This window comes from Myxacorys chilensis, assembly GCF_059505265.1.
The window spans coordinates 1-57,671 of the sequence record NZ_JCACKG010000194.1; the positions used below are offsets into that span (position 1 = coordinate 1).

Below are 57,671 nucleotides of genomic sequence, written 5' to 3' on the forward strand. Positions count from 1 at the left end.
GTAGATACGCTTAAATCTTTTGTGCTTCTGTCCGAACTAAAGGGGTCACTTCAAGCGTCAATATGAAATACTACTACCTTTAGCTCGTCTTTGGGCTACAGAAGGTAATCCTGAAGATGCGGCAGAAATTTATTTAATTCTCCTGGATATTGCTCCTGAACATTTGTCATTTGAAGACAGAGCTAACATTGCCACACTCTCATCTTTGGGAGGTTTTGGCGATATATCTAATGAGCAGGAGGTTAGTTACTATGAGGAGTGCATTGAGGTAGCAGGTTCAAGAGTTGCTACTCTATCCAATGCTGAGGACATCCTGAAAGAGCGAGCAAAGCTCTGGAGACAAATAAATCAGTTGGACAAATTTATCATTGCTTATGCCGATTGGCTGGATTGGCTAGCTAATCAGCAGCGGATGGATGACCTGGAGCTTGAGTTAGCCCACTTACGTACTATTGCTGCCAATCAACAAATCAACCGTGGACAGCACTTTGAACTTTTGGAAGGGCTTGAACCCTATGGTGCTCTTCTGCCAAAACTACGTTCGAGTCTGGCTAATGAGTACCAAGGAATTGCTATTGACGAAGTCGATAATGCTATACGGCAAGGTCGCTCAGAGGAATCTTTTTTCCAGGACTTAAAACGTGCCCTTTACTGCCTCAGCCCGGATATTGTCCCGCAACTCATTGAATACCAGCAACAAAGCAGAGATGAGGCAACAAAGCTTGGCATCCAAGCTTCCCCCTCTGGCGACAGTCAAGAGACGGTGCTTGATCTTTCATCCCTACGCTTGGCCTTAGTTGGCGGACATGAAGCAACTCGGCGCGAAGTAAGTCGAGAATTAACTTCCACTTATCGAGTGCAAGAAGTAGTTGAAGTAGCCCCCTCTAGCGAGGCATACAATAGCCGCAGTAATGTTCAAAGCAGAATTAATAACTGTAACCTAATTGTTGTTATTACCGGGTACATGGGACACGACCTTAGCAATATTGTCTCTGAGCTCAAGAGGGATAGTGCCCTTGCAGGGCAAGTGCTACCAGTAGCCTGCCGTGGTAAAAGTGGAGTCATTAGAGAGATTCTTCGAACTGTCACATATTACTCCGGCAATAATTGAGAGTGCATTTTTGAAGCTGGAACCCCTGAAAATTCTAGATCTCCTTTTGTAACTTTCACTGCCGATTTAATAGGGATATGTCGGCAAAAGTGATCGTCCTTCTCCCGCCCTTACTCTGATGAGTAACAAAAATTTATAGGCACGATCTCGATTACAACCTCTGAAGTAGAAGCTCTTTCTGGATAAAGGTCATTAACCTATCTTCTTAGTACCCAATACCCACTTTGTGAAAATTTGCGCTCGCAACCTTACTTCACTAAAACAGAGAAAAACCACTTTGTTTCTTGTGTAACTGGATCTCATAGGAGCGCTCGCCCTAGTGTGGCTCCTCGGCCCTCGCAAACTTCATGTCGCATCATCTAGATCTTCTGAGAAGGGAGTGGTATATTTTTACTACTCACACTACAAATATGGCAATCTCCAATGGACGAAAGCCACGTTTCCGGCTTAAATGCCGATTTGCAAGACTTCGATGCGGTTTTGTTAAGTGATCGCGCCTTCGACACAGATCCATCCCAAATCCTGATCGAATCATCAGACCCCCACAAACTGCGCTTTCGCCTCATGCAGTGGTTAGCTGAGTCTCCCAATCGAAAGGTGAAGGCGGAGCGGAAACGGAAGATCGCTCAAACTCTAGAGATATCGCCTCGTCAGGTGGAGCGATTACTGGATCAATACAACGGGGCTCGGTTGGACGAAACCGCAGGGATTGAGCGTGCCGACAAGGGACAACATCGAATTGACATCTATTGGCAGGACTACATCCGGCAAGTTTACGAGCAAAGCCTGAAGGATAAACATCCGCTCAAGGCCGCCGATGTGGTGCGCGAAGTCCAGCGCCACGCCATGATTGATCTGCGGCACTCAGAAGGCGACTGGCCCCACCCAGCCACCGTGTACCGAATTTTGCAGCCCCTGCTCGAACGGCAGAAGCGGCGCAAGACAATCCGCAATCCAGGGTCAGGTTCCTGGCTCACGGTTGAAACACGGGATGGGAAATTGCTGAAAGCGGACTTCAGCAATCAGATTCTCCAGTCTGATCACACGAAGCTAGATATGCGGATCGTCGATCAAGATGGCCAGCTCCTGAACTGGAGACCCTGGCTCACCACGGTGGTTGACACCTTCTCAAGCTGCCTCGTGGGCTACCATCTATGGCACAAGCAGCCCGGAGCGCATGAAGTCGCCCTCACCCTCAGACATGCTGCCTTACCCAAGCAGTATCCAGCAGACTATGAGCTGCAGAAAGCTTGGGATATTTGTGGAGTCCCGCTCCAGTACTTCTTCACTGATGGCGGTAAGGATTTGAGTTCATCGAAGCTGATCAAAGCGATGGGGAAGAAGTTGGGGTTTCAGTGTGAACTGCGAGATCGCCCGATTCAAGGCGGCATCGTCGAGCGACTATTCAAAACAATCAACACCGAAGTTCTCGCTCCTCTTCCGGGCTACATCTCAAAGAAGGAGAATGGAGCCAAACGGGCCGAGAAGGAAGCCTGTCTCACCCTAGAGGACCTCGACAAGATGCTTGCCCGTTACTTCTGCGACGACTACAACCATGCGCCCTATCCCAAAGATCCGCGTGACACGCGCTTTGAGCGCTGGTTTCGAGGCATGGGAAATAAGCTGCCTGACCCGTTGGATGAACGTGAGTTAGATGTTTGCTTGATGAAAGAGGAGCAACGGGTGGTGCAGGCGCATGGGTCGGTTTACTTCGAGACCCTGACGTACCGCTGTGAAGCCCTGCGATCGCGGAGGGGTGAATATGTCACGTTGAGCTACGACCCCGACCATATTTTGACCCTATACATCTACAGCCAAGCGACGGGTGATGAGGCCGGTGAATTTATTGGCTATGCGCATGCGATCAACCTGGACACGCAAGATTTGAGCTTAGATGAGCTGAAGCAACGGAACAAAGGCCGGAGCAAGGCTAAGCGGGAACATTCAAACTATGATGCGCTCCTCGCTCTCGATGCGCGACAAAAGGATGCAGAAAAAGGCAAGCAGGAGCAGAAGGAACGGCAGCGCTCCGAGCAGAAAAAACTGCGAGGCAAAAGCAAACAGAACTCGAAGGTGGTGGAATTACGGCAAGAGCGATCGGGCAAATCTGCTAGGCGTACCGAACCGATGGAACTCTTGCCAGAAAGGGTGGCACCCGACCCGCTGCCGCTGCCCCCTGTACCGCCTCAAACTCTTGAGTTTGCTACTGCCGCGCCTCAACCCGAAGGCCGGCATGAACTGGTGATTCGCAAAAATCAAACGTTGAAGAGGATTTGGTAGGGCATGGCACGATCCCAACTCGCAATGCAGGTTCCGGTAGAAGTTCTGGCTCCTCAGCTCGACTTAACCGAGGTGCTGACCAAAACGGCCGCGATCGAGGAGCTCTTCAAGACGGCCTTTATCCCAACGGATCGCACCTCACAATACTTCAGGTGGCTCGATGAATTGCGCTTGCTGAAGCAGTGTGGTCGAGTGATTGGCCCGAGGCAGATCGGCAAGAGCCGCTCGTCGGTGCATTACCGAGAAGAGGACCGAAAACGGGTTTCCTGTGTCACAGCCTGGTCCAATTCCAGCTCTAAGCGGTTGTTTTCACAAATTCTTAAAGATATCAACCATGCCGCTCCGAGGGGAAGACGACAAGACCTACGCCCTCGATTAGCGGGCTGTCTCGACCCCTTTGGGATTGAGCTGCTGCTCGTGGACAATGCTGATAATCTGCAACGGGAAGCCTTGCTTGACCTGAAACAGCTGCACGAGGAGTCAGGAGTGCCTGTCATCTTAATCGGCGGGCAGGATCTTGACAGCAGCCTGCAAAATTTCGATTTGCTGACCTGTTTTCCGACCCTGTTTGAGTTTGACAGGCTGGACCAAAACGACTTTCAGAAAACGCTGCGGACGATTGAACTGGATATTTTGGCGCTTCCCCAGGCCTCTAATCTATCGGAAGGAACTCCCTTTGAGATTTTGGCAACCAGTACGGAAGCTCATATAGGGGTTTTGATTAAGATTTTGACGAAGGCGGTGTTGCACTCGCTGAAGAAGGGGCATGGGAAGGTTGATGAGGCGATTTTGCGTAACATTGCCACTCGGTATGGCAAGCGATACGTTCCTCCAGAAGCGAGACGCAACCATCACCTAACTGATGGTTGAGACCAGATAGGGTTGAAGGAAGAAACTCATATGAGTCAGCTTGATGAGAATGTGTCCCGACTCGGCTATGTGGAACCCTTGGAGCAGGAGAGTATTAGTCATTACCTGGGGCGTTTGAGACGATTGAAGGCCAACAGTCTGCCCTCGGCTTATGCTCTAGGACAAGCGGCGGACCTTGGTGGAGTAACTGCGCGGTGGGAGAAACTCTACTTCAATCCGTTCCCGACAGAGGAAGAGTTGGGAGCGGTCGCCCGCCTCATTAGGCTAGATCCCTCGTGCTTCCAGGAGATGTTACCCCACCCGGGAATGACGTTGCAGCCTCGCCCAATCCGGCTCTGCGGGACTTGTTATGCTGAGGTCCCTTGTCATCGGATAGTGTGGCAGGACAAGGATGTTATTGCGGTTTGTCCGCATCACGAGGTGCGTCTGTTGGAGCGATGCCCCAGTTGCAAAACCCCATTTCAAATTCCAGCGTTGTGGACGGATGGGAGATGTCATCATTGCGGGATGCGCTTCACCTCAATGGCGAAATATCAAGAGAGAATCAAGAAACCTAGCTGAGAGATGCGATGCACAGCGAGAACTGCAAAACATCGCCAGTCCTGACCTGATCAATAACAACGAGATCTTTCATCGCTACCTCACTGAAGGCATCACCGTTAAATTTCATCGCAACGGCGAAACCAAAGGCGAACAGCTTTGGCTGAGTTGACTGGGAAACCCCCGAAAACAACGAATTTCTCGCGCTGAATCAGTTTACCGTCATTGAAGACAACCACAACCGCTGCCCCGACATTCTCCTCTTCATCAACGGGCTACCCCTAGTGGTGATTGAACTCACAAAAATGCCGCTGATGCCAAAGCCCACCTGCAAGCTGCCTTTAACCAATTACAGACCTACAAGCGCGAAATTCCTAGCCTCTTCACCTATAACAACCCTGTTGCTGTGGCACCTCTGCTCGTGCAGGTTCCCTCTCTGCTTCCTATAGCCGTTCCAGCCAATGGAAACGCAAACTCCCCAACGGCGGCATTGATAACAACCCCAACGAACTGGAAATTTTGACTCAGGGGATGCTCAATAAAGGCACCCTGCTCGACCTGATCCGTCACTTCACCCCTAGCCAGGGTCGGTGCCCGTAAAAGCATATTTTCGGCTACCTCAATCTTCACTCAACCTGCGATCGCCTACGCATCCCAATTGCGAGACAGCAAAATCATTCTCACTGGCGGACAGAAGTTAGCCCAACTAACGATCGAACATGATGTTGGCATCAGCATCGAAGAAACGTTTCACATTAATATGGATTGCTGAAGGCTTCTTCACCGAGGTCAATTTCTAGTCTTCAAAAAAGATCGTGGTTCTCTAAACTCTGGTCTGGCGGATTCTCCACTCGCTCTGGGCAGCACTGCAAGGGGATATCGCAGAAACGGCATTCCTGGAAGCTAGGAACCCTGCGAGCTGAGGTAGTGTTGCTGAGGATGGAAATCGCCTCCCGCAACTGTGCCTTAAACTCAACATTCACCTGACTCGCCGGGACATCGATGATACCATCGGCATAAACTAACCGCCCCTCTAACCGCAACCCCTGACAGCGCTCCACACTTAGCGGTACCAGTAGCATGTAAAGCAACACCTGATACAAGTCGGCATTTTTCGGCTTCCCCGTCTTGCAGTCCTCCACCCAAGCATCATTTCCCCGAATCGCCACAATATCTGGCTTACCTGCTACCCTAATTGCGTGCTGCCGCCCCGGCATCTCAAACCAATTCTCACCCTCTACATGCACCTCACACCCTTCCTCCTCTAACCAGGTGACTCGCTGGTTGAGCAACCTGCGGTGTCGGGCACTCCACTGTGCTGAGTCAAAATTGCTCGGCACCTTCCCATAGGTGTAGTGACTGCGAAACAAGGCAGACCAGTGGCACTGTAACTCGTCCGCCATTAGCTTTGCCAGCCAAGTGATCCATACAGACGGAACAATCTTCGATTCATAGGGAGCCATTGCACTACGGAGGCGAAACTGACAACTTGAGGCAGCGACGGCTAACATACCATCGTCCACTCCAACCCTTACCGTAAGCTTCAATCCCCAGCATGACCAGAAAAACTTGTCATCTGGCAAATAACAAGCTATCGTCGGCGCGGCTTCTTTTGATACATCTCCCGCAGCACCTGCAAATACTCCGGTTCCGTCTCAATCGTCCTCCAAATATGGTGGGTCAGAGCCAGCTTCTGCTTGTGCTTCTGGTTGGGAAACCTGCGGTGCTCTCCCTGCGAAAACCAGTGATTCACCGTTGTGACCGAGCAGTCGCAGATGAACGCCAGTTCCTCCCGTGACACCTCCCAAATCCGCAGAAACTCCTCAAGTTCCATCAATTCCTTGTGTGCCCATTGCAGATACAGTCGTAACGCACACCAGTGTGTAGGAGAGGGAGGTCGAGGAGCAAGAGCCATGTCAGCTAGCTTGTCAGGATGACAAGCTCTAGAGTATGATGCCTCTAGAGTAACAGTACACTTGTACTATTACCAGGCAACCAAGAACTTTTCAACCGTTCCCTCCGCTGGATCTTGCTAACTATGAGCATCATCACGATTCACTGTCGCCTAATCGCCCCTGAGCCGGTTCGTTGCCACCTCTGGCACCTCATGAGCGAGAGCAATACTCCCCTGATTAACGACCTGCTGAAGTGCGTGAGTCAGCATCCCGACTTTGAAACCTGGCAACGCAGAGGCACCATTCCAGGCAGCGCCGTTAGAGAGCTTTGTGAGCCGCTCAAAGCCGTGTATCCGGGTCAGCCTGGACGCTTCTACGCCTCTGCTATCCTCATGGTGACGTACACCTATGAGTCATGGCTGGCGCTCCAGCAGACCCGTCGCCACCGCCTGGATGGCAAGCAGCGCTGGATCAACGTGGTGAAGAGTGATGCTGAACTGCTTGACCTCAGCGGCTCTACCCTCGACGCCCTCCAAGAGCAAGCGCGAGCTATTCTGAACCAACTGGAGGCAGAGCATGAACCTGAGGCAGATCCCAATCCAAAACAGCGCCATTCGTCACGACAACAGGCTCATTCTGCTAACAATGTGAGCTTGATGACGGGTCTATTTGCAGCCTATGAGGCAACAGACGACATCCTGAGCCGTTGCGCGATCGCTCACCTGATCAAAAACGGCTGCAAGCTGGCTGCAACCGAAGAAGACCCGGAGAAATTTGCCCACCGCCTTCATCGCCAACAGAAAGAAATCGAACAACTTGAGGCTCAACTTCAGGCTCGCCTACCCAAGGGGCGAGATCTCACGGGAGAAGAGTTTCTGGAAACCCTCGCGATCGCGACACAGCAACTCTCTGAGACGGTTGCCCAGGCGCGAGAGTGGCAAGCTAAACTGCTAACCCGGCCTGCCTCCTTGCCCTATCCCATCATTTATGGCAGTTCCACAGATGTCTATTGGGGCAAGACGGCAAACGGTAGAATTGCTGTGGGCTTTAATGGCGTCGATAAATATCTCAAGGCGGCTGATCCGGATATCAAAGAGTGGCTCAAAGTCCATCGGGAATATCCCTTCCGGTTGTCCTGCGACCAGCGGCAACTGCCCTTCTTCCAGCGCTTTTTGGAGGATTGGCAAGCCTATCAAACCCACAAAGATAGCTATCCCGCAGGTCTACTCACCCTTAGTTCGGCCATGCTGGCCTGGAGAGAAGGCGAAGGGAAAGGGGATCCCTGGAACGTGAACCATCTCGCTCTCTACTGCACCTTTGATACTCGCCTCATGACCGTCGAGGGCACCCTAGAAGTCCAACAGGAGAAAGCCGCTAAAGCCCTCAAAAACCTGAGCCATGCCAACCCTGATCCTCGAAACCAGGCGACGCTCGCTCGCCTCAAGAATGTGCCTGGCCGCCCCAGTCAGAAACCCTACCAGGGCAATCCCGAAATCTTGGTTGGACTCAGTATTGGGCTAGCGAACCCCGTCACCGCTGCCGTGCTCAATAGCAGAACTGGAGAGGTGCTGACCTATCGGACACCTCGCACCTTACTGGGCGATCGCTACTCTCTGCTGAACCGGCATCGCCACCAGCAGCAACAAAACGCCTTGCAACGTCACAAAAATCAGCAGCGGGGTGTGAGGTACCAATCATCCGAATCAGAACTAGGACAAACGGTTGACCGTCTCCTGGCTAAGGCCATCATTCAACTCGCGCAAACCTATAGAGCAGGTAGCATCGTGCTTCCCAACCTGACGCATCTGCGAGAAGTGCTGAACAGTGAGATGACGGCTAGGGCAGAACAGAAGTGTCCCGGTCCCGTGGAGGCCCAAAACCGATACGCCAAGGAGTACCGGAGGACGCTTCATCGCTGGAGTTACAACCGGCTGATCGAGACGATCCGGTGCCAAGCTCAACAACATGGCATCCCAGTTGAACCCGGATTTCAACCCATCAAGGGCAACTCTCAAGAGCAGGCCAAAGATATGGCGATCTCCGCTTATCATGCTCGTGCTACAAAATAATCCAGCTTTGCAGTACATCTGAACCTAGACAAGTTAATATATTCATCAGCGCCGCAGTTCAAGCTTTCTGAGCCGCTGAACTGTGAAAAATGGGGGTCAGTTTAGTCGTCTCACGACGACTGTGCTTTCCGACCCTGGTAGCTGTCCGCTCGCTGACTGCCATCCTGGTGTAAATTTCAGTTTGAGATTTATGTGGGGATGGGAAGCTGCATTTGTTGAGTTCGTTCTTCAACTGTAGCGCAGGTGCGCACCCAGCAGAAGTGAGTTCAGCCTTCACCATAGGTGTGGGGGTACAGGAGCATTCTCTCTTCAGGTGACTGATGCAGAGGATGTGACTGGAGTGGCGGCTACCGAATCGCCTCCGAGCAAGGAGGAGTCCTCCATCATTTTTGGCAAACCGAAGCAAGGGCAAAATCCCTGGAGGGTTCGCCAAACCTCTAAACGATCCTGCTGGCAACACTTTCATCCATTTGAAAGTGGTCAGAGTAAGCTTTGGAGAAAGTCAAACGAGTACTTTTTAACCAGGTTGACCAAAAGGCAGCCTGGAGAGCTTACAGGAAAAGGATTCTAGCGCTGGGAGTCGCAATCGCCCTCCCAGACATGGGTGGGCGGAAAGGGACAAAACAGCAATTTCCCTGTGGATCTTCCGGGTCGCAATCGCCTTCCCAAACCTGGGTGGGCGGAAAGGGGCAACAATGTTCTGCCTTAGCTATCTAGGCCTCTAAAATTCCAATCAGCTTCCCAAGGAAAGAGGAGGTTAGTTGCATCTACTAAGCTTTATAAAAATACGGAGGACTGAAAGGAGCAGCTGATTTGTAAACTTGATTTCGGCTACTGCTCAATCCTCAGCGCTTATCTGAGACATTATGTTCTCAGATAAAGCGACACTAATTTGCGAATCGATAGGAAAGTGACACTGGCAACGTTAATCTGCGGACTTCGGCAAACAAATAGCTGATTAGCCGAGAAACGACATTAATTTGCGAATTGGGACGTTTAATGTCGTAGGTTAGAGCTGCTCCATAGGCGCACCACACTTACCGTTTTGCTAAGCACCTAATAGCGATAGGTATTGCATTAGGCGGATTAGCTGGTGAACGGCTAGGTCGTCAGTTAAGTTGTGGAATTTGGGACAGCACCCTCCTGTCCTTATCCCGAATAAAGCGACATCAATTTGCGAATTGCGCAATTAACACCGAACGCGACATCAATCTGCGAATTAGAGCAAAAAGAAGCTAGAACGACATTAATCTGCGAATTGCGACATTTAATGTAATGTGCGAACGTACAGTTGATTTTCCTGAAAGCTGGTGACAAGACTCGAACTTGCGACCGGCTGATTACAAATCAGCTGCTCTACCAACTGAGCTACACCAGCGTATGCGTTAGACATTGTAGCAGACAAAATCAGTTTTTTGTCCCCTAACTGAGAATTTTCTAGGGAGAAAAAGAGAAGCTGTTAAAACCTCTCTTTGAGCAGAGCCACGATCGCAGGTAGATTCTCCTCCTGATAGAGTTAGGGGTCGCTTTAATTTTCTTAATGTAGAAGCAACATAAATTCTAAAAAGTTGAGGCACAATTATGGTAGCCAATGCTGTAAGGCTCGATGATCGGCTCAGCGGTTTCAGTACAGAAGCACTCAAAGCTGAAATTCTATCTTTAATCAAAGACCGCGATGCTGAGCCGCTGAAAGAGAAGGTCGCGTTTCACAAAAACGAATTGGCTCCTTATTTTGAAGAGCTGCAGCGGCGTAATCCATATCCAGCTGTAGAAGATCAGATTCCTGTTGTCTTAGGTGTATGGACTCCTGTGTGGTCTACCATTCCTTTTCATGATGCGCTACCTGGTCGATTACACGATTGCTCTTATCAAATCTTTCGTGATAACGGTTATTACGCTAATATTGCGCGCTACGCTCCAGGAAACCGCTATAGCCTGCTGAAAAAGCTTTCTGCCTTTCTGGTTGCTTACGATTTCATGGTGATGCAGAAGTTTGAGGTGCGCGATGGAGAATGGTTTATTCAGAATGTTGCGATCGAGCAGAAATTCGGTAGACGGATTATTCCGCTCACGATTGAGCGGGCAGCAAACTGGTTTGATACCGTCTTGCGATCGCGATGGGAAGAGTTGACCGAAAAAACGGCGCTACCGAAAGAATTGAAGCTAGAAAATTTAGATAAAAACACAGTCAAGAAATTTGAGAAAACCTACTTAGCCATTCCCAAATTTGAGCATTTGTATGTAGACCACGACTTCCGTGTTGTAAAGACGCAGCGAGAAGCAAAGCAAAGGCCATCCTACACGATCGCTGTTCGTCGGAAGTAATTTTGGCTGATTTAGATTTTGCAGACGCAGTTATAGCATCAGGTTGAGTTAACGACTCTGAGCTACAAACTGCGTCTTTTTGCTATTGAGCCATTTTGGAGGCGATCGCGGCTTTTAACAGTCGCAGATTCGCCCCTAATGCTTGAAACTCTGCGTTGTTCGATAAGCTAATTAAAACCGGGTCGTTACTCTTTTTAACGAGCTGGTTGTACGCTCGAATAGCAGCACTTAATTGATTGACGTTGAGATTGGTACAGGTTTCTACTCGACCACCGCAACCCGCTGCTAAGCCATCACTGGCGATGAGAGTTTCCGTTAGAGATTGCGCTAACCCAATCACTTCAGCGTTACTGAGCTTGACATCGCCGAGCGAGGTTAGCATTGCGATCGCAGCTTTCACACTGGTAAGTGAGGATCCAGATACGTCTAATGCGGTCAGCACTCCCACTAGAGCAGCTGCCACCTTGGCATTAGGAGCAATAATCGTTTGAGAATTGGGTTGACCCGCTGATCCGGCTCCTGGTGTAGACATGAAACGAATTTCGATCTGCCGATTCAATCTTGGGATTAACGCGAATTTAACATCTCTACTAATACCTCTACGATCGCTACCGAACACATTAAATTGCCCAGGCTGAGCATTCAAATAGAGAACATAATTAGTAAACCTAGTGACAATATTGCTTGGTACACTACCTGCACGCTTTAGATCTAACCGAACAAATCCGGGTCGCTCCGGTTCAACATTCAGTTCGTTGGGTGGAACAGCGCGTTCAGAGAAAACAGCCCGCAGCTCACCAATCACTTCGTTATACAGAGAAGTCGGAATGTCAGGACGGGGAGTTAGGTTGCGCGGAGCTACCTCAGAGCCAGTATTAATTCCCGATGTACCACGGGGCGTATTGGCATTCACCAAACTACTACTCAGCAGGACGAATGAGATTCCGAGTGCGAAAACACGCTTAAAATAGGCAACAGGCTGATTCATACACCTTTAAAGAATAGACTGACAACAGACCGTAGACTTGCAAAAAATATAAACTTAGTACTGATACCCTGCGTAGTTAAAGCCGTAGCCAACCCCAAAAGAGAATAACGTCGCATTATCATTTCGGCTCAACACATTGCCTACGACTGCCGTCAGAAAAAGAGGCTGAGTCTTGATCGGAACATAGGAAACGCCGAGGTTGAGATCTTGCCCTGTCCAGCTTGCAATCACTGATGCTTGAGGAACAACGCGCAGACCCACGCTGCCAAACACACCAGAGCCGCCTCTGCCGTTTCTAATGTTGTTAAACGATCGGAAACGCCCGCCGCCTACCCCTAATGATGTCGTTAATGCCAAGGTATTGGTTGGATCGTTGGGGCGGAGATCAAACACTTTGCTGGCGACGCCGTACAGAGTAGAAACTGTGGTGCTGTTCTCTTCTCCCCAAGTGATGCCAGAGTCCCAGCCCAGCGCGATCGCAGATTTTCCAGGAAGCGCTCTGTGCAGCTTAAACCCAATGTCACCATTGCGGGCAAATCGTCTGAGACTACCAATGTTGGCACTCACTTCCAACCCAACCGTTCGCTGAGAATCTCCTAGCCCAAAGCCTGCTGATATGGCTCCATCGGCCCGATTCACCCGTGGTCTGCGGTTGGCAACCGAGAGACCCACAAAGGCGTCTCCATAATTTGCTCCAAATGCGGTAGGAGTGCCGACGGTAGAGCCGGGAAAAAACACAGGCGGGCGCAACTCGACTAACGGATCAATAATCAGCCTTTGTCGTAATGTTTCTGTTGACTCAGATGGTGCGGCTTGAGCCACCACACCTATTGAACTTGAAACAGGAGCGAGCAACCGTTGGGCACTGTCTCGACGGTGTTGCTGTAGAAACTCTTGTTTTGAAGTGGCTTCCGTTGGCTGAACTAGCGGCAGAACAGGGGTTTGAACAAGACCATTAGGCTGAGTTGCCTTTGTGTTAGGTTTTGCAACATTTTGCAGAAGAGCACTGTTTTCAGCACGGGCTGCAAGCTTGGCTTTACGCAGCTTCACCGGATCGAGGCGAGTATCTAGAGGTCGCTTAGGTATTTCTGCTAGTGGGAGAGCAAGTTGAGGCTTCTCAATAGGCACACTTGCAGCAGACGTTGAATTTGGTTGAGCTACGCTAACAGAGCCAGACAACCCCATCACACCTAAGACCGAGCTAATAGTAACCCATCGCATCCACAATCCAAAGCGAGGCTGATGATATGTATTTTTTCTGAATGCCATGATTTCGAGTCCACTGCTTGTATCAAAGGATTAAGTGAGGGGCGGCTCACGCAATCAGTATATTCAGCAAGTCAGTGTGATTATCCTGTAATTGCGCGCATTTTTAACCGCATCTAGCGCAGCAGTCTACGTATTTTTGTTTAGATAAAAAACAGCCAATGCTCATTCAGATTCTGTACCTATTAGAAGCATAAGTGAATAGTTGAGCTTTTTATATTTTGAGATTTTTATTTGTATACTATGAGCGGCTCTAACATTTAAGCGTTGGTTTTAAAGTTAATTTGAATTTTCTTTGCTATCCTAATTCTGATTTAATTGAGACTCAAATTTTGATAACAGCGTTTTCCAAATTATTCATTTCTCATTACATAAACCTTAGAATTGTCTAATATCAATTTCATTTGCTAATGCGACGAATCCTCGTGGGGCACGGCGCGGCCATGCCCTTATCGATCGCACATCTGTAGCGAGTATTTTTTGAATTGGGATGAGATAGCTACTCTTCTCCGCGATCGATGAGTTGACGAACTTTACTCACAGATTTTTCAACGAAACTAGTTTCTGGAACTTCCTTGCCCTGAGCATCCTTAATTCGCTTGTAGGGTTTAGGCATTTTCTCTGGATCTTGCCCTTCCTGGAGTCGTTGCTGATAGGTATCTTCCTGAATTCCAGTAGACGTACCAAAGCCGTCGTAAGCCCGTTCCTCCTGGTCTTCAGGCGAAATCGCATTGGATGCAGATGGGGCAGCAAAGCTGGCTTGACTGAGACCAACCCAACTCGTCACAGTCATCAAAGTGAGCAGGACAGCTACAGCAAGCGTCCGGGATAGGGTCGATTTCAAAAGGTTGAATAGCTTTCGCATGGTATTTCTCGAATAGTAAATGCCATGTACGATACTGATTTCTAAAATTTTGCTCTTCTTTCAAAAGTCAGAAATATCGCTTAAAAACTCCAACTGATAACGGATACAAACCGTAGATCAGTTCAACAACTCAGGTGGTTTAGCAATGATAACTAGTTCGTGTCCCTGGGTTGGATGAGTCAATCTCAGTTTGTAAGCGTGAAGATAATAGCCGCACTCTCCGGGAACCGATTCTTGACCAATAGCGTTTCCTCCCACACCATACAGCGGATCGCCCCAAAGCGGGTGTCCAGCAGCAGCAAGGTGAATCCGAATCTGATGCGGTCTGCCTGTCGGAATGATCACGTCTAACACGGTTGTATTAGGAATCAGCCCGTGCTTCAACACCCGACAATGACTAATTGCTTCTTTGCCAGTGTCAGTTGCGGCGTAGAGATACCCCAAGGTTGGATGAGCAACCTTTCCGATAGGTTGGGTCACAGTAAACGTTGCAGGCAAATCGATTCCAGTGACTAAAGCGCGATAGGTCTTCTGGATGCTGCGATTCGCTTCACCACACGTTGTAGAATCGCGGAACCCCTTTGATAAAACTGACCGTGCGATCGCGGTTTTTGCCAACAGCATTACCCCTGATGTTCCGCGCCCTAACCGATGCATTGGAATCGGTGGCTGCTCATAGTGGCGCTTTAGCCAACCTAAAAGCGTATGGTCGAGAAAGCCACCACCCGGTAGTACAGGCAATCCTGACGGCTTATGCAAGACCAATAGGTCATTATCTTCATGCAGGACAACAACATCCAATGGAACGGCTGGTTCAACCCAAGGCGGACGGTAATAGGACAGCAACTGTCCTGCTTTTAGCGGCTTTTGAGGATCGAGACTGACAGTATGATCGATGGCGATGAGACCCGCTTGGATGCGATCGCGCCAGTCTTGTCGGGAAGAGTGAGTGTAGCGAGTCGCATAGTAGTCGAGCAGCGTAGCACAACTGGTTGTGACGCGATCTTCATAGGTCCAACCTTGATTAAGAGTACCGCTCTGCATATCATCAGGCGAGCTAGACGCTCTGTGAGTAGAATTCATCAAACTGACGCATTCTGATCGTTTAATTGAAACACTCGTCTGAGACGTTCATTAAAAATTTCCGTCTGATGAATTCCTAATTTTCCTAAATACCTGAGCATCTGTCTGCGTTGTAACGTCACCATCCGAGTGACTCTGATTTTAGAAGCGACTTTTAACCCCGTTGTTAGAAATTCTGGATCTGATGCATAAATCGCAAATTCTCCATCTACTATGTCTTCAAGCTGCTGAGAAGAAATGAAGCAGAGTGTAATTTCATCTTTCCTGAAATCTACCGTCAGGAGTAGGGCAGGACGTAGTTTTGTTTGGCTCAAATCGGTAAACGGAAACTCGACTAGAACGATGTCACCTTTGCTGAGCGTCATCTAATCGCTTCTCCATCTGTGAGGCTGTAAAGGTCAGGTTCATCGTGTAGAAAGTCGAACGCTCCACCCTGCTCAGCAAGATGCATCAGTTCAAGGTCAGAGGGTTCAGAAATCTCATCGTATAGTTTTGCGTATAGCAAAGTTTGTTCGTCGGCTGAGAGAGTGTGAATGATTTGAACGAGAGAATCCACCAGCTTGACGTTAACAGTGCTACTAACGTGAGTGCTACTGATTTGGGTGTTGCTCATACTTCAATGACTTTAGCTAGACTGCTATTTTAAGTTTAAATCCATTACTAGGGTTTGAAGAGAACGCTCAAGGCATGTCTACAAATACTGTGACAGAAGCAACGGCAATGTACATATCATCGTTTTTATCGTTGAATTCTGCGATCGCGCGTCCCTGCACAATCATGCCGCCCGGTTCAACCTTGAGCGTTTTCTGGCCAAAAGGTAGCACTTTAAAAACTTCTTCTTCGCGTACCTGTTCAGGATGAGGAACGGCAACTTGAACTTCAATGATCATTTGATTGGGATGATCTAAGCCTGCGACTTCCCAAATACCCGGAAGGGCATTGTGCGCGATCGCATTTCTCACAGCACGTGCCGCCGCTACGGTCGGATCTTGTCCGTGCTGATCGATGCCCATTCCCATTTCAATGACAAATCGTTTTAACGCCATAGTGATCCCTCCAAACTGCTTCACTAGTGTAGTCTGGACGGAACGCAACTCTAACCACCGCCTCTAAGAATTACAGAGTCGAGGATTACAAAAAGGTTTGATCGACATAGCACCAGCGCCAGTTTTCGCCTGGCTCAATCGATCGCACAATGGGATGCTCTGTGGCATGAAAATGCTTCGTCGCGTGTTTGTTTTTTGAGGAATCACAACAACCAACGTGACCGCAGACAAGACACTCTCGCAAATGCACCCATGAGTCTCCGATCGCTAAACACTCTTCACACCCATTTCCACTAGGTGAAACATTTTGAATTTGATTAAGGTGAGTACAAGCTGTGTTCATTGTATAATCCTCAGTATTGCTAATACTTGACAAAAACCATTCTTTCGCGCTTCAGTATTACATTGCTTTTATTGATCTTGCATCATCACTCTTATTGCTCACTGCTCATCGTCTTCCCTACAGAACTTTACTGAGATATTGGTGAACAAATTGTACACAGATCGATCCTTCACCAACCCCAGATGCGACTCGTTTGATTGAATTGTGCCGTACATCTCCAACCGCAAACACGCCAGGAATATTTGTCTCTAGCAAATAGGGATCGCGATCGACAGACCAGCCTTTGATCGGATGACTATCGCTCTTTAAGTCAGGCCCCGTCAAAACAAAGCCTTTAGAATCGCGATTAATTGTGCCATCTAGCCAATTAGTACGGGGTTCGGCTCCAATAAAAATAAATAGAGATATGGCCGGAACCGTTTTTGTTTCGCCCGTGACGGCATTGGCGATCGCAATCGCTTCTAAACTGTTTTCGCCTTTGGCTTCGACCACACTGGAATACACCTCAACGGCAATATTTGGGGTTGCCTCAATTTGATCAATCAGATATTGAGACATGCTTTTGGTAAGCGATTCGCCGCGCACCAGCATCGTGACCTGTCTCGCGTATTTTGAGAAATACATCGCCGCCTGTCCCGCCGAATTCGCGCCGCCAATAATGTAAACATCTTCGTCTTGACATGCGATCGCTTCGGTCTGCGCCGCTCCATAATAGACCCCTGCGCCTGTCAACCGCTCCATCCCTGGAATATTGAGGCGTCGCCACGAAACGCCCAATGCCAAAATTAATGCATGACAGCTAATTTCGCTGCCATCTGCCAAGGTAATGATGCGATAGGGATCTTGGACGCGAATGCCTGTCGCTTCTTGCGGCGACAGGATCTCTACACCAAACCGTTTTGCCTGAGTCACGGCACGACGGGCCAAGTCGCTGCCGCTTAACCCCACGGGAAAGCCCAAATAATTCTCAATGCGAGAACTCGTGCCCGCTTGTCCGCCCGGAGCTTCGCGCTCTAGCATCACCGTCCGCAAGCCCTCAGATGCGCCATACACTGCCGCCGCCAGCCCCGCCGGGCCACCACCGACAATCACCAAATCATAAAACGGATTGCCGGCTTGAGTTTGCAGTCCAATTTGCGCGGCGATTTGAACTGGAGTCGGTTGCAGCAGACTTGTGCCGTCAGCAAACAGTACAAGCGGCAAATCTAGACGATTACATTTGGCGAACTCTGCTAACTGTTGGGCTTCTTCGGAAAGCTCAATGTCAAGCCACTCATAAGGCACTTGATTGCGAGCCAGAAAATCCTTCACCTGATGCGACTGAGGCGACCAACGATTCCCAATCACCCGAATGCCTTCAAACGGAGGGCGAAACGACGCAAACCAATCATCGGTTAAATCGTCTAAAACAGGATATAGCCGTTCTTCAGGTGGATCCCACGGTTTCAGCAGATAGTAATCGAGTCTGGCCGTGTTGATCGCTTGAATTGCTGCATCGGTGTCCGCGTAAGCAGTCAGCAAGACTCGTTTTGCCGTTGGAAATAGCTCGATCGCTTGCTCTAGAAACTCCACCCCGCTCATTTGGGGCATTCGCTGATCCACCAGAAATGTAGCAACGGCTTCATTCTTGAGCTTTAGTTGCTGCAACACTTCTAGCGCGGCTCCCCCCGAATCTGTCCGAATAATCCGAAAGCGATCGCCGTACTGCTTGCGAAGATCCCGTGAGATCGCGCTCAGAACGTCAAGATCGTCGTCTACCGTGAGGATGACTGGTTTCGCCATAAACTCTATCTTTGTAGGTGAAGTTGGTTCTAGCGTAAAGCCGAACGGGTGAGGTCGGGTCTGCCTAAAGGAGGAGCATGATCACCTCGAAGTTAAGGACACTCAATTTAAGCGATCGCGGTTTTCTAACCTAAGCCTCTTACCGATCATGTTCTGCCCGAGCGATTCATCTGCCCGATTGATTCAGGAGAAGTCTGTGTCATGCTGTGTATTGAAGAGTTACAGAAACTTGAATTGTTTCAAGCCTTGCCCGAGGATCGACTGCATTGGATGTGCGATCGCGCTCAGCCAATCGATCTAAACCCTGATCAAGTGTTGTCTCATGAAGGTGATCCGCCGGGTGGCTTTTTTATTCTCATGTGTGGTCACCTTGGGCTGACTCGCAAAAGTGGTGGGATCGAGATGCCGATCGGGCAGCATGAAGCGCCGTCGTTTTTTGGCGAAATTCCTGTTATCACGGGTGAACCTGTTCCTGTGACTGTGCGGGCAATGTCCCAGTGTCACCTCTATGAGCTATCGGCAGATGACTTTCTGACGTTGCTACACCAGTGTCGCGCCTTTGAGCGAGTAGTGTTTCAAACCGTAGCACGGCGATCGCGGGGGTTAGAATCGTTCATTCGCGGTCGAGAAAAAATGGCGGCACTGGGAACGCTAGCGGCAGGACTGGCGCACGAGTTAAACAACCCAGCAGCAGCGCTCGTGCGTGCCCTAAAAGAAGTGACGCCTGCGCTGCTCGAATTGCAGCGCATGAACTTAGTCTATGGCGGACAAAAGATCGAAGAAGCTCATACTGAGCAATGGCTGAAGCTACGAGATCAGGGCTATGACACAATCGCCAACAGGCGCATCGATCCATTAAAGATGAGGGATCAAGAAGATCAGCTCTTGGAGTGGCTAGAAGATTATGGCGTGAAGGAAGCGTGGAAGTTAGCTGAGCCGATGGCGGAAGCGGGCATGAAGGTAGAGGCTCTAGCGCCCATGATGGAGCGGTGGAAAGATGATTCGACCGAACTGCGAGACATGGGACTGCGCTGGCTCGGACTGTCGTTTGAAGTCATGTCGATGATTACAAGCGGCTTGCGGGGGGCCGAGCGCATCTCGCAACTGGTACACTCGATGAAATCTTACTCGCATCTTGATCAAGGGGCGCGGCAAATTGTCGATGTGCATGAAGGACTCGAAGACACAATTCGATTGTTTTCATACAAGCTCAAACAGGGCGTCGAAATTCGGCGATCGTACGACTCGACGATGCCGAAGATTTGGGCATATGGCAGTGAGTTAAACCAAGTGTGGACGAATCTAATTGATAACGCGATCGATGCGATGAATGAACAAGGTGTGCTTAAGATCACCACTCAGCATCATGGCGATCGCATCGAAGTTTCCATCACCGATTCGGGAGCCGGTATTCCGGCGGAGGTGAGATCGCGAATCTTTGAGCCGTTTTTCACCACAAAACCTGTGGGCAAAGGCTCAGGATTAGGATTAGAAGTAGTGAGGCGAATTGTTGAAAACCGCCATCAGGGAACAATTTCGCTCGAATCCCGCCCTGGTAAAACTGAATTTACCGTTTGCTTGCCAATCTTACAAAATAGCTCTAGCAATCCCTCAACTACTGCCTAGCATCTAATGGCTTCGCACTAAGAGTTCAGAGATCAAGAAAACGTTAGATTGCAAAGTGCCTACTTATACCTCTAGTCCTTCTACACCCAAGTCCAGTCGCACTACTTGAGCAGCCTGGACGCCAGTAGACGGGGGTAGCGACATCCCCCCATTCGTAACAACGTAGACGCTTGTGCGTTCGGCTTTACCGTTTCGAGGAGAATCGCCATAACCGAAGGACAACGCAGTGCTACCTGTCATGCCTTGTTCAGCTTTAGCAATTGTAGTGATTTGCTTGTCGGGCGAAATCCGAATTACGCTGTTGTAAACGTGGGTTGTGCCATAAAGATTACCGTGAACATCAAACGCGAAATCATCTAGATTGACATCGGTCAAAAATACTTCTGGTGTTCCGGGTATTCCGTCTTCTGACATCGGGATTCGAATCAGGTGTTGACGCTGTGTGTTGGAAGCAAACAGTGAGTTGTTATAAATTTTGATACCGTTAACGGCTGGGAAAGGATTACTTGTGTCTGAACGGGCTAAGCAGTCATCTTCGATCCAAACTTGCGCTGTTTTGGCGGCGATATTAATATCCCAAATTGCTCCTTTATAAGAATCGGCAACCAGATAATGCTGATCCTTGAGGGGTGTCATTCCGTTCAAGAAAATTGCCTCAGGAATTGTAACAAGGGACTCTACCATTCCGGTGGAATCAACCCGAAAAATTGTAGGAGTTTTTCCTTTGGTAGAACCTGCAACGATCAAATCTCCAGTGCGATCGATGGCAATCCCAGCAACGTTACCCTCAATCTGAGCAAACTCGCTCTGTTCACCGTTTGGAGTCAGACGGTAGATTTTCCCTTCCTCATAACTGGTGATAAAAATATTGCCTTCAATATCAATTGCAATATTTTCTAGAAAGGTGTTGACTGGAAACTTTGCAATCGTCTGTGCTGGAATGATCGCTTCTGGTATGTGTTCAAAGATTGCTGGAAGTTGACTAGTCATAGTGTTTCCTGCTATATCGCTTTTTGTTTCAGTCACCAAATATTAATTCACAATTGTTGAATTCTCAAACCTCTATGCTTTTGGTTTTGGATAGAGCCAAGCAGAAAATAATTTAGTGACACGCGGCATCACAACATAGGTAGTTAGAAATAGCATAATGACTGTGACAATTAGACTACGAAGCAACGGGGGCAGTGATCCTAGGAGAGGTTGCAGACCTAGATTTAGCAGATTGATGAGCGGAAAAATCACAAGTAAACTGACGAACAGCATTTTATAACGAGGCGGTGGAGTGATTGCCCCTTGAGTGGACAATGTGAACCATGATTCAAGCCCGGTCAAAATCTGAAACTGGCCTGAATTTACCGTAAGACGATTTGCTCGTTCTAGTAATCGGTGACGAACCGGAGAATTTTCCCATTGTCGCAGGTGACTCAAACGGTCGAACTTGAATACAATTCGATACTCAGAATTCGCGTGATTGGATGGGCGAAAAACGCTGACTCCCAAATGCCCTTCAAATGTTTCAGCCGCGTGAATCAGATCCGCTAGCACTTGTTCAAATGCTGCTTCACAGTTAGGTTTAATCTGCTGAAGTACATCGACTGTCACAGGCTGATCATTAGGCTGATTTGTCTTGAGCATAAGTGTTTCTCTTGATTTATTGATAAAACCATGTCCACTTCAGACGCTCTAGGTAGCTGTTGAGATAAAGGAGAACTAATCGATCAGTGCAAAGCGCAACTTTAGAGAAAATGGCTTTGCCAAACTCCAAACAACTATATTCGGTGAACCGTATTTTAGACTGTCACCGTTGTAACGTGAATACTGCCTTGACTTATGAGCTTTTGTTAGGTTCACCAGCAAGTGATAATAGAGGAAATTGGGCGTAAACCGCGATCGGAACTCGCTTAAACGCAGGCGTGCCCGATCGCGCTTCAATTTTGGCGTTGAAAATCACATTCACTTCTGGGTAAAACATCAGCGCTGCCCCTGGTCGAATTGCTCCATAAATAATTTCGACATTTTCTAGCTTGCCTGCATTTCCCTGCACAATGACTCGCCCATGTTCCTGCAATCCTGCTCGCTCTGCATCAAGTGAATTCATCAAAATGCAGTTGCGGTGAGGCATTCCTCGATACTTGTCGCCAATTTTGTAGACAACAGTGTTGTGCTGAGAATAGCTCCGAGCCGTAATTAGGGACAACACTAAGCTATGGTCTGGCGCATTTAAGTCTTTCGGTTGGGGCAGCGTTAGCGTGGGTAATGGCGTTGTAAACATTGACGCTTTACCCGACGGAGTGGAGAATTTTGGCTCGGTTAGAATGCGACCTGCGATCGTAAACTCTTCTTTGGTCGCATCAATTGTCTTCATTTTCTCGTAACCCGGAACCGTCTCGCCAATTAGCTGCCGCACATATTTCGTATCTTGCAATTTACGCCAATTCACGGGGTATTCACCATGAACTCGCCCCGCTAATTCGGTCAGAAATTCCACTTCTGGAACCAGATCAGCCTCCGTAAGATGAGTCTTTCCCTCGTCGTTGAGGCGCACAAAATTGTTACCCGATTCGACCGTTGTTTTATGCGGATTCTCAAACCGATTGAGTACCGGAATAATAATTGTGTTGTGCTTCGCTAAGCCGTTGAAATGCCCGATATTAGGCTTTGTTGCCAGATAAATCACCGTTTCAATCTGAGCGATCGCGCGTTTTGCTTGGGTTAAATCGGGGTTTGCGCCGTACAAGTTGCCGCCCAAACAAATCAGTGAATCGATTTTGCCATCATCTGCTGCTTCGATCAATGCGCGAGTATCGTAGCCTTTGACTCGGCTGAGTGGACGTCCTAACAGCGTTTCGAGGGCTTGCTGCATCTCTTGCTTCAACCCATGCGCCGTCACGCCCATCGATCCAAATCCCTGAACGTTAGAATGTCCTCGCACAGGCATTACTCCTGCACCTTCTTTACCGACATTCCCAGTCATCAGCGCGGTGTTGGCAATACTGTAGACATTATCGACTCCGTTTGCATGTTGGGTAATGCCCATTGCCCAGCCAAAAACCACTCTCTCTGATGTTCCAATTATTGTTGCAGCCGCTTCGATTTCGGGTTGCGAGACTCCACATGTTCCGGTAATCGTTTCCCAAGAAGTGAATTGGGCTTGCTCTACGATCGCTTCCCATCCTTCAGTGTGCGCTTGCAAATATTCAGTATTGAGGAAGCCTTGCTCGATCAGAGCTTTTTGAATGCCGACAAACAGAGCCACATCGCTACCAGGAATCGGCTGAAGATAGAGCGACGCAATAGGAGAGCCGGGAATAAGAGATTTGATCGGAAACGCTGGCGAACCAAATTTGACTAATCCGATTTCCATCACTGGATTAATCACAATGATTTTACCGCCACGCTTGGCTTCGCCAGAGCCGGAGGCACCGCGCAGTTTAATCAATTCATTCATCAATCGGGGGTGATTGTAAGCAGAATTTGCCCCCGTCAGCACTACACAATCTGCGTGTTTAAGACTTTCTAAACTCACCACCGATGTCTTTGTCGCGAACATCTGATTGAGCGCAAATGTCGAAGGCGCATGACACAAATCAGAACAGTCTGCCAAATTGTTTGATCCAAGTGCCCGGATCATCAGTTGCAGCAAATACGCCGCTTCATTCGACGATCGACCGGAACTATAAGATGCCACTCGTTCAGGAGACTTACGCAATGCCGCTGCTGCAAGGTCGTAAATTTCATCCCAACTGATTCGTTCGTAGTGAGACTTCCCCGCTCTCAAAATCACAGGAAAACTGAGCCGCCCCAACCGATCTGCTTCCATCGAGGTGAGTTGCCCAAGTTCCTCAATGCTATGTGTGTCAAAAAAGTGAGTCGGAATTGCAGGCTTAATTTCTGCCGAAATTGCTTCGACGCTTTTCATGCAGCGCTGAAGTTTTTCGCCCTCTTCGTTGGTAAAGCCTCCCTTTTGCCCGCCTGTGCCCCACGAACACGAGAGACAAGCGCTATTGTGAAACAGCGTTTTCCAAAGTTTTGGTCCTTCGGGCGACAGCGTATGCTCTGCCCAATATTCAATGACTGGCAAACCGCCGCCGATGTCGGGCGTCTGATCGTTCGTCTTATCAAAGGGAGGGGTCGGGTGAATATCTTGGGACATAATACGGCTCCGGTTGGGGGTGCGATTAGCAAATCCGTTGGTCGCAGAACCCCATTGCGGTTGCTGCGGAGTTGTGCTTTGCGCTTCGCGCTAGTGATCAAAATTACATCAACATTCGATCTTACAGAGGCAATATACAAGCCAAAAAAATAGAGACGCAATATTTACGTCTCTACTACTATAAACAAACTGACCAACCGAATTAATCGCGACCGTTAATCGCAATCAGCAACCGCAGGATAAACACGAACAGATTGATGTACGTTAAATACATCGACAACGCTGCCGGAAGATATTGTTCATCACGATAGGTGCGCGGCAAAATAAAGAAATCGACCACCGCCGCGCCAACAAATAGCAAAACCCCGATCGCAGAGATGGCAACCTCTAAAAAGGAGGGCGCGTAGACGCCAAACAGCGACAACAGAAACTGACCCAATATCACCACAAATAGAGCGATGATGCCGAGTTGTATGGTTCTGGTCAAAGCAAAGCCATCTGCTTCGGAAAGATTAGAGCCGATTGGACGAGCCGCGATGAAGGTAATGCCACACCCTAACGCCGCAAACCCAACTCCAGCTATGCCAACCCCTTCGGTTCGCAACGCAAGAGAAACTAATCCACTCAAGGTATAACCCGACAGCAAACTGTAGGTTGCCAGTAGAGGAAGAGCAACACTGTTGTTCCCTTTCTGAGCAACACTCGACGCGACGAAGAATAGAATTAGTTCGACGATCACTGCCCCAATAAATGTGGGGAAGAAAATCTGGGGATTGTTTTCGATGACTTTCAATCCGCCATAAGCCCCGGCTGCGGTGAGAATTAGCCCACCCCCCAACCAAGGAAGGGCATTAGCGATCACATTAGGACCAACGATCGCTTGTCCTTTAGCACTCCGAAATGCTTCACGAAAGTTACTGCTATTACTCATGTGCTTTCAACAAAAAGTAGTTCCAATCTCTATTTTCCTTCGCTTTTCAAAAATCGGCCAGAAAACTAGCAATTCTCAGCGTGAAGCCTAACTTTTGAATCGTTGAATTCAAAAGTTAGGCTAATCACAAGAATTATGAGCTTCTTATTTAGACGCAGCCAACAGCCCAGTAGAGCGGGGTTCGTAAACAATCGGTGCAGGTGGTTTTGCCTGATCCGTCACTAGCACCTCTCGAAGCAGCCGAGCCGTCAACCGCTGAGCCAGCCCGCCAACAATCTGTTTGCCAACTTCTTGAGTTTCCGGTTTCGCCAAAATTCGAGGAATTAAAGCGAGCACTTTGTTTTGATCAAAGCCTGGTGTTTCTTGCAAAATCTTCCAAATGCGTTTGACCTGCTCTAGAGTTTGCTGATTTTCGGGGGAAATCGCAGGACGCTCAACCGCCAAACCAACTCGCTCTCGCAAGCCGTAGTTAAGATTGCGCCACGCCGATTGTCCTAGCGCATCTAGGCTTTTGATTACTTCGTTGACCAGATTAACGCGAATAAACTCACCGCGATCGGAGAACAAAAAGTCTGTTGCTTGATCGATGACTTGATCGAGATCATAATCTGCGTTGCTTCGAGCGTTTCGCAACAAGTTTTCAAGTCGATTCCAACGGAAGCTTCCATCCTTAAACAACAAGTCCTTTAACGATTCTCGAAGTTGAGGAGCCGGATCGGTGAGCAACCGTTTCGCTACATAAGGGTACGCCTTGCTCAAAACTTTAAAGTCGGGATCAACATGAATCGCGATTCCTTCTAGCGTAACGAGCGATCGTATGATCAGCGCATAGTAAGCAGGCACTTGGAACGGATACTCATACATCAGAGCCGACAGTTTATCGGTAATGCTTTTGATGTTGATCTCGGCAACGCTTGCACCCAACGCTTCGTTAAACACTTCTGCAAACGCGGGAATAATCGGCGTGAGATCGGTATCAGGCGAGAGGAATTCTAAATTGACGTAATCGCGTCCTAATCCGTCAAAATCGCGGTTCACTAAATGCACGATCGCTTCAATCAATCCATAGCGCTGATAAGGCTTCACCTCGCTCATCATGCCAAAATCTAAGTAAGCCAACTTGCCATCTGGCATCGCGAGTAAGTTGCCCGGATGCGGATCGGCGTGAAAGAACCCGTGTTCTAACAACTGACGCAGCGAACATTGCACTCCCACCTCAATTAGATGAGTCGCATCAATGCCCTGCTCTTCAATGGCGTCTAGCTGAGTTAGCTTTGTGCCGTTGATCCATTCCATCGTCAGAACCCGACGACCCGTGTAGCGCCAGTAAATCCGAGGCACATAGATATCAGGAAGATGCCCGTAGAGTTCGGCAAACCGCTCTGCGTTGTGTCCTTCCTGGGTGTAGTCCATCTCTTCAAAGATGCGAGCTGCGAGTTCATCTGCGATCGCAACTAAGTTACTCCGCACCCGCTTAATGTTCGTCATTGCCCAAGCTGCAATCCGCCGCAAGATATACATGTCCAGCGCAATATTCTGAGCCAAGCCCGGACGTTGCACCTTCACCGCAACTTGTTCTCCCGTTTTCAGCCTCCCTTTGTAAACCTGACCGAGCGAGGCAGCCGCGATCGGATCAGCGCTCAATTCTGCATAGATATTTTGGGGGCGATCGCCTAACTCTTCTTCAATGAACTGAAACGCAATTTCGTTTGGAAACGGCGGTAGCTGATCTTGAAGCTTCGTAAGTTCTTCGAGATAGGCAGGCGGAACTAAGTCAGGGCGGGTAGATAAAGCCTGTCCAATTTTAATAAAGGCAGGTCCTAAAGTTGTCAGCATGACGCGCAGATGAACCGCTTGACGCGCTTCTTTTCTAAAACTGATGCCCGTAATCCGATCCCACCATAGCCGCGCCGCAAACCAGAGAAACGGCAGAAAAATACCAAGTGAACGTCTCCACGCCTGCCACTGACGGGTTCTGTAGTACGCTGCAATCAGCGCTGGATCGTAAACTCCCGCCAAATCTTCCTTTTTAGGCACAAGCGACAGTTCTGACGTAATCATGCCGTCTTTATCGGTGCGAATAAAGAACTGCGGCTCTGCAACTATAGGATCACGATCGGGGTAACCCGTTACAGAGGAGTGATCTTCTTGCAAATCAACCGATGCAATAGGGGAGGCAGGCTTAGAATTGGTAACGTTCATAGGGGAACCGGAGACGGCATGTAAACTATTGTAACAACAAGCCCCGAAGCTTCTACTAATTCCTAGTGAATCATTTTTTGCCTGAACTTGAGGTGTAGCACTATCGCCAGATTACCGAACGATTCGAGCAGAGGAATCCCAACGAAGAGAGAATTGAGGAACAAAGCAAGAGAACATGAGAGCCGACCTTAACTTTCGACCTTAACTTTGAGACACAAACTTTGAAACACACTTGACGATTAAAAAGAACATACTTACTATCAGTAAGACGAAAAAGTGGTTGTGATAAATTCAGCGATCGTTACCATTGATATAGACTCTGTAATTTGACTTTTCCTTTCCCTCAAAAATCGACCCGTCAAACCAGTCGCTAGCGAAGTAGGATCGATGAATCTAAGATTGATAAATCAGCGTCTTCGCCAACTTGTATAAACGCCCATGTTGCTGTCCTTACGGATCGAAAATTTTGCTCTAATTGACCATCTAGAACTAGATTTTGGGTCAGGACTTCACGTTCTTACGGGAGAGACAGGCGCGGGTAAATCCATTATTTTGGATGCGATCGATGCGGCGTTGGGGGGCAAAATTTCCGGTCGGTCGATTCGTACCGGAGAAGAACGAGCGCTGATCGAAGCGACATTTCAGGCAAATTTGGCGCTGAAAGAGTGGTTTGCCGCCGAAGAAATTGAATTAATTGATGACGCAACCGCTGTCTGTACGCGCGAGATTGTGGCCAACCAAAGCGGGCAACGCAATCGATCGCGGATCAATGGCGTCTTAGTCAACAAGCAGCAGATGGAGGCTCTGCGCGATCGCTTGGTCGAAATTACCGCTCAAGGTCAAACCGTTCAGCTTGGGCAGCCCAGCTTACAGCGCGACTGGCTCGACAGCTTTGGAGGATCTGCTCTTTTAAGGCAGCGCGAAGTCGTAAGCAAAGCCTTCTCAACCTATCAGCAAGCGTCTCAAGCGCTCGAAAAACGTCGCCAGTCGGAACAGCAACGTCTGCAACAGCTCGATCTATTTCAGTATCAATTGCAGGATCTTAACGGCGCAAACTTGACCGAACCCGATGAGCTTGAGCAGTTAGAGCAAGAACGCAAACGCCTCGGTCACAGCGTCGAGTTGCAGCAGCAAAGCTTTCAGGTCTATCAAGCGATCTATGAGAACGAAAATGAAGGCGGCGAAGCCTGCGCTGATCTGCTTGGTAAAGCTGAAAACTTGTTAACGGATATGGTGCGGTTTGACGACCAAGTGCAGCCGATTTTAGACATGGTGCTGTCTGCCCTAGCGCAAATCGAAGAAGCCGGACAGCAAATTAACGCTTACGGCGATAGTTTAGAAACCGATCCGCAACGGCTTCAGGAAGTAGAAGAACGAATTGTTGAACTGAAACAAATTTGCCGTAAATACGGGCCTACATTGGCAGATGCGATCGCGCTGCAACACTCCTTGCAAACGGAACTTGAAGAACTGACCGGAGCCGGACAATCGCTCGAAGAATTAGAACAGACGGCTAAGGAACGTCAGAAAGCCCTGACGCAAGCCTGCGATAAACTTACAGGTCTTCGGCAAGCCACAGCGAATGATCTTGAATCTCGTCTCGTTGCCGAACTAAAACCGTTGGCGATGGAAAAAGTGCAGTTCAAGGTCGGTATTAGTGCGATCACACCGACAGCGGCGGGGAGCGATCGCATCACCTATCTCTTCAGCCCCAATCCTGGAGAACCCTTGCAGCCCCTCACCGAAATTGCCTCAGGCGGAGAAATGAGCCGATTTTTGCTAGCACTGCAAGCCTGTTTTTCGCAAGTTGATTCGGCAGAAACTCTGGTGTTTGACGAGATTGACGTGGGCGTGTCGGGGCGAGTGGCACAAGCGATCGCAGAAAAACTGTATCAGTTGGGTCGTCATCATCAGGTGTTGTGCGTCACTCACCAGCCAATCGTCGCTGCAATGGCAGATCATCACTTCCATGTCGATAAACAAGTGATCGATTCGGTCAACGGCAAAAACGGGAAAGCCACAAATGGGAATGGTGCTAAACCTGCTAAAGACGCTGATTTGCGGACGGTGGTGCGAGTCAATCCTCTAGATAGTGACCAGCGACGGCAGGAACTTGCTCAACTCGCAAGTGGACAAGTCGGCTCTAGCGAAAATGCCACAACAGAAGCGGCTGCCTATGCCTTTGCAGAATCGCTACTCGCGCAAGCCGCTACTCTGCGCCAAACTGACTCTACGAATGTCAACAGCACTAACGGTAACAGCTCGAAGGTGAAGACGACTAAGACAAATGAAGCCAAACCAAAAGCACGAAAAGCGAAATCTGCAAAGCAAGCTTAGTCAAGGCGTGATGAAGACGATCGCTATTCATAGGGCGATCTCATCTAAAACTTAACTTCGGCTTTCGGGTCTGATGAGTAACGTTGCGCGTAACCCGCCGTGACTGAACTCTCGAACTCAACTAATAATCTTTAAACGGACGGGTTCACGGGCGTTGTTAGCCTGCTTACTGGGTCAACACAAACCTGGATGGGGTCTTTCATTCACCCACAAGCACTTTGGCGATCGCTTCAATCTGATTGACCACCACCGAAATGTGTCCTTCGTTTGGGAAGATCATCAGTTTAGTTTGAGGTAGACTCACAGCGACTCGCCTTACCAGGTCGAGCGGTACGTTCCTATCTTCTTCACCATAGAACAGCGTTAATGGCATTTGGATTTCATCCAAACTAAAATCCCACTTCCTCAAATAAAGCTGAATATCCCAAGCCGCTCCTCGCGTACCTGAACGCAGTCCTTCGATCGCTGCTTGACGATAAACTTCCATTCGACCCGGTGATTCCAATACTGCATAGTCAGATAGTGGAAGTTGCGGTTTGAACGAAGCAAGCAACCTTTCTGGAGAACTGTTGAGCGATCGCCGCATAACTTTCAGCGACCCTCGATGTAATAAAGGAAATTGTTTGAGGAGTATCCAACTCCAACGATTGAACTGCGGCAAATTGTTGATGGTATCCATTTGCCATGCCCCTGATGCAATCACCACTGTGTGTAATCGTTCGGGAATCTTTGCAGCACAAACAGCAGCATAGCCACCTCCTGCCGAAATGCCCAAAACTGAAAATTTATCCAATCCCAACCCATCAGCAAGCACCTCAACATCCTTCACCCAGTCAGAAAATCCGCGTTTAGGTTGAAAGTCAGACTGCCCAATTCCCGGACGATCTGGTGCAATGACCCGTAACCCCAATCGACTAAAAACTTCATCACCCAACAACAATGGCTCTAATCGAGAAGCTCCACCACCATGAAAGTAAAGAAATGGATGACCATTGGGGTTGCCATATTCTGCATAGGCTAACCGCCGATTGTCAGGTAGAGTCAGCAAATTTGTTGTCTTCATAGCGACTTTTTCCAACGGAGCGCTAAGTCTAGCATTTTATTGTTTTGGAGTTTGCGTCTTTCACAAACAACTTCGCAAGCTAACGACCCTGTTCACCCGCCGCTAGTAACCTCTCGAACTCAATGAAAAAACTCTGTACGGTCGGTGTGCAACGGGATTGTTATACGGTGTTTCTGCTAGAAAACTTCTTCAGCTAAGAGTTGACCCTTCACCCGTTCATATTCATCTTCAAGAAGCCATTCTTGGGCAGCTTCATAGTTGGAGTGGGTGACTACGAGTTTGTAATCAGAGGCAGGATTAAAAATACGACAAGTGCCATCTTGATCACCCACCAGCATGAGAATCTTAGGTGGAAAAAGCACTGAATCAACCCAAAGTTCTAAGAATTTCCAGGTTTTAGCTTGTTCTGCGAGGACTGGTGCGGGGGATTGCATGATACTCACCTGTTGCTTTCACAATTTTGACCTCACCGTAATAAAGCGGAGTTTGGCTCCCATCTGCTCTAATTATGTAGCCGATTGGCTCGGAAAAGTAGAGTCCATAACGTTCGTAATCATCGTCTTCATCCTCGATTCCGGTTCGCTCTCCGCCTGCAATGATAGCCTCTGTAACTCGTTTTAGGGTTTCGCGATCGTTGAATACATGCGCTCTACCCTCTCTTCGGAGCAGTCGCTGGACTTGAGAGGTGTTAGGCAAATGACGATCAATCAGGCTGGGTCGAGGGTCAAGAGTAATATCTCGGTCAATGCCGCTCATGGATTAGGCGATTGCATACATCTTAGAACCGCTCATTGTAATCTGCTACATTAATCGAGATTACTTGCCACATGTGATACGAGGAAAAGAAAGTCTATTTATGACTTCAGCCCAACCCAGCCCAGCTTAAATCCTCTCGGCTGACTGACTCACCCTCATGGGTAACTCGAAAAGATCGCCCTGTCGTCATTCAACATAATCTTGCACTCAAGAGATTTCTACGCGTTTCGGCGCAAAGCATCTCGGTTCGGGGAACCCTGAACGCAGGACGTAGCCAAAATCCTGTATGAACCCCGCATCTTCGCATCTGCCCGATTCGACAGTCATCAGCCCAATCCTTGAGAACTTGGCGGAGCCGTTTCCTTCGGAGTTGCGCTTCGCACCAACCGCATCTGCCATTGAAACGGTGGAACTGAATGAAAAAGACACCATTGAGGTTCAGTCTTCAGCGTTGGCGAAAGCGAATAGTGGTTTAGCAACGTCCAAAGGCAAGTTCGCGTCTTTTCTTGCACCCTTGACGCAAGATAAATTTAAAGAAGTCGTTCATGACGTTGAATACAAGCTTCAGATCGTCAATCAGACCCTCTCAATGCTAGACATGCAAGGGTTTGAAACGATTTTAGAAGAGATGCTTAACTCGATTACGGCAAAGACGGGGGAACTGCTCAACGCCGATCGCACCACCATTTATCTGCTTGACGAAGAAAAGCACGAACTCTACACGACGATCGCATCGGGCAACGGGGGACGGGCAATCGAAATTCGGTTTCCTGCCGATCAGGGCATTGCAGGCGAAGTCGCCACCTTCAAACGCCCAGTCAATATTCCTTACGATTTTTTTGACGATCCGCGATCGGCACAAGCCAAGATTCAATACAAGAAGACAGGTTATCGCACCTATACGATGCTGACCTTGCCGTTGCTCACCGATGACGGCGCGTTGGTTGCGGTAGTGCAGCTAATTAACAAACTCAAACCAAGCTGTAATGGCGTTCTTCCTCTCGACCAGCGCATTCACCTATCTGGTTTTACCCCCTATGACGAACAGCTTTTTACAGAATTTGCGCCCTCGATTCGGCTGATTCTAGAGTCGTCCCGGTCGTTCTACATCGCGACGCAAAAACAACGCGCCGCTAATGCTCTGATCAAAGCCACTCAATCGTTGAGCCAAAGCAGTTTAGATTTGGATGACACGCTCAAACGAGTGATGGACGAGGCGAAGCAGTTGATGAACGCCGATCGCAGTACCTTGTGGTTAATTGATCGCGATCGCAACGAGATCTGGACACGCATTGCTATTTCTGCCGATACCTACAAAGAATTGCGCCTGCCGATTGGCGTTGGGTTCGCTGGACAAGTCGCGGCAACGGGAGAAGTGATCAACATTGCGTTTGACCTCTACGATCACGACGGCGCAGAAACCGCGAAGCAAACCGACAAAGCCAACGGTTATCGGACCTGTAGTTTATTGTGTATGCCCGTTTGCAATGCTGACGGTGAGCTAATCGGCGTGACGCAATTGGTCAACAAAACCAAACAAGGCGAATTTCCGGCTTACGATCCGCAGGGTTGGCCTCAAGCGCCTGAGCAGTGGAAATCAAGCTTCAATCGCAGCGACCAAGACTTTATGGAGACCTTCAACATTCAGGCCGGGGTCGCCCTTCAGAATGCTCGACTGTTTGAAACGGTGAAGCAGCAAGAACAAATGCAGCGAGATATTTTGCGATCGCTCTCCAATGGGGTCATCTCCACCGACAAAGAAGGCACCATCATTGCCGCAAACGAAAGCGCTAAGAAGTTACTCGGTTTGAAAGGTGATGACGTGATTGAAGGTCGCTCCGTTGCTGATCTGATCACCATCGAGAAAGGCAACTTCTCGTCCTGGTGCCGAATGGCATTAGAGGCGCGAAATCAGCAGCAGTACTATCCCGACCGGATCTTGCAACCTGTGCGAGGTGAAGAGCAGCACAGCATTAATTTGTCGATTAATACGATCGCGGATGCCAACGACAGCCAAAAAGTTTCTGGAGCGTTGGTTGTGATGGATGACATCAGCGACGAAAAGCGGCTCAAAAGTACGATGTATCGCTACATGACTCAAGAGTTAGCCGAACAGTTGCTAGAGAATCCCGACGCTGCCAAAATGGGCGGCGATCGCAAAGAAGTAACGGTTCTGTTCTCTGACATTCGCAGCTACACCACGCTGACCGAAACGCTGAAAGCGGAAGAAGTGGTGGAAATGCTGAATCAGTATTTTGAGTCGATGGTTGAAGCTGTGTTTATGCACAAAGGCATCCTCGATAAGTACATTGGAGATGCGATCATGGCGGTTTTTGGCTCTCCCTTACCGCTCGACGATCACGAATGGATGGCCGTTAAAACGGCGGTTGAAATGCGCCGCCGCCTTGCCATTTTTAACACCCAACGCGCCGCCCGAAATCAGCAAACGATTAACATTGGCATTGGCATTAACTCGGATACCGTAATTAGCGGCAACATTGGCTGTAGCAAACGCATGGAGTTTACGGCAATTGGAGATGGGGTCAATCTTGGTGCGCGACTCGAAGGCGCAAGCAAGATCTACGGAACTGATATTGTGATTAGCGAAAGTACCTATCGTCCCTGTGCTGATCGGATTTGGGCGCGAGAACTCGACTTCATTAAAGTCAAAGGTAAAAACAAACCCGTTGCAGTGTATGAATTAGTTGGATTGAAGACAGACGCGATCGCAGACCAAACGAAACAGGTGATCGAGCATTACCACAAAGCGCGAGAGCATTATTTGAAGCGCAAGTTTGCCGTTGCCGTTGCCGAGTTTGCAGCCGTTCTAGAAATCGACTGCCATGACAAAGCTGCGGCCCTTCACATGGATCGCTGTCAATACTGGCTCCAACATCCTCCAACCGAGGATTGGGATGGCTCATGGACACTGACAGAAAAATAGACAGAATCCTTAGCCAATGATCAAAGAGTAACTGTAGTAGGTCAGTCTAAGAGTAAGGAGTAGGTCAATCTAAGTATCTACCGAGTTCTACACTCGCTATACTCACTATTTAAATCCGTTGCCAATATCTCCAAATTATCTCGACCTAACAACCTAAATTGGGCGGCCCTCACTATCTTGCATTCGCTGATCAAGTTCTTGACTTTGCAATTTTGCTTGATCCGTCAGCAATTCTAGCTCCTTCTTCTGACGCTTCAAGTCTTCTTCGAGGTCTTGAATTTGCTCCCGGCGAGCCTCAAGCTCTAGAGTACGCCGCTCCAGTTCTTGACTCTGAAGGGTCAGCGACTGCCGCCACTGTTCTGCACGCTCGGTTTCTTGTTGTAAAAATGCAGGCGTAATTCCATAGCTGAGGTACTTTTGAACGAGTTCTAGCACCCAATCAGTCGCTTCCCTAATACTAGCGACCTGATGACTACTCGAAAACTCAACTAGTACTAAAAGATCTTCACTGTAGGCAGCAGCGTCTGTTGAAAGAATAATGTCTTGCTCTGGCTCTAGCGTCCAAACATGCTCAGATTTTTGAGATGCCAGCAAGCGTAGCCCTGCCTTGCCTAAATAGCCTTTCTTCTGAATTTGTGCCAAGTACAGCATTGCTATTTTCTCTACTTATTTCAAAAGAAAAACATGATGAGATTAACTATTCTAAAGTGAGCGTTAAAGCTCTGTCTAAGATTTCTCGAGGCTTATTCGACTCAAGGGTGTTTGATGAAACGAATTCTCAATCAGACAACATATTTTTTCCTACTTTGAAGTAGAAATCGTAAAACACCTTAAGATGTAATTTATATAATTGAAAATACTTGAGATTCATAGTTTTCTCCGAATGTATATTGACAGTTTTATGCAGTTTCAATCTGATGCAACTCAATAGATTATTCGGATGGGCTATTTGGATATTACGGTTAATTACACAGAAGTATAGCTTTTTCGCTCTTTGTCGCTATATTGGTTTTTTTGAACATTTGGAATCCTTACATAGGTAAAGAGACGTTCAAGGAGAACGCCTCTGTGCATTAGATGCGATCCTTCGGAGCTTCGCAGAGCGAATCGCATTGTTACAAGCGCTCAAGCTTAGCTCGCAAAATTTCGGCTTGGGTTTTCGCTTCTGCTAAAGCCTCTCGCGCGGTCTGGACAACATCTTCTGGAGCCTTATCCACAAATTTTGGATTGCTCAATCGTCCCGTGAGCGCCTGAGCTTCGGCTTCTGCTTTCTTCAAGTCTTTCTCAGCTTTAGCCCGCAGCGCAGCAACGTCGATCAAGCCAGCAAGAGGGATAGCGACTTGAATGGTTCCAACGACTCCTACAATGGATTGAGAATCGGACTGAGAATCGGTTTGAGAGCCTGTGGTTTGAGAATCTCCAGTCTGAGATCCAGCTTGAGAGTCTTCCGTTGCTCTAGAACCATCTGGTAAGGTCTTCACCTCTGAAGTATCCGGCTCCCCGATTACTTCTGTTGTAAATTGCTGAATTTGCTGAAGTAGCTGTTGGCGATCGCGGCTTCTCAGCAGACTGTGATAGCTAAACCACCCCGAATATCCGATTCCAATGATTTCCAGCACCGGAGCCAGCAACGGAATTTCATGAACGGTAGTCAAAATCGCAGCCAACACTTTGAGCGTGATGGCGATAAAAACGATCAGACCAACCGACAGAATGGGCTTGTGATGCTTAGCAAAGAAGTTACCAGTGGCATCTAGCGCCGTTGCGAGAACAGATTGAGCATCCTCCGATAAGGTATCCGATAAACCAACTGGAGCCGCACCTTCCGAGGCATGGGCTTCGGTTTGGGTAGAAATGGTAAGTTGCTTGACTTTGGCAAGATCTTGAATGTACGGCTGACCTACCGTGAGAATATACCGTTCGCGATCGCTCTCGGTCTGCAAATTCGCTTCCACTTTCGCGCCGGGTTTGATGTCTGCTTCAGCTCGCAAATTACGAATCGTGCGAATTGTTTCAATAATCAAGTCAAACTGTTGCTCTAAGTCAGTATCGATCAGCATCTCATTGGGAATCGGATAGCGCTGCAAGGCTAACGTTTCTCCCGATGCTTCACTGGTCTGGGTTAAGGTGTGCCAAATCTCTTCAGTGATGTGAGGCATGAAGGGATGCATCAGTTTCAGCGTTCCTTCTAAAACAAAAGCGAGGGTCTGCTGGGCCGTGAGCCGCGATGCCTCATCGTCTCCCTGCAAGCGAGACTTCGCGAGTTCGATGTACCAATCGCAGAAATCGCCCCGGAAGAATTCGTAGAGTAACTTTGCCGCTTCGCCTAAACCGTACTGATCGATTGCGCCTCGAATTTGACGGCTGACTTGGTGAAACCGGGAGAGAATCCAGCGATCGCTTAACTCCAATTTGCTCGTATCCGGTTCGCCCAATTGCTTTGGCGTTTTACCGTCTAAATTCATCAAAACAAATCGAGAGGCATTCCAGATTTTGTTGGTGAAATTTCGCGCGGCTTCAACTGATTCAGACTCATCCGTTTTGCGGTTATAGGCAAGCCGAATATCTTGTCCTGCGCCTGTAACTTCTCGAACCAGCGTATAGCGCAGAGCGTCGGTTCCGTACTTATCAATCAGAATCAAAGGATCGATGCCGTTGTTTGCCGATTTCGACATCTTTTTATTGTTCTCATCGCGCACCAATCCATGAATATAGACATCCTTGAAGGGCATTTGCCCAGTAAAGTGTCCAGCCATCATGGTCATGCGGGCAACCCAGAAAAAGATGATGTCAAACCCAGTTACTAAGGTGGCGGTCGGATAGTAGCACTTAAAATCAGCGGCAGATTCATCCGACCAACCAAGGGTTGAAAAAGGCCATAGTCCAGACGAGAACCACGTGTCTAATACGTCGGGGTCTTGCTCTAATCGAACATCTGCGCCAAATCTTGCGATCGCTTTTTCTCTCGCTTGATCTGCGGTTCGAGCCACGACAAACGGCGTATCGTCCGTGATCTCGCCATTGGTTTCGCTCACCGCATACCACGCAGGAATTTGATGTCCCCACCACAACTGACGAGAAATACACCAATCTTTTAGGCTCACGAGCCAGTCGCGATACACCTTTGTCCAGCGATCGGGAATGAAATCGGGCGAGCCTTGATCGTCAAGAGCAGTCAGCGCACGGCTAGATAGGGGTTCAATTTTGACAAACCACTGAGTTGAAATCAACGGTTCGATAGGAACTTTGCCGCGATCGCTGTAGGGAACCGTATGCTTATAGTCTTCAATCTTGACGAGGAAGCCTTCTTCTTCCAGTTTCTTCACGACGTTCTTTCGCGCTACGAACCGATCTTGCCCCTCAAATTCCCCAGCGTTCTCGTTGAGGGAGCCATCTTTATTCATGATGCTAATGAACGGAAGTTTATGCCGCATCCCCATCTCAAAGTCGTTGAGGTCATGAGCAGGCGTAACCTTAACGCAGCCCGTACCAAAGCTTGGATCAACCGCATCATCGGCAATAATCGGAATTTCGCGTCCCATCAACGGCAGCGTTAGCGTCTGACCCACCAGATGCTTATAGCGATCGTCGTTCGGATTCACTGCCACTGCCGTATCGCCTAGCATCGTCTCAGGGCGAGTCGTCGCAACTTCCACAGAACCAGTCCCGTTGGTCAGAGGATAGCGAAAATGCCACAGATGCCCGTTCACTTCCTGGTTTTCAACTTCTAGGTCAGAAACGGCAGATTGACTCGCAGGACACCAGTTCACCAGATATTTGCCGCGATAAATCAGTCCTTCTTCGTAGAGCTTGTTAAACGCATCAAGAACAGCGATCGACAGCCCTTCATCCATGGTGAAGCGTTCTCGTGACCAATCTACCGACACCCCTAACCGACGGAGTTGATTAACGATCGTGCCTCCCGATTCTGCTTTCCACTGCCAAGCGCGTTCTAAAAATTTTTCTCGTCCCAAGTCATGACGAGTTTTGCCCTCGGCTTTAAGCTGCCTCTCTAAAATGGCTTGGACGGCAATACTGGCGTGGTCGGTTCCAGGTAGCCAAAGAGTATTGTCACCCAGCATTCGATGATAGCGAATCAAAACATCGATCAGCGAGCTCTCAAACGCATGCCCCATGTGCAAACTTCCTGTCACATTGGGTGGCGGAATCACGATGCAGTAGGGGTCACCGGGCTGATTGGGATCTGCCTTAAAAACTTGCTTGTCTTCCCAAAACTTCTGCCACTTCGATTCAGTGGTAGTCGGATCGTATTGGCTAGGCAGCGTAGGGAGTGTTGCAGTCATTGGACAACCGGAGATACTATGGAGTGCTTATTTGTCATGATAAACGCTCTCACGCAAACCACATGCAGAGGCTCACGCTTCAGCGCTGAATCTAGTGATAAAAATGGGTGCTTCCGACCAGAAACACCCATTTTGTCCTCTCACTATAGAAACCAACCTAGAAGAAACCAACACAGAAACCAATATTCTACAGACCAGTACTGTAGAAATTAGTCAAGATAGCCCATCAGCGCAGGAGCATCATCGATCGCGTTGCTATAAATTGGACGCTGTCTCAGCACCATCTCCGCGTGCATCAACCCTGGATTGCTCACCATAATGGGGCGATGTCCAGGCAAATCTACATCGTCGATCAGCTTCACTTCGTCAAAGAAAATTGGGCGATTTCCTATCATCTCCGCAATTCGGAGATGGCTTGATGTGACGGGGCGACCTGCTCCCATCGTTCCAACAATGTCGAGATGGCTAGCACCGATCGGGCGAATGCCGCCGTCTAGAATCGTGCCAACAATCTCTAGATCACTTGGCATGGTCGGACTGCCCGCAAGGACGATCGCGGTCTGCTGATGCTGATCAGACTGATCCTGATCGTGCAGTCGCATCCCGCCTTTTTTGTCCCCGTTTTCACCTGCGTCTTCAGGCGTCACATCGATCGCGTCTTCCTTCGTACTCATGGGTTATACCTCCAATTTAATTAGGTCACCTTAGAACTTACTGTTTTTCTTAATCGAGCATTCAAGATGGCAAAAGGGGACACCTTGCAGCATCCCCAACGGCTTCCCGCTCAGCGCGCTTACACTCGTGCTGCAATCTTCGCTTCAGTCTTGGTCAACCGCTCATAGGTGGCTCTCATTTTCAAGCCCGTCAGGACTTGCCACAAGCCTGTCCCGTTATTAGAACCAGGATATTCGCGGTGTTGCAACAGCAGTTCGGTTAACTCGCCGTTGTGCTTGGCAGAAGTGGCGCTTAAGTGCTGCTCGATGTAGATAACTTCTTCGAGCAGGTCAAACTGACCATCAACTTCCAAGATCGAAACACTGTGACCGTAATATTCGTTCGGTCCGTAGTGCATCTTGATGCCGGGATAGGAGCAGGTCAACTTGCGACCGCAGGGAATCCAATCGATCGTCGAACCTTCGTCAAACAAGTAGGCTGGCTCAAATCCTTGCACGCCATCGCGCTGGATCATCTGCACCCGCAGCACCTTCCGCTCTTTGTCATCTTTGATCAGTTGAGTCGGCATCACGCGAATCACGACATCCGCGTTTCCTTTTTGAGGATCGATGTACGCATCAAAATCGGGTTTCCGAGAGTTGATGGCCGCTAACACATCGTTATAGCTATGACCCCGCTCTGCCATGTCACGCTGAATCTTCCACGCGATCTTCACCTCATCGGTGATGTCGAGATAGACGCTGAAGTCGAGCAGTCCACGCACTCGCTCATCGTAGAGGGGATGCAAGCCTTCAATGACAACGACATGATTGGGTTCGATGACTTCTGGCGGATCAATCTCTCCAGTTTCGTGGTTATAAATCGGCTTTTTGATACTTTCGCCACTCTTGAGAGCTTTGATCTGCTCGTACATTAGATCAAAGTTGTTGGCTCGTGGATCAAGTGCGGTAATGCCCGTTTCTTTGCGCTGTTTCCGATCCAGACTGTGGTAATCGTCGAGGCAGATGACTGTGACGAAATCTTCCCCGAACAAATCTGTGATTCGGCGCAGAAACGTGGACTTACCGCACCCGGAGTCTCCGGCGACGCCAATCAGAACCACGCGGTCTGGCTTACTGGTCATGGGTTTCCTCTTAAAATAAAACGTGATCAACAAACAGTTAGGAAGGTCAGCCAAAATGTGGCTGTCGATAAAAGCCTCATCCAAGTGATGACGACCCAGCGATAGAAGGAACGTCACTTGCTCCACGATTCGCGCACAGCGCAACTCTGCAGGAACTACCTACACCCGCGAAAACCAGCACAGCATATTTTTACTACTTGGAAGAAGAAATGTGTTTCTTCCTATTCGCAGAAAAATGCCTTGCAAGCAGCCAGGGAAGGCTCAAGGCGACGCATTAAGTATTTATACTACCTGCTATGGCTGATTCTACCAAAACACGATCCCGTCCACAAGATTTGTGGCAATGAAAGATTGAGAAAGGAGACATCGAAAGAGAGCAAATTGGATTTGATTGGGCGCGAGCGAATATTCGTTTGAACTTTAGGATTAATTTGAACTTTACAATTAAAGCGATCGCGGTGTCCAGAAGCTCTGTAGAGTAATGACGAGAGCAACTTTTGTAAAGGTGTGCTTTTTAGATTCGGCTTGGTCGTGTCGTAAAATACCGTTTAGGGCAAACTCATCATTCCGCAACTGGTCTTTTCACGGGTTGCCTTTCCACAAAGAACGGTGCATGTTTGTTTGAAAGCACGCCTTGCAGCACAATAATCAAGTTAGGTTAGGTCGGAGAAATTCAGAGCAATGTACAATTCGAGCGCATCGAGTGCTGCTAACTCCCTTTCTGGCAGCCGTATGTTCCGTTATGAGGTGGTGGGTCTGCGCCAAAACGGAGCCACCGATCAGCAGAACTATCCTATTCGGAAAAGTGGCAGCACGTTTATCACGGTTTCTTACGATCGCATGAGCGACGCCATGCAGCGCATCACCCGAATGGGCGGAAAAATTGTCAGCATTCAGCCTTTAGACACTAATGGCTCTTCTGCTGAAAACGTTACCGTTGGACAGACTACATCCTCTGCCAAGCAGGAAACTGTTCAAGAAGGCACATCAACAGGAGAGAAAAGCAAGCCAATGACTCAAGCAAAGGCTAAAGCTGATGTACCCGTTAATATTTATCGACCCAACGCTCCTTTCGTTGGGAAATGTACATCAAACGAAGAATTAGTGGCTGAAGGCGGCATTGGTACAGTCCGTCACATCATGTTCGATATTTCAGCGGGCGATTTGCGCTATCTGGAAGGACAAAGTATCGGAATTATTCCACCCGGAACGGATAAAAACGGCAAGCCAGAAAAGCTCCGGCTGTATTCGATCGCGTCTACTCGCCACGGCGATGAGGTAGACGATAAAACCGTTTCGCTCTGCGTTCGGCAGCTAGAGTACAAGCATCCTGAAACGGGTGAAACTGTATACGGAGTCTGCTCGACCTACCTGTGCAACCTCAAACCAGGCGATGATGTAAAAATCACAGGTCCAACCGGTAAGGAAATGCTGCTGCCTGAAGACACCGATACCAACGTCATCATGATGGCAACGGGAACTGGAATCGCGCCGATGCGAGCTTATCTCTGGCGTCAGTTCAAAGACAAAGAGAAAGCAGCCAATCCTGAGTATCAGTTCAAGGGATTCTCTTGGCTGATCTTCGGTATTCCAACTTCGGCAAATATTCTCTACAGAGTTGAATTAGAGGAAATGCAGGCGAAGTATCCGGATCACTTCCGGCTCACGAATGCAATTAGCCGTGAGCAGAAGAATAAGGATGGCGGCAGAATGTATATTCAAGACCGTGTAGCGGAACATGCGGCAGAACTTTGGCAACTAATGCAAAGTGAGAAAACTCACACTTACATCTGTGGTCTCAAAGGCATGGAAGATGGGATTGATGCGGCACTTTCGGTTGAAGCCGAGAAAGCAGGCGTCGTTTGGAAGGAGTTCCGTAGCGCTATGAAGAAAGCGGGTCGCTGGCACGTTGAAACGTACTAATTGCGATTAGCGAATAGAGTCTAAACCGGGAGAACTGATTCAGGTTCTGCCCGGTTTTTTAGCGTTTGATGAGCGATCGCTCTTCAGCATTTGTAGGGTAGTGATGAAGAGCGATCGCCAAACGGTAATCGGCTCATCTATTTACGCCTTCTTCACTAACTGCTATTTTCCCGAAAGGCTCTTGTACTATGAAGGAAAGTTTATAGGGTCAGAATAATGAGTGCTGGAAGCAACTCAAGAATTAAGTTTGGAACCGACGGTTGGCGCGGCATTATTGCCGATGATTTCACCTTCTCCAACGTTTGCAAAGCCACCCGCGCGATCGCAAGCTATCTCGAAACGGCCTATTCAAAAGACCGTCCGGTACTCGTTTGCTACGACACGCGCTTTCTTGCCGATCAGTTTGCTCACACTGCCGCAGGCGTTTTGGCAGACCTAGGCTGGACGGTAAAAATTGTCGATCGCGACTGTCCGACTCCTGTGATTGCCTACAGTGCTCGTCACCTCAATTCGGCTGGAGCACTGATGTTTACAGCAAGCCACAACCCAGCTCCTTACTGCGGCATCAAATATATTCCTGACTATGCCGGCCCAGCCACCACCGAAATTACCGATACGATCGTTGCCAATTTAGACAGAGCTTCGGATGCCATGCCCAGTGGCAAGAGTGCCGACAAAGTTTCGATCTTTGATCCCAAGCCTGCTTATCTCAACTTTATCTACAGCATTCTAGATGTCGAGCGGATTCGCAACGCCAAACTGAAGGTCAAGTATGACGCGCTCTACTCCACTTCTCGCGGCTATTTGGATACTGTTTTGGAGCATTGTGGCTGCGAAACGGAGAGCTTCCATACCTATCGCGACGTGCTGTTTGGGGGCGGAATGCCTGAACCGAAAGGCGAACAGCTAGAAGGATTAGTTGCAGCCGTGAAGCACGATCAGGCTGATCTCGGCTTAGCCACCGATGGAGATAGCGATCGCTTCGGGATCGTTGACGAGCAAGGCAACTTCCTGACGCCTAACACCGTTCTGCTGCTGCTCGCGCGCCACCTCGTTAAGAACAAAGGCAAGAAAGGCGCGATCGTTCGCACTGTCGCCACGACTCATTTGTTAGATAATTTCACGAGAAAATATAATCTCGACTTGTATGAAACGCCTGTTGGCTTTAAGTACGTCGGTGAGAAAATGCGCGAAACCACTGTTTTGATTGGCGGTGAAGAATCGGGTGGACTGAGTGTGATTGGTCACATTCCTGAGAAAGACGGAGTGTTGGCAAACATGCTAGTTGCTGAAGTGATCGCTTACGAAGGCAAACCGCTCAGCCAGTTAGTGCAAGAAGCGATCGCAGAAGCTGACGGTCCGCTTTTCAACACTCGTCTCGATATGCACCTCACCAACGAACATAAAGAAGCGGTCTTAGAATCGGTGACCAAAAATCCGCCGTCTAACGTTGCAGAGATTCGTGTGGCAGAAGTTGGTCGCAAAGATGGCATCAAACTGTACTTAGAAGAAGGAAGCTGGGTACTGCTGCGCCCCTCGGGAACAGAACCTCTGATCCGGGTGTATGTCGAAACGAACTCCCCTGCCAAACTGAATCAGATCTCTGAGTACATGGAGAGAATGATTCATCAGATTGAACCTGTTGCTGTTTAGGGATGAAGGATGAGGGATGAAGGATGAAAAGTGAAGAAAAAGGGAGAATGAGACTAAACCATTCCGATCAACTTAAAGTTCTTTCATCCCTCATCCCTCATCCCTAACTTATGAGAACTCTCGCAACTCTAATCACAGCTTGCATCATCGGCGGTTGGATTGCCGCGATCGCCATCATCTCGGTGCAAAATGCTGCGCCCGTCTCCTTTCGCTTTCTCACAATCCAAACAATTGAACTTCCGTTTGGATTAGTACTCGCCTTTAGTGCCGCGATCGGCATGATTGGGGCCGCGATCGCCCAGCCCCTGCTCGGCTTTTCTCGTCCTCAGCGCAACGATGACCAGTATTAGCGACGCGGCTACAGCGCGTAGACTTGCCCATCGATCAGCAAGCGCGTAATGCCTTTTGCTTGCAGATGGTTGGCTGCTTTTTGCAACACCCGGCTGTCGGGCACTTTGATCACCCGTTGCGTCCGAATGTTAGAAAACCGTCTCGCGACGCGGTGATTATCAAACACAGGCAGCGTTCTTTCCTGGATCTCCTCCGACGGAATCTGCCCTAATTCAGCAAATTCTTGAAGCGGGCGGGCAACCAATTCGGCTGAGCGATCGACGACTAGGTAACATGTTCTGGGTATCGCGGCCTCGGCAATCGGCAACACCTGGATAAAATCCGTCGCGCTCAGTTGAATTGAGGGAAGCACAGGCGTATCATCGCCATCCTCGTCATCATCATCAAACTCGCCGCTCAGCGCTGAATCAAGATCATCATCATCGTCGTCTTCGTCTTCCTCATCATCCTGAGCTACAACACTGTGCTGAAGCGTCAAATCGGCTCCGATTATCTTTTTAACAGATGGTGCAGGTTTCTCAGGTTCTGTGACGGCATCAGTACTCAGCAAGTCACCCAGTTCCACTTCCTCCCCTACTGAAGACGGCTTCTGCGAGGCTCCCGAAGAACGACGCAGCACTGGAGCAGTGACTTTCTTTGGTTCTGGTTCGGGGATGGGTTCTGGTTCGTAAATAGGTTCTGGTTCGGGGATGGATTCCAGTTCATATAGAGAGGGTTGCAGCTCTACGACAGGTTCTAATTCGACAGGTTCTAATTCAGCCGCCTTTGATTCAGCCGCCTCTGCGACAGGTTCTGTCTCTAGCAAATTGCCCTGAACTGTTGCTCCACTACTAAATCGGGCAGTCCGCTTCTGTTGAATCAGGCTCTCATATTCTTCAGACGACAAACTCGTTTTGAGAATGCGGCTAATCGTGGTGTTGCTGACACCATAGTGTTCCGCCAGCGTCAAGGTTGTGTGACCTGGTTGACGATATAGCTCAACAATGTCCTGTTTGTCCGAATCAGTTAGTCTGCGAGAACTCATGCCTAAGAGCGCCGATGCTTAGAGGGCGATCGCTAAGATTACTGCTCTATTCTATGTCGAATCCTCAATTTGTTAGATGAAAGCATTCTAGAGACAATCATTAGAAACGATATTCTCTCCTCTATGGACAGTATTCAAAATCGAGTACGCCAGTTTTTTCAGAATGACTCATTCAAAATTACGGTTAATCATTCCAAGTTAACTTGGAATGATCGATCACCGTGATCAATGCTCGCTCAAAAGTAAAACCAGGAAGGAGCAAATTTCTTTCCTGGTTTTATCGAACACTGTTTTTATTGAACAAAGACAACTTGAACAAAAACAACCGATTTCATGACAGATCCAAAGTTATGCCTATGGTTTACCGACCAATGCCGACACACCGGAAGCCTGCTGCTTCTAACGCAGAGCAGTCAAGGAAGTTCCGTCCATCAATCAAAATAGGGCTGTGCATTAGCGTTGCCATCTTGCCGAAGTCAAGCGTTTGAAACTGTTGCCATTCGGTGACGAGGACAAGCGCATCACAGCCATCCGCTAGCCGTTCTGCATCAGTTTCAACAATGACATCAGACAAGCCGTGACGCATCCCACTTTGAGAAATGATGGGGTCGTAGGCTTTCACTTTGGCTCCCAACCGCACTAAGTTTTCAATCATGCTGAGAGCGGGTGCATCGCGCAGGTCATCCGTATCCGGTTTGAAGGTCAGACCCAGCAGCCCTACCGTTTTGCCTTTTAAGATCTTGAGAACTTGCTGCAATTTCTCAATCACAATCAGGCGCTGACGCTGATTGACGCTAACTGCCGCTTTGAGAAGTTGACTCTCGTAGCCGTAATCGTCGGCGGTGTGGATCAAAGCAGAAACGTCTTTCGGGAAGCAAGATCCACCCCAACCCAGTCCAGGCTGCAAGAATTTACTACCAATTCGCGAATCCAAACCAATCCCTTTCGCGACTTGCATTACGTCTGCGCCGACGCGATCGCAGATGTTTGCGACTTCATTGATAAAGCTGATTTTTGTGGCTAAGAACGCATTCGCCGCATACTTAATCATCTCTGCCGAGCTAATATCGGTTACAAGCACCGGAACGGTAGGGGCAGACGGATCTTCTGCAAACTGACGGCTCACAATGGGAGCATAGAGTTCTTGCATCAACGCGATCGCGCGATCGCTGCTGCTGCCCAGCACAATTCGATCCGGGTTGAAGGTATCGTAAACGGCTGACCCTTCTCGCAAAAATTCAGGATTGCTGACGACATCAAAATCATATTCCCCGACAAGGGCAGTGGTTGTAATGCCCTTGTCGCCGCTAACACCCGCCAGAATGGGTTGAGCTTCAGACTTTTGGCGCTCAGCCACACCATCAAGAACAATCATTCTGACCCAATCCCCCGACCCAATTGGCACGGTTGATTTGTTGACAATTACTTTGTAGCCGCCACTGAGGTTAGAGCCGATCCCACGAGCGACCGCTTCTACATAGCGAGTATCGCTCTCACCATTTGGCAAAGCGGGTGTCCCCACGGCGATAAAGAGTACTTGTCCGTGGGCAACCCCAGCGGCAAGGTCGGTTGTAAATTCAAGCCGCTTGGCTTGAATGGCAGATTGCATAATATCTGACAGCCCAGGTTCAAAAATTGGAGACTGCCCCGACTGCATCAGTTTGACTTTAGCTTCGTTGTTGTCAACGCAAATCACATGATGACCCGCATGAGCTAAAGAAGCGCCAGTGACCAAGCCAACGTATCCCGTACCAATGACACAAACACGCATGAGAACTCCTTAATAAATAGGTGAACGATCGCGGGATCAGCGAGAACTCTGAAAGATCCTCTCTTTACCCGTGAATGATTTGAACGTGAAGGAACTTTCTTCAACCAACCGTTAAGGTTCCCCCTGATGACAAGCTCGCGAGCACTGCCGTTAGAGATGAGCTACCGACTCAGGTTGTGGTGTGGTCGGTGTAACGCGATCGCGGAAGTCAGCGATCGTGCGCTCTAACCCTGCTTGAAGCGGAATGGCCGGTTCCCAGCCCAACTGCGTTTTGGCACGAGTAATATCAGGCTTGCGGCGGCGGGGATCATCTTGAGGCAGCGGCTCAAACTTCACCGACGTGCCTGGATTGATCATTTGCTGAATCGTTTGAGCCAATTCTAGAATGGTGTACTCGCCCGGATTGCCCAAATTTATAGGACCAATGGAGTTGCCGTTCATCAGGCGCATCAGTCCCTCGACCAAGTCTGAGACGTAGCAAAAACTACGCGTTTGAGAGCCATCCCCGTAAACTGTAAGCGCCTCTCCTCGCAAGGCTTGCACAATCAGATTGCTCACGACTCGTCCATCGTTTTCGAGCATCCGAGGACCGTAAGTATTGAAGATTCGCGCAACCCGAATGTCTACATCATTCTGGCGGTGATAGTCAAATGCCAGGGTTTCGGCAACCCGCTTTCCTTCGTCGTAGCAACTGCGGATACCAATCGGGTTGACATTGCCCCGATACTCTTCTGGCTGGGGATGTACTTCTGGATCGCCGTACACCTCAGAAGTAGACGCTAAGAGAAACCGAGCCTTGACCCGCTTTGCCAGCCCTAGCATGTTGAGCGTGCCCATCACATTTGTTTTGATGGTTTTAACCGGATTGTACTGGTAATGCACTGGCGAGGCAGGACACGCCAAATGATAAACTTGGTCGACTTCGAGCCGAATCGGTTCTGTGATGTCGTGGCGAATCAGTTCAAAGTTGTGATGCCCCATCCATTGCTGGAGGTTGCGTTTGTGCCCAGTGTAGAAGTTGTCGAGGCAAACAACGTCGTGCCCCTGTTGCATAAGGCGATCGATGAGATGGGAGCCAATAAACCCCGCACCACCAGTAACAAGAATTCGCATAGGTCTAAAAAATCCGCAGTTAGAGTTGCAAACGGGCAAGGGAAAGGAACGTTGGTTAGAAGGTTGCTTAGATAATGCCTTGCTTGCCAAAAGTGTACCCAGGAGGCAATCGTGCATCACGAAGCGCTGCGACTAAAGCAAGTCCGATCGTGAGAAAGAAGCGCGGCTAACAGGCTTAACTTTTTTCAAGAATCTAACAAAATTACTGAAAGCCAACTTCTAACAATTCAAGTTTTCATGAAAACTTTAAAGCATCTGTGCAATATTACTTATTCTTATAGGTTTTGATATATTGATATGTTTTTGATAAAAAGCCCCTCTTTAGTGTTAAAGAGGGGCTTTAAAAGAAATCAGTCGAGCTTTACCCTTGTTCGTTTGAAAGGCGTAGTACTGCCATAAATGCCTCTTGTGGAACATCAACTGTTCCGATCGCTTTCATGCGCTTTTTGCCTTTTGCCTGCTTCTGCAACAGCTTTTTCTTCCGAGAAATATCACCGCCGTAGCACTTAGCAAGAACGTCCTTCCGAATGGCAGAGATATGTTCGCTGGCAATTACCTTACTGCCGATCGCGGCTTGAATTGGAATCTTGAACTGGTGACGCGGAATCAGTTCTTTGAGCTTTTCGGTGAGGGCACGTCCGACTCCATAGGCTTTGTCGCGGTGAACAATCGTGGCTAGCGGGTCAACCGGATCACCATTAATCAGGATATCGAGCCGGACTAAGGCATTCTCGCGATCGCCAATCAGTTGATATTCCATGCTGGCGTAGCCGCGCGATCGCGACTTCATCTGATCGAAGAAATCGGTCACCACTTCGGCTAGGGGCATCTCATAAATCAGCGTTGTCCGTCCGGGCGTCAGATACTTCATATCTTTGAAGATGCCACGCCGAGTTTGACACAGCTCCATCAAGGTTCCAACATAAGTTTCGGGCGTAATGATATCTAGCTTGACGTAAGGTTCTTCAATTTTCTCGCGCTCTTGAGGAGAAGGCAGCTTGCTGGGGTTGTCGATATAAATGACATCACCTTTGATCGTCGTGACCCGGTAGACCACTGACGGAGCCGTAATGATCAAATCTAGGTTGTACTCACGCTCTAGGCGTTCTTGAACAATTTCCATATGCAGCAACCCTAAGAAACCGCACCGAAAGCCAAATCCCATCGCGCTAGACGTTTCTGGCTCGTAGTTCAGCGAGGCATCATTGAGCTTCAGCTTTTCTAAGGCATCTCGCAGATCGGCAAACTGATCTGCATCGGTGGGAAACATGCCGCAGAACACCATTGGCTTTGCTTCGATATATCCTGGTAATGCCTCTGTTGCTGGCTTTTGAGACAACGTAATCGTGTCGCCGACGCGGGCATCTTCTACGGCTTTGATCGAAGCCGCGAGATAGCCAACTTCCCCAGCGTGCAAATCAGTCACCTGGACTTGATTGGGAGACAGAACGCCTAGTTCATCAATTTCGTATTCTTTTTTCGATGCCATCAGGCGAATGCGATCGCCTTTTTTTAACTGACCGTCCATGACTCGGAAGTAAACAATCACCCCACGATAAGCATCATAGTAGCTGTCAAAAATTAGGGCGCGGAGTGGCTGATCGACGGTATCTTTAGGCGGTGGAACAAGGTGGACGATCTCCTCTAAGATCTCTGGAACGCCAATTCCTTCTTTGGCAGATGCCAAGATGGCTTGACTGCAATCGAGTCCGACAATTTCTTCGATTTCTTGCTTGACGCGATCAGGTTCAGCCCCAGGCAGATCGATCTTATTAAGCACCGGAATGATTTCAAGATTGTGCTCTAGCGCTAGGTAGACGTTTGCCAACGTTTGCGCTTCTACCCCTTGAGACGCATCTACGACCAGCAATGCCCCTTCGCAGGCCGCCAGCGATCGCGACACTTCGTAGGAAAAGTCCACATGTCCTGGCGTGTCAATTAGATTGAGAACATACTCCTCACCATCTTTCGCGGTGTAACTCATGCGTGCCGCCTGAAGTTTAATGGTGATGCCACGCTCTCGCTCTAGCTCCATATTGTCGAGGAACTGTTCCTTCATATCCCGTGCAGTCACCGTCCCTGTTTCTTGCAGCAAGCGGTCTGCCAGGGTAGATTTGCCGTGGTCGATGTGAGCAATAATCGAAAAGTTACGGATTCGGTTGACGGGTACGTCAGTCATAAATCGAGGGTTTAGGTAGCGGCGATTAAGAACGGAATGACAACAGCCTAAGCCTAAATGGGTCAGCAATGCCAAGCGCCAGAGAATGGCTAGAGTAACCGAGACAAGGAAGCCTACGTTTAAGATATTTTAATGCTTTCTTCAGCAAAGTATGGGAGTCTAGAGCACTATAAAAAACGCTGTGCTGCTTCTGTTTTATTTTGCTCTGATAATGTAGAAACCTGTCAATACAATAATTTATGAAAAGAAGGTTGATTTGTTGAGTACTCTATAAAAATCAGGTATAGGCACAATTAAGCGTGTATTCCTCTACCAAACGACTAAATCTATTCAAATAACCTAATGTGGGAGCCAGCGGATGTAGGTTAAGAATAACTAACCCCTTTTGTTTTAACTTGTGCATCACGGTGCTGAATCACTTGCCCGCGAGTCGAGTGATGTCTGTCAAAGCAGCGGTTCTTCCGTACTCCCAACTTGTTTTCTCACCTCAGCGTGGGTCTATCCGCGTTTGGGTAATCTCTCACTACAACCCTAAGCTTGATTCCATGAACGACTCTACCTATCCATCTCCCACGTCACACGAGAAGGTTGAAGTTTCACTCCGGCTTGATCCAGATATACTGGAGCAGCTTCAGCACCTTACTAACGATCCAAGCAAGGTTGTCGAGGTTGCCCTCCGGCAGTGGTTACGCAACGAGTCGCGGCGAGACGAAGAATTCTCCCGCACCTTGCCTCGTAATCCACCCGTGCCACCGCGAGGGGAGTGGAATGACTAGTAGGTGATTAACTCGCCAAAGTGAGCAACAGCTTAACTGTATCGGCTTTCGGTCTGCGTCTGGCTATCCAATGGTCACTTCTGTGAACGCCTCAAACTCCGTCTCGAACAATTCTGCTGCATCTTCCCAAGCCGTTCTGCCGTCGGGTGAACCGATTAGCGCGTTGTACAACTCTGACGGAACCTCTGGCTTAGAAGGGGCAGAATTCATCATGATTCAAGACACGGCGGCAACCCTCGTGTCATTTCGCTGGGTCCACGAGGGGGCGCTGAAAGAATTTCGCCCTCTTGCGATCGCTCAGTATCTCGATCACATTCAGCATGTCCTCGCTCATCAAACGTCAGAGCAGTTTCGCTGGCTGTTTCAGTGGGGCGAGCAAACGTTGCTGTTCGATCTGGTCATGAGTCCAGTCAAGTTTCCCGATGGCTCTGCTTCCTTGGTCATGGTCACTGGAGAGCAAGTGCCATCTTTAGGAGCGCCGCCCAGCGAAGCTCAGGGTGAATCCTGTTCGATTCAGGACATGCCGTTCAGTCAAAATGAGGGGATTTCCTCGAATCGATATCACCGTCTGCTGACCCAGATTGCGTGGAATGTTCGTCGGACACTAGATTTACCGACGATTTGGCAGCAAACCGTGACTGGCTTGGGAAATGCTTTAGGCTTGAGTTGCTGCATTCTCTGTCCCTATGAGTCACCCAGTGACACGGTACGAGTGGTGGCTGAATATTGTCAGGACAATCTAGACTCGCTATTAGACACCGAATTTCTGCTCAAAGAGGAGCCGGATCTGACTCAAGCGCTGACTCGTCTACAGCCAATCCGAACCCTCACTCCAGCCCTAGACGCAGGTGCCAAAGCTAAACCTAACGAACCCCTTCAAACTCGTTTAGCGGTTGCAACGCACTATCTAGAGCAGCCGAATGGGTTGATTGTCATGTATCAATGTGATCCTAGTCGCCAATGGACACCAGACGAAATTGAGTTTATGCAGGAGTTGGCAGATCAGGTAGGCACTGCGATCGCTCACGCCAGTCTGTTTGCCGAAAGTCAGGCGCTCGCTACCGAGTTGCAGCGAGTCAACTTTGATTTGCGCCAAAAACACCGCGAGCTTGAAGAAGCCCGCCACCAGGCGGAAGCCGCTTCCCATCTCAAGAGCGAGTTTTTAGCGAATACATCCCACGAATTGCGGACGCCGCTCAATGGCATGATCGGCTTTCTCAAGCTGATTCTAGATGGGATGGCAGAAGATCCCGAAGAGCAGCGAGAATTTTTAGAAGAAGCTCACCGATCGGCGATGCATTTGCTTGAAGTGATCAACGATGTGCTAGACATCGCCAAGATCGAGGCGGGCAAAATGCAGATCGAACTGAGTCCCGTCAATCTTGACGAGTTATTGGCACAGCTAGAGAATATGACGCGGACTCAAATCCGTCAAAAATTTCTCAGTTTTGAAATTCAGCAGCCCGCGACTCACGATGAAATTATTCTTTACGGAAACTACCAGCGGTTGCTACAAGTTTTGCTCAATCTGGTCGGCAATGCCATCAAATTCACCCACGAAGGCGGCATTACAATTAGTGCAGAAGTGATCAAAAAACGGGTTGTCGTTCAAACTCAGGAACTTCCTGGCTTGGTTAAAATCCGAGTGGCCGATACGGGGATCGGAGTTTCTCTCGACAAACAGGACAAATTATTCCAGTCGTTTAGTCAGGTCGATGGATCGCTAACTCGCCAATACGGCGGAACCGGACTTGGACTTGCGATCTCACAGAAGCTAGTTGAAGCGATGGGCGGAGTGGTGAACTTCTACAGCATGGGCGAAGGGTTAGGTTCGACCGTAACCTTCACGATTCCGCTATACCAGGAACCCGTAATGGTGACAACCTAAACGGATTGTCCCTAAAGTCTTTAAACTAGAAGAGACAGACCAAGGAGAGATTGCATGACCGAAAAAGACGCTCGTGAATTATTTCGTGCTGCCTACGAGAATCGCTATACCTGGGATCACAATTTTCCTGGCTACACGGCTGATGTCACTTATGAAAGTGGAGATCAAACCTACACTGCAAAAGCGCGCATCAATGCTGACTGCACGTTCGAGGTGAGCGGCACCGACGATGAAGACGCGAAGAAAGCGATCGCAGGTCAAGTTTGGGAAATTGCTGTTCATCGCGTTCGTCGCTCCTTTGAAGAAACTCACGGTAAAAATATTTTTACCCTGGGTGACACTGACGAAACGGGAGCCGTTGAGGTGTTTGTCAAAGGAAAATCGATGGGCGATCGCTATAAGGTTCACAACAACGAGGTGAGCTTAGTGCATCGTCACATCCGCGATATTGTCGTCACGATTCACACCTATAGTAGCCATGACACCGGAAGCGGATATCTATCCCACCGCTACGATTCGGTCTATAGCGATCCCACAACGGGCGAACTGAAGGGCGGAAAAAGCGACTTTGAAGACAACTACGAAAAGGTCGGCAATTACTACGTCCTCACGAGCCGCGTGATTCGCACAGAGCAGGATGGCAAAGTCAAGACCGAAACATTTGGGTTCTCAAACATTGCATTGCTCGAACCTGCAACGGTTCCGGCTTAAACCTAGACCTTAACGAACCATTGTCTTTTTACATTCAGCGCTGTTTCTACAAGCTAGGATCAAATCAACTCCACATTCCAAGTCCACACTAAAAGGTGAATTATGTCTCAAACATATGCACTAACTTCCGAAAATGTCGAAACGGTTCTTGATGAGATGCGCCCTTATCTGATGGCAGATGGTGGCAACGTCGAGCTTGTCGAACTCGACGGCCCGATTGTAAAGTTACGGCTGCAAGGCGCTTGTGGGTCTTGCCCAAGCTCCACAATGACACTCAGAATGGGTCTTGAGCGTCGCTTGCGGGAAATGATTCCTGAAATTGCTGAAGTTGAGCAGGTGATGTAGACGAGATAGGGTGTAGGGTATGGGGAGGATAAATGTAGAGGAAACGGGTCGCTTAACCGAGAAGATGGTTTCTCTACTAGTTGCGTAAGCGCTGATTCCCTACTCCATACCCCATCCCCCTTCATCTATGGCTCATCCTCTCTACGTTGCGTTCATCTGGCATCAGCATCAGCCGCTTTACAAAAGCCGAAGCAACTCCTCGGCAATGGGTTCACAGTACCGTCTGCCCTGGGTTCGGTTGCACGGCACAAAAGATTATTTAGATTTGGTATTGCTGTTAGAGCGATATCCGAACCTGCATCAGACGGTCAATCTAGTGCCATCGCTGATTCTACAGATTGAGGATTACGTAGCGGGTACAGCGCTTGACCCATACTTAACGACAACGTTGACTCCAGTAGAACAGTTGAGCCTGGAGCAAAAAGAATTTATTGCTGACCACTTCTTTGATGCCAATCATCACACGTTGATTGATCCTCATCCGCGCTACGCAGAGTTGTATGGACAGCATCAGGATCGTGGGCGGAGTTGGTGCTTAGAGCATTGGAGCCTGCAAGATTACAGCGATTTGTTAGCGTGGCATAACCTGGCATGGATTGACCCGCTCTTTTGGGATGATCCAGAAGTTGAAGCTTGGCTTCAGAAAGGAAAAGATTTTACGTTAAGCGATCGTCAGCGCATTATCGCTAAACATCGCGAAATTTTGAGTCGGATTATTCCGCAGCACCGCAAAATGCAGGAGGCGGGACAGCTTGAGGTCACAACAACTCCGTATACGCATCCGATCTTGCCGCTTTTAGCAGATACGGATGCTGGGCGGGTCGCCGTTCCACAAATGGCACTCCCGCAGGAACGGTTTCAGTATCCTGACGATATGAGCCGCCACTTAGAAAAAGCGTGGGGAATGTATAAGGATCGGTTTGGCTGTCCGCCTCGTGGATTGTGGCCCTCCGAACAGTCTGTGAGTCCGGCAATCTTGCCGGACGTGGCGAAACAAGGATTTCAGTGGCTCTGTTCTGATGAAGCGGTTTTAGGATGGACGTTGAAGCATTTCTTTAATCGAGATGAGCGAGGTACGGTGTACGAGCCGCAGTTGCTTTACCGTCCTTATCGGTTAGAGACATCTGCGGGAGATTTAGCGATCGTATTTCGCGATCACCGTCTGTCGGATCTGATTGGCTTTACCTACAGCGCGATGGAGCCAAAGCGAGCCGCAACCGATTTGATCGGACAGCTCGAAGCGATCGCACGCTCTTTAAAGTCGGGTAGCGGAACGTTGGATCAACCTTGGCTGGTGACGATCGCGCTTGATGGTGAAAATTGCTGGGAGTTCTATCCCCAAGATGGCAAGCCGTTCTTAGAAACGCTGTATCAAACTCTCAGCGACGATCCAGACATCAAATTGGTCACTGTTTCAGAGTTTGTTGAGCAATTTCCGCCCACTGAAACCCTCCCTGCTGACCAGCTTCACAGTGGCTCCTGGGTCGATGGCAGTTTTACGACTTGGATTGGTGATCCTGCTAAAAATCGCGCTTGGGATTTGCTCACAGCGGCGCGGCAAACCTTGGCCAATCATCCTGAAGCGACCGAAGAAAACAATCCTGAAGCCTGGGAAGCGCTCTATGCCGCAGAAGGATCAGATTGGTTTTGGTGGTTTGGAGAAGGGCATTCGTCCAATCAAGACGCCATGTTCGATCAACTCTTTCGAGAACACCTTGCTGCCCTGTACCAAGCCTTAAACGAACCGATTCCTGAGAATGTTCGTCGCCCCGTAGAAATCCATACGTCACGGGGAGATCATCCGCCCCAAGGCTTTATTCATCCTGTCATCAATGGTCAAGGAGATGAGCAGGACTGGGATAAAGCTGGACGAATTGAAGTCGGTGGCGCACGCGGCACGATGCATCGCAGTAGCCCGATTCAACGGCTATGGTACGGCGTTGATCACCTCAATTTCTATATGCGTTTGGACTTTCAAACGGGAGTGCAACCGGGCAAAGAAATTCCGCCCGAACTGAATGTGTTGTGGTTTTACGCCAACAAAACCATGCACAATAGCCCGATTTCACTGATCGATTTACCAAACGAAGCACCGCTAAATTATCAATTTCATCATCATCTTGGCGTGAATTTGCTGACGCAAACCGTTTGGTTACAAGAAGCGGGAGAACATTTCACGTGGCATTCGCGGGCGACTCGCGCTCAAGTTGGAGTAGGTAACTGTGTTGAAATTAGTGTTCCGTGGGCAGATTTACAAGTTCCCCCCGATTCTTCGCTGAGAATTGCACTGGTGCTATCAGAAGGGGGACGCTATCGAGAATACTTGCCAGAGAATGCGTTAGTTCCAATCTCAGTGCCTTAGGCTGGGGTACAAGCTGGAGTCTGCTGACAAACTGCCACAGACTCCTCTCTAGATTGATTCTAATGCTCACCGATAGCCCTATCATCAAGGCATTCGTAAAAATAGAACAATGTCATCGAGTGCCTTAGTTGCAGGTCTTTGGGGATTGCTTGGTGGATCGGCACTAGTGCTGGGGGCGTTTGTCGGTTATTTCGTGCGGTTGCCTCAACGACTGATTGCAGGAATCATGGCATTCGGGTCAGGGGTGTTGATTTCTGCACTCGCGTTTGAGTTGATGGACGAAGCCTACAAAGAGGGTGGTTTTGACTCTACAGCAATTGGCTTTCTGTCAGGCTCAGTAGTCTATACGATCGCAAATTTGATCTTGGCAAAGCAGGGAGCAAAACACCGCAAACGCTCTACGAGCCGCCAACCGTCTGAAGCTGAAGATCAAGGAAGCGGTTTGGCGATCGCGCTTGGTGCTCTTCTCGACGGCATTCCTGAATCGATTGTGATCGGGGTCAGTTTGATTAGCGGCGGTGTGGTCAACTGGGTTACAGTGGCGGCGGTGTTTCTATCGAATGTCCCAGAAGGATTATCGAGCGCTGCCGGGATGAAGAAAGCGGAGCGATCAATCCAATATGTATTTGGCATTTGGGGCGCGATCGCGGCGTTGTCTGGACTAGCATCTGCATTTGGGTACGTTGTCTTTAGCCATGTCTCAGTAGAAGTGGTGGCGGCAACTAATGCGATCGCGGCGGGCGCAATTCTATCGATGATTGCAGACACAATGATTCCAGAAGCGTTTGAGTACACGCACAATTTTGCAGGGCTAATTACGGTGTGTGGCTTTCTGGCAGCATTTATTTTAAGTAAGCTCTAGCAAACTTCTGGATTTCGCTTTAAAGAACTCTTTTGAGCTTGCGAAGCCTTTCCTATAAAGTTATGCCTTGCGCTAATTACAATGCCTAGTAAAGAGAAAAGCCCTTGGGCGTCTGTCCGTGTTTCGACTCCAGGGG

At 49.0% G+C, this 57,671-nt stretch carries 47 protein-coding genes, 1 tRNA gene and 1 pseudogene; 20 read left to right on the forward strand and 29 right to left on the reverse strand.

Annotated features, from left to right (window positions below):
• Positions 1 to 163 precede the first annotated feature (163 nt).
• From AC5JLB_RS17505 to AC5JLB_RS17525, 5 genes and pseudogenes are all read left to right on the forward strand, one after another.
• Positions 164 to 1,111: a hypothetical protein gene (locus AC5JLB_RS17505; RefSeq protein ID WP_495875109.1), complete on the forward strand. Its 948-nt coding sequence runs from the start codon at positions 164 to 166 to the stop codon at positions 1,109 to 1,111.
• A gap of 423 nt (positions 1,112 to 1,534) precedes the next feature.
• Entirely contained in the window at positions 1,535 to 3,391 is a 1,857-nt protein-coding gene (locus tag AC5JLB_RS17510; protein ID WP_495875110.1) for a transposase, read from the forward strand.
• Positions 3,392 to 3,394: 3 nt separating this feature from the next.
• The gene (locus AC5JLB_RS17515; RefSeq protein ID WP_495875111.1) at positions 3,395 to 4,261 is read left to right on the forward strand and encodes an AAA family ATPase; all 867 of its coding nucleotides are present in this window, start codon (positions 3,395 to 3,397) and stop codon (positions 4,259 to 4,261) included.
• A gap of 30 nt (positions 4,262 to 4,291) precedes the next feature.
• A complete protein-coding gene (locus AC5JLB_RS17520) occupies positions 4,292 to 4,822 on the forward strand; it encodes a TniQ family protein (RefSeq protein ID WP_495875112.1) in 531 nt (176 codons plus the stop codon).
• Between the two features lie 158 nt (positions 4,823 to 4,980).
• Positions 4,981 to 5,250: pseudogene (locus AC5JLB_RS17525) on the forward strand (type I restriction endonuclease); the annotation flags it as partial.
• Here AC5JLB_RS17525 and AC5JLB_RS17530 read toward each other — a convergent pair.
• Positions 5,189 to 5,407 (reverse strand): hypothetical protein, encoded by a 219-nt coding sequence (locus AC5JLB_RS17530; protein ID WP_495875113.1) that lies wholly within the window; start codon positions 5,405 to 5,407, stop codon positions 5,189 to 5,191. The pseudogene AC5JLB_RS17525 and the gene AC5JLB_RS17530 overlap by 62 nt on opposite strands.
• A 34-nt stretch (positions 5,408 to 5,441) precedes the next feature.
• Here AC5JLB_RS17530 and AC5JLB_RS17535 point away from each other — a divergent pair, with 34 nt between their 5' ends.
• Positions 5,442 to 5,573 (forward strand): hypothetical protein, encoded by a 132-nt coding sequence (locus AC5JLB_RS17535; protein WP_495875174.1) that lies wholly within the window; start codon positions 5,442 to 5,444, stop codon positions 5,571 to 5,573.
• A gap of 31 nt (positions 5,574 to 5,604) precedes the next feature.
• On the opposite strand, the gene AC5JLB_RS17540 is transcribed toward AC5JLB_RS17535, so the two are convergent.
• Together AC5JLB_RS17540 and AC5JLB_RS17545 are read right to left on the reverse strand one after the other, a co-directional pair.
• Positions 5,605 to 6,312, reverse strand: a complete 708-nt coding sequence (locus tag AC5JLB_RS17540; protein WP_495875114.1) for a PD-(D/E)XK nuclease family protein — start codon at positions 6,310 to 6,312, stop codon at positions 5,605 to 5,607.
• A gap of 80 nt (positions 6,313 to 6,392) precedes the next feature.
• Positions 6,393 to 6,716, reverse strand: a complete 324-nt coding sequence (locus AC5JLB_RS17545; protein ID WP_495875115.1) for a hypothetical protein — start codon at positions 6,714 to 6,716, stop codon at positions 6,393 to 6,395.
• 123 nt (positions 6,717 to 6,839) lie between these two features.
• Between AC5JLB_RS17545 and cas12k the strand changes: the two genes are divergently transcribed.
• Positions 6,840 to 8,765: a type V CRISPR-associated protein Cas12k gene (gene cas12k / locus AC5JLB_RS17550; protein WP_495875116.1), complete on the forward strand. Its 1,926-nt coding sequence runs from the start codon at positions 6,840 to 6,842 to the stop codon at positions 8,763 to 8,765.
• A 1,305-nt stretch (positions 8,766 to 10,070) separates the two neighbouring features.
• On the opposite strand, the gene AC5JLB_RS17555 is transcribed toward cas12k, so the two are convergent.
• Positions 10,071 to 10,143 (reverse strand) — tRNA-Thr (locus AC5JLB_RS17555).
• 203 nt (positions 10,144 to 10,346) lie between these two features.
• Between AC5JLB_RS17555 and AC5JLB_RS17560 the strand changes: the two genes are divergently transcribed.
• The gene (locus tag AC5JLB_RS17560) at positions 10,347 to 11,090 is read left to right on the forward strand and encodes a hypothetical protein (RefSeq protein WP_495875117.1); all 744 of its coding nucleotides are present in this window, start codon (positions 10,347 to 10,349) and stop codon (positions 11,088 to 11,090) included.
• 82 nt (positions 11,091 to 11,172) lie between these two features.
• On the opposite strand, the gene AC5JLB_RS17565 is transcribed toward AC5JLB_RS17560, so the two are convergent.
• The 9 genes from AC5JLB_RS17565 to AC5JLB_RS17605 all read right to left on the reverse strand — a co-directional run bounded on the left by AC5JLB_RS17565 (position 11,173) and on the right by AC5JLB_RS17605 (position 18,463).
• Positions 11,173 to 12,078 (reverse strand): hypothetical protein, encoded by a 906-nt coding sequence (locus AC5JLB_RS17565; protein WP_495875118.1) that lies wholly within the window; start codon positions 12,076 to 12,078, stop codon positions 11,173 to 11,175.
• A 54-nt stretch (positions 12,079 to 12,132) separates the two neighbouring features.
• Positions 12,133 to 13,347: a hypothetical protein gene (locus tag AC5JLB_RS17570; RefSeq protein WP_495875119.1), complete on the reverse strand. Its 1,215-nt coding sequence runs from the start codon at positions 13,345 to 13,347 to the stop codon at positions 12,133 to 12,135.
• 496 nt (positions 13,348 to 13,843) lie between these two features.
• Positions 13,844 to 14,209, reverse strand: coding sequence for a hypothetical protein (locus AC5JLB_RS17575; protein WP_495875120.1), 366 nt, complete (start codon positions 14,207 to 14,209; stop codon positions 13,844 to 13,846).
• Positions 14,210 to 14,326: 117 nt separating this feature from the next.
• Positions 14,327 to 15,292 carry an RluA family pseudouridine synthase gene (locus tag AC5JLB_RS17580; protein ID WP_495875121.1) on the reverse strand — a complete coding sequence of 322 codons (966 nt, stop codon included), beginning with the start codon at positions 15,290 to 15,292 and terminating at the stop codon, positions 14,327 to 14,329.
• On the reverse strand, positions 15,292 to 15,657 hold the full coding sequence (locus tag AC5JLB_RS17585; protein ID WP_495875122.1) for a type II toxin-antitoxin system PemK/MazF family toxin: 366 nt from the start codon (positions 15,655 to 15,657) through the stop codon (positions 15,292 to 15,294). Before AC5JLB_RS17585 ends, AC5JLB_RS17580 begins: the two co-directional genes overlap by 1 nt.
• Positions 15,654 to 15,905 (reverse strand): hypothetical protein, encoded by a 252-nt coding sequence (locus AC5JLB_RS17590; protein WP_495875123.1) that lies wholly within the window; start codon positions 15,903 to 15,905, stop codon positions 15,654 to 15,656. Before AC5JLB_RS17590 ends, AC5JLB_RS17585 begins: the two co-directional genes overlap by 4 nt.
• 67 nt (positions 15,906 to 15,972) lie before the next feature.
• Positions 15,973 to 16,338 carry a Lin0512 family protein gene (locus AC5JLB_RS17595; RefSeq protein WP_495875124.1) on the reverse strand — a complete coding sequence of 122 codons (366 nt, stop codon included), beginning with the start codon at positions 16,336 to 16,338 and terminating at the stop codon, positions 15,973 to 15,975.
• Between the two features lie 85 nt (positions 16,339 to 16,423).
• Entirely contained in the window at positions 16,424 to 16,681 is a 258-nt protein-coding gene (locus tag AC5JLB_RS17600) for a ubiquitin carboxyl-terminal hydrolase 14 (RefSeq protein ID WP_495875125.1), read from the reverse strand.
• 117 nt (positions 16,682 to 16,798) lie between these two features.
• Positions 16,799 to 18,463 carry an FAD-dependent oxidoreductase gene (locus tag AC5JLB_RS17605; protein WP_495875126.1) on the reverse strand — a complete coding sequence of 555 codons (1,665 nt, stop codon included), beginning with the start codon at positions 18,461 to 18,463 and terminating at the stop codon, positions 16,799 to 16,801.
• A 201-nt stretch (positions 18,464 to 18,664) separates the two neighbouring features.
• Here AC5JLB_RS17605 and AC5JLB_RS17610 point away from each other — a divergent pair, with 201 nt between their 5' ends.
• Positions 18,665 to 20,089 carry an ATP-binding protein gene (locus tag AC5JLB_RS17610; protein WP_495875127.1) on the forward strand — a complete coding sequence of 475 codons (1,425 nt, stop codon included), beginning with the start codon at positions 18,665 to 18,667 and terminating at the stop codon, positions 20,087 to 20,089.
• 63 nt (positions 20,090 to 20,152) lie between these two features.
• Here AC5JLB_RS17610 and AC5JLB_RS17615 read toward each other — a convergent pair whose 3' ends face one another.
• The 5 genes from AC5JLB_RS17615 to AC5JLB_RS17635 form a co-directional block, all read right to left on the reverse strand.
• The gene (locus AC5JLB_RS17615) at positions 20,153 to 21,079 is read right to left on the reverse strand and encodes an SMP-30/gluconolactonase/LRE family protein (RefSeq protein WP_495875128.1); all 927 of its coding nucleotides are present in this window, start codon (positions 21,077 to 21,079) and stop codon (positions 20,153 to 20,155) included.
• A gap of 72 nt (positions 21,080 to 21,151) precedes the next feature.
• A complete protein-coding gene (locus AC5JLB_RS17620; protein ID WP_495875129.1) occupies positions 21,152 to 21,724 on the reverse strand; it encodes an antibiotic biosynthesis monooxygenase in 573 nt (190 codons plus the stop codon).
• 193 nt (positions 21,725 to 21,917) lie between these two features.
• Positions 21,918 to 24,242, reverse strand: a complete 2,325-nt coding sequence (locus tag AC5JLB_RS17625) for an FdhF/YdeP family oxidoreductase (protein WP_495875130.1) — start codon at positions 24,240 to 24,242, stop codon at positions 21,918 to 21,920.
• 202 nt (positions 24,243 to 24,444) lie between these two features.
• Complete coding sequence (locus tag AC5JLB_RS17630) at positions 24,445 to 25,173, reverse strand: Bax inhibitor-1/YccA family protein (RefSeq protein WP_495875131.1); 729 nt, start codon at positions 25,171 to 25,173, stop codon at positions 24,445 to 24,447.
• Positions 25,174 to 25,317: 144 nt separating this feature from the next.
• Entirely contained in the window at positions 25,318 to 27,375 is a 2,058-nt protein-coding gene (locus AC5JLB_RS17635) for an ABC1 kinase family protein (protein ID WP_495875132.1), read from the reverse strand.
• A 438-nt stretch (positions 27,376 to 27,813) separates the two neighbouring features.
• Here AC5JLB_RS17635 and recN point away from each other — a divergent pair, with 438 nt between their 5' ends.
• Positions 27,814 to 29,712: a DNA repair protein RecN gene (gene recN / locus AC5JLB_RS17640; protein WP_495875133.1), complete on the forward strand. Its 1,899-nt coding sequence runs from the start codon at positions 27,814 to 27,816 to the stop codon at positions 29,710 to 29,712.
• A 199-nt stretch (positions 29,713 to 29,911) separates the two neighbouring features.
• Here the strand turns inward: recN and AC5JLB_RS17645 are convergent, their stop codons facing one another.
• The 3 genes from AC5JLB_RS17645 to AC5JLB_RS17655 all read right to left on the reverse strand — a co-directional run bounded on the left by AC5JLB_RS17645 (position 29,912) and on the right by AC5JLB_RS17655 (position 31,531).
• Positions 29,912 to 30,775 (reverse strand): alpha/beta fold hydrolase, encoded by an 864-nt coding sequence (locus tag AC5JLB_RS17645; RefSeq protein WP_495875134.1) that lies wholly within the window; start codon positions 30,773 to 30,775, stop codon positions 29,912 to 29,914.
• Positions 30,776 to 30,951: 176 nt separating this feature from the next.
• On the reverse strand, positions 30,952 to 31,209 hold the full coding sequence (locus AC5JLB_RS17650; RefSeq protein ID WP_495875135.1) for a hypothetical protein: 258 nt from the start codon (positions 31,207 to 31,209) through the stop codon (positions 30,952 to 30,954).
• Positions 31,172 to 31,531 (reverse strand): DUF6972 family protein, encoded by a 360-nt coding sequence (locus AC5JLB_RS17655; protein ID WP_495875136.1) that lies wholly within the window; start codon positions 31,529 to 31,531, stop codon positions 31,172 to 31,174. Before AC5JLB_RS17655 ends, AC5JLB_RS17650 begins: the two co-directional genes overlap by 38 nt.
• Positions 31,532 to 31,817: 286 nt before the next feature.
• Between AC5JLB_RS17655 and AC5JLB_RS17660 the strand changes: the two genes are divergently transcribed.
• Positions 31,818 to 34,475 carry a GAF domain-containing protein gene (locus tag AC5JLB_RS17660; protein ID WP_495875137.1) on the forward strand — a complete coding sequence of 886 codons (2,658 nt, stop codon included), beginning with the start codon at positions 31,818 to 31,820 and terminating at the stop codon, positions 34,473 to 34,475.
• A 153-nt stretch (positions 34,476 to 34,628) separates the two neighbouring features.
• On the opposite strand, the gene AC5JLB_RS17665 is transcribed toward AC5JLB_RS17660, so the two are convergent.
• From AC5JLB_RS17665 to AC5JLB_RS17680, 4 genes are all read right to left on the reverse strand, one after another.
• Entirely contained in the window at positions 34,629 to 35,126 is a 498-nt protein-coding gene (locus AC5JLB_RS17665; protein WP_495875138.1) for an HmpF-related protein, read from the reverse strand.
• A gap of 464 nt (positions 35,127 to 35,590) precedes the next feature.
• Entirely contained in the window at positions 35,591 to 38,779 is a 3,189-nt protein-coding gene (locus AC5JLB_RS17670; protein ID WP_495875139.1) for a valine--tRNA ligase, read from the reverse strand.
• A 209-nt stretch (positions 38,780 to 38,988) separates the two neighbouring features.
• Entirely contained in the window at positions 38,989 to 39,453 is a 465-nt protein-coding gene (locus AC5JLB_RS17675) for a hypothetical protein (RefSeq protein WP_495875140.1), read from the reverse strand.
• A gap of 119 nt (positions 39,454 to 39,572) precedes the next feature.
• Entirely contained in the window at positions 39,573 to 40,577 is a 1,005-nt protein-coding gene (locus AC5JLB_RS17680) for a phosphoribulokinase (RefSeq protein ID WP_495875141.1), read from the reverse strand.
• Between the two features lie 681 nt (positions 40,578 to 41,258).
• Here AC5JLB_RS17680 and cpcD/petH point away from each other — a divergent pair.
• The 3 genes from cpcD/petH (at position 41,259) to AC5JLB_RS17695 (ending at position 44,503) form a co-directional block, all read left to right on the forward strand.
• Complete coding sequence (cpcD/petH, locus tag AC5JLB_RS17685; RefSeq protein WP_495875142.1) at positions 41,259 to 42,500, forward strand: bifunctional rod-capping linker CpcD/ferredoxin--NADP reductase PetH; 1,242 nt, start codon at positions 41,259 to 41,261, stop codon at positions 42,498 to 42,500.
• A gap of 216 nt (positions 42,501 to 42,716) precedes the next feature.
• Positions 42,717 to 44,153 (forward strand): phosphoglucomutase/phosphomannomutase family protein, encoded by a 1,437-nt coding sequence (locus tag AC5JLB_RS17690; RefSeq protein ID WP_495875143.1) that lies wholly within the window; start codon positions 42,717 to 42,719, stop codon positions 44,151 to 44,153.
• A 110-nt stretch (positions 44,154 to 44,263) separates the two neighbouring features.
• On the forward strand, positions 44,264 to 44,503 hold the full coding sequence (locus AC5JLB_RS17695) for a LapA family protein (RefSeq protein ID WP_495875144.1): 240 nt from the start codon (positions 44,264 to 44,266) through the stop codon (positions 44,501 to 44,503).
• A gap of 8 nt (positions 44,504 to 44,511) precedes the next feature.
• On the opposite strand, the gene AC5JLB_RS17700 is transcribed toward AC5JLB_RS17695, so the two are convergent.
• The 4 genes from AC5JLB_RS17700 to lepA form a co-directional block, all read right to left on the reverse strand.
• On the reverse strand, positions 44,512 to 45,528 hold the full coding sequence (locus AC5JLB_RS17700) for a hypothetical protein (protein ID WP_495875145.1): 1,017 nt from the start codon (positions 45,526 to 45,528) through the stop codon (positions 44,512 to 44,514).
• A 361-nt stretch (positions 45,529 to 45,889) separates the two neighbouring features.
• Positions 45,890 to 47,299 (reverse strand): UDP-glucose dehydrogenase family protein, encoded by a 1,410-nt coding sequence (locus AC5JLB_RS17705; RefSeq protein ID WP_495875146.1) that lies wholly within the window; start codon positions 47,297 to 47,299, stop codon positions 45,890 to 45,892.
• A gap of 150 nt (positions 47,300 to 47,449) precedes the next feature.
• Entirely contained in the window at positions 47,450 to 48,412 is a 963-nt protein-coding gene (locus tag AC5JLB_RS17710; protein WP_495875147.1) for a UDP-glucuronic acid decarboxylase family protein, read from the reverse strand.
• Positions 48,413 to 48,773: 361 nt separating this feature from the next.
• Complete coding sequence (gene lepA, locus AC5JLB_RS17715; RefSeq protein WP_495875148.1) at positions 48,774 to 50,591, reverse strand: translation elongation factor 4; 1,818 nt, start codon at positions 50,589 to 50,591, stop codon at positions 48,774 to 48,776.
• A gap of 545 nt (positions 50,592 to 51,136) precedes the next feature.
• Between lepA and AC5JLB_RS17720 the strand changes: the two genes are divergently transcribed.
• The 6 genes from AC5JLB_RS17720 (at position 51,137) to AC5JLB_RS17745 (ending at position 57,535) form a co-directional block, all read left to right on the forward strand.
• Entirely contained in the window at positions 51,137 to 51,367 is a 231-nt protein-coding gene (locus tag AC5JLB_RS17720; RefSeq protein WP_495875149.1) for a hypothetical protein, read from the forward strand.
• Between the two features lie 82 nt (positions 51,368 to 51,449).
• Positions 51,450 to 53,255 (forward strand): GAF domain-containing sensor histidine kinase, encoded by a 1,806-nt coding sequence (locus AC5JLB_RS17725; protein ID WP_495875150.1) that lies wholly within the window; start codon positions 51,450 to 51,452, stop codon positions 53,253 to 53,255.
• A 54-nt stretch (positions 53,256 to 53,309) separates the two neighbouring features.
• The gene (locus AC5JLB_RS17730; protein ID WP_495875151.1) at positions 53,310 to 53,966 is read left to right on the forward strand and encodes a DUF3386 domain-containing protein; all 657 of its coding nucleotides are present in this window, start codon (positions 53,310 to 53,312) and stop codon (positions 53,964 to 53,966) included.
• Positions 53,967 to 54,068: 102 nt separating this feature from the next.
• Positions 54,069 to 54,311: a NifU family protein gene (locus AC5JLB_RS17735; RefSeq protein ID WP_495695234.1), complete on the forward strand. Its 243-nt coding sequence runs from the start codon at positions 54,069 to 54,071 to the stop codon at positions 54,309 to 54,311.
• A 127-nt stretch (positions 54,312 to 54,438) separates the two neighbouring features.
• Positions 54,439 to 56,673, forward strand: coding sequence for a glycoside hydrolase family 57 protein (locus tag AC5JLB_RS17740; RefSeq protein WP_495875152.1), 2,235 nt, complete (start codon positions 54,439 to 54,441; stop codon positions 56,671 to 56,673).
• Between the two features lie 109 nt (positions 56,674 to 56,782).
• Positions 56,783 to 57,535 (forward strand): ZIP family metal transporter, encoded by a 753-nt coding sequence (locus tag AC5JLB_RS17745; RefSeq protein WP_495875153.1) that lies wholly within the window; start codon positions 56,783 to 56,785, stop codon positions 57,533 to 57,535.
• Positions 57,536 to 57,671: the final 136 nt, after the last annotated feature.

What these genes read in the sequence shown, in the direction of transcription:
- AC5JLB_RS17510 (WP_495875110.1), top strand. Translation starts at nt 1,535, where the DNA reads ATGGACGAAAGCCACGTTTCCGGCTTAAATGCCGATTTGCAAGACTTC.
- AC5JLB_RS17515 (WP_495875111.1), top strand. Translation starts at nt 3,395, where the DNA reads ATGGCACGATCCCAACTCGCAATGCAGGTTCCGGTAGAAGTTCTGGCT.
- AC5JLB_RS17520 (WP_495875112.1), top strand. Translation starts at nt 4,292, where the DNA reads ATGAGTCAGCTTGATGAGAATGTGTCCCGACTCGGCTATGTGGAACCC.
- AC5JLB_RS17530 (WP_495875113.1), bottom strand. Translation starts at nt 5,407, where the DNA reads ATGCTTTTACGGGCACCGACCCTGGCTAGGGGTGAAGTGACGGATCAG.
- AC5JLB_RS17540 (WP_495875114.1), bottom strand. Translation starts at nt 6,312, where the DNA reads ATGTTAGCCGTCGCTGCCTCAAGTTGTCAGTTTCGCCTCCGTAGTGCA.
- AC5JLB_RS17545 (WP_495875115.1), bottom strand. Translation starts at nt 6,716, where the DNA reads ATGGCTCTTGCTCCTCGACCTCCCTCTCCTACACACTGGTGTGCGTTA.
- cas12k (WP_495875116.1), top strand. Translation starts at nt 6,840, where the DNA reads ATGAGCATCATCACGATTCACTGTCGCCTAATCGCCCCTGAGCCGGTT.
- AC5JLB_RS17560 (WP_495875117.1), top strand. Translation starts at nt 10,347, where the DNA reads ATGGTAGCCAATGCTGTAAGGCTCGATGATCGGCTCAGCGGTTTCAGT.
- AC5JLB_RS17565 (WP_495875118.1), bottom strand. Translation starts at nt 12,078, where the DNA reads ATGAATCAGCCTGTTGCCTATTTTAAGCGTGTTTTCGCACTCGGAATC.
- AC5JLB_RS17570 (WP_495875119.1), bottom strand. Translation starts at nt 13,347, where the DNA reads ATGGCATTCAGAAAAAATACATATCATCAGCCTCGCTTTGGATTGTGG.
- AC5JLB_RS17575 (WP_495875120.1), bottom strand. Translation starts at nt 14,209, where the DNA reads ATGCGAAAGCTATTCAACCTTTTGAAATCGACCCTATCCCGGACGCTT.
- AC5JLB_RS17580 (WP_495875121.1), bottom strand. Translation starts at nt 15,292, where the DNA reads ATGAATTCTACTCACAGAGCGTCTAGCTCGCCTGATGATATGCAGAGC.
- AC5JLB_RS17585 (WP_495875122.1), bottom strand. Translation starts at nt 15,657, where the DNA reads ATGACGCTCAGCAAAGGTGACATCGTTCTAGTCGAGTTTCCGTTTACC.
- AC5JLB_RS17590 (WP_495875123.1), bottom strand. Translation starts at nt 15,905, where the DNA reads ATGAGCAACACCCAAATCAGTAGCACTCACGTTAGTAGCACTGTTAAC.
- AC5JLB_RS17595 (WP_495875124.1), bottom strand. Translation starts at nt 16,338, where the DNA reads ATGGCGTTAAAACGATTTGTCATTGAAATGGGAATGGGCATCGATCAG.
- AC5JLB_RS17600 (WP_495875125.1), bottom strand. Translation starts at nt 16,681, where the DNA reads ATGAACACAGCTTGTACTCACCTTAATCAAATTCAAAATGTTTCACCT.
- AC5JLB_RS17605 (WP_495875126.1), bottom strand. Translation starts at nt 18,463, where the DNA reads ATGGCGAAACCAGTCATCCTCACGGTAGACGACGATCTTGACGTTCTG.
- AC5JLB_RS17610 (WP_495875127.1), top strand. Translation starts at nt 18,665, where the DNA reads ATGCTGTGTATTGAAGAGTTACAGAAACTTGAATTGTTTCAAGCCTTG.
- AC5JLB_RS17615 (WP_495875128.1), bottom strand. Translation starts at nt 21,079, where the DNA reads ATGACTAGTCAACTTCCAGCAATCTTTGAACACATACCAGAAGCGATC.
- AC5JLB_RS17620 (WP_495875129.1), bottom strand. Translation starts at nt 21,724, where the DNA reads ATGCTCAAGACAAATCAGCCTAATGATCAGCCTGTGACAGTCGATGTA.
- AC5JLB_RS17625 (WP_495875130.1), bottom strand. Translation starts at nt 24,242, where the DNA reads ATGTCCCAAGATATTCACCCGACCCCTCCCTTTGATAAGACGAACGAT.
- AC5JLB_RS17630 (WP_495875131.1), bottom strand. Translation starts at nt 25,173, where the DNA reads ATGAGTAATAGCAGTAACTTTCGTGAAGCATTTCGGAGTGCTAAAGGA.
- AC5JLB_RS17635 (WP_495875132.1), bottom strand. Translation starts at nt 27,375, where the DNA reads ATGAACGTTACCAATTCTAAGCCTGCCTCCCCTATTGCATCGGTTGAT.
- recN (WP_495875133.1), top strand. Translation starts at nt 27,814, where the DNA reads ATGTTGCTGTCCTTACGGATCGAAAATTTTGCTCTAATTGACCATCTA.
- AC5JLB_RS17645 (WP_495875134.1), bottom strand. Translation starts at nt 30,775, where the DNA reads ATGAAGACAACAAATTTGCTGACTCTACCTGACAATCGGCGGTTAGCC.
- AC5JLB_RS17650 (WP_495875135.1), bottom strand. Translation starts at nt 31,209, where the DNA reads ATGCAATCCCCCGCACCAGTCCTCGCAGAACAAGCTAAAACCTGGAAA.
- AC5JLB_RS17655 (WP_495875136.1), bottom strand. Translation starts at nt 31,531, where the DNA reads ATGAGCGGCATTGACCGAGATATTACTCTTGACCCTCGACCCAGCCTG.
- AC5JLB_RS17660 (WP_495875137.1), top strand. Translation starts at nt 31,818, where the DNA reads ATGAACCCCGCATCTTCGCATCTGCCCGATTCGACAGTCATCAGCCCA.
- AC5JLB_RS17665 (WP_495875138.1), bottom strand. Translation starts at nt 35,126, where the DNA reads ATGCTGTACTTGGCACAAATTCAGAAGAAAGGCTATTTAGGCAAGGCA.
- AC5JLB_RS17670 (WP_495875139.1), bottom strand. Translation starts at nt 38,779, where the DNA reads ATGACTGCAACACTCCCTACGCTGCCTAGCCAATACGATCCGACTACC.
- AC5JLB_RS17675 (WP_495875140.1), bottom strand. Translation starts at nt 39,453, where the DNA reads ATGAGTACGAAGGAAGACGCGATCGATGTGACGCCTGAAGACGCAGGT.
- AC5JLB_RS17680 (WP_495875141.1), bottom strand. Translation starts at nt 40,577, where the DNA reads ATGACCAGTAAGCCAGACCGCGTGGTTCTGATTGGCGTCGCCGGAGAC.
- cpcD/petH (WP_495875142.1), top strand. Translation starts at nt 41,259, where the DNA reads ATGTACAATTCGAGCGCATCGAGTGCTGCTAACTCCCTTTCTGGCAGC.
- AC5JLB_RS17690 (WP_495875143.1), top strand. Translation starts at nt 42,717, where the DNA reads ATGAGTGCTGGAAGCAACTCAAGAATTAAGTTTGGAACCGACGGTTGG.
- AC5JLB_RS17695 (WP_495875144.1), top strand. Translation starts at nt 44,264, where the DNA reads ATGAGAACTCTCGCAACTCTAATCACAGCTTGCATCATCGGCGGTTGG.
- AC5JLB_RS17700 (WP_495875145.1), bottom strand. Translation starts at nt 45,528, where the DNA reads ATGAGTTCTCGCAGACTAACTGATTCGGACAAACAGGACATTGTTGAG.
- AC5JLB_RS17705 (WP_495875146.1), bottom strand. Translation starts at nt 47,299, where the DNA reads ATGCGTGTTTGTGTCATTGGTACGGGATACGTTGGCTTGGTCACTGGC.
- AC5JLB_RS17710 (WP_495875147.1), bottom strand. Translation starts at nt 48,412, where the DNA reads ATGCGAATTCTTGTTACTGGTGGTGCGGGGTTTATTGGCTCCCATCTC.
- lepA (WP_495875148.1), bottom strand. Translation starts at nt 50,591, where the DNA reads ATGACTGACGTACCCGTCAACCGAATCCGTAACTTTTCGATTATTGCT.
- AC5JLB_RS17720 (WP_495875149.1), top strand. Translation starts at nt 51,137, where the DNA reads ATGAACGACTCTACCTATCCATCTCCCACGTCACACGAGAAGGTTGAA.
- AC5JLB_RS17730 (WP_495875151.1), top strand. Translation starts at nt 53,310, where the DNA reads ATGACCGAAAAAGACGCTCGTGAATTATTTCGTGCTGCCTACGAGAAT.
- AC5JLB_RS17735 (WP_495695234.1), top strand. Translation starts at nt 54,069, where the DNA reads ATGTCTCAAACATATGCACTAACTTCCGAAAATGTCGAAACGGTTCTT.
- AC5JLB_RS17740 (WP_495875152.1), top strand. Translation starts at nt 54,439, where the DNA reads ATGGCTCATCCTCTCTACGTTGCGTTCATCTGGCATCAGCATCAGCCG.
- AC5JLB_RS17745 (WP_495875153.1), top strand. Translation starts at nt 56,783, where the DNA reads ATGTCATCGAGTGCCTTAGTTGCAGGTCTTTGGGGATTGCTTGGTGGA.